The following is a 57251-nucleotide window of genomic DNA, read 5'->3' as shown; positions in this document are numbered from 1 at the left end:
TACGCCGGGTCGTTGCCCTCCTCGGCGAGCCAGGCCAGGGCCGCGTCGGTGACCTCCAGGGTGAGCCGGCGTTCGGCGAGCCGCCTCGCGAGCCGGTCGATCTGAAGGCGGGCGATCCGGCCGAGCTCCTCCTTGTTCAGGGCCGAGAAGACGACCAGGTCGTCGAGCCGGTTGAGGAACTCCGGCTTGAAGGAGGCCCTCACCACCTCCAGGACCTGCTGCTTCTTCTCCGCCTCGGTGGTCACCGGGTCGACCAGGTACTGGCTGCCCAGGTTGGAGGTCAGCACCAGGATCGCGTTGCGGAAGTCGACCGTGCGGCCCTGGCCGTCGGTGAGCCGGCCGTCGTCGAGGACCTGGAGCAGGATGTCGAAGACCTCCGGGTGCGCCTTCTCCACCTCGTCCAGCAGGACCACGGAGTACGGGCGCCTGCGGACCGCCTCGGTGAGCTGGCCGCCCTCCTCGTAGCCGATGTAGCCGGGAGGCGCGCCGACCAGGCGGGCGACGCTGTGCTTCTCGCCGTACTCCGACATGTCGATGCGGATCATGGCCCGCTCGTCGTCGAAGAGGAAGTCGGCGAGGGCCTTGGCCAGCTCGGTCTTGCCCACGCCGGTCGGGCCGAGGAAGAGGAACGAGCCGGTGGGGCGGTCGGGGTCGGCGATGCCCGCGCGGGAGCGGCGCACGGCGTCCGAGACGGCCTGGACGGCTTCGCTCTGGCCGATCAGCCGGCGGCCCAGTTCGTCCTCCATGCGCAGCAGCTTCTGCGTCTCGCCCTCCAGGAGGCGGCCGGCCGGGATGCCGGTCCAGGAGGCGACGACGTCGGCGATGTCGTCCGAGCCGACCTCCTCCTTGACCATGGTGTCCCTGGCGGCCTCCTCCTCGGCCTCCGAGGCCTCCTCCAGGTCGCGTTCCACGGCCGGGATCTCGCCGTAGAGCAGCTTGCTGGCGGTGTCGAAGTCGCCGTCGCGCTGGGCGCGCTCGGCCTGGCCGCGCAGTTCGTCGAGCTTCTCCTTCAGCTCGCCGACCCGGTTGAGGGACTGCTTCTCCTTCTCCCAGCGAGCGTTGAGACCGCGCAGCTCCTCCTCCTTGTCGGCGAGGTCGCGGCGCAGTTTGTCCAGGCGCTCGCGGGAGGCGGCGTCGGTCTCCTTGCTGAGGGCCAGCTCCTCCATCTTCAGCCGGTCGACGGACCGCTGGAGCTCGTCGATCTCGACCGGGGAGGAGTCGATCTCCATGCGGAGGCGGGAGGCCGCCTCGTCGACCAGGTCGATGGCCTTGTCGGGCAGGAAGCGGGAGGTGATGTACCGGTCGGAGAGGGTCGCGGCGGCGACCAGGGCCGCGTCGGCGATCTGCACCTTGTGGTGGGCCTCGTAGCGGCCCTTGAGACCGCGCAGGATCGCGATGGAGTCCTCGACGCTCGGCTCCGCCACCAGCACCTGCTGGAAGCGGCGCTCCAGCGCCGGGTCCTTCTCGATCCGCTCCCGGTACTCGTCGAGCGTGGTCGCGCCGACCATGCGCAGCTCGCCGCGCGCGAGCATCGGCTTGAGCATGTTTCCGGCGTCCATCGCGGAGTCGCCGCCGGCGCCCGCGCCGACGACCGTGTGCAGTTCGTCGATGAAGGTGATGATCTGGCCGTCGGAGTTCTTGATCTCGGCCAGGACGGTCTTCAGCCGCTCCTCGAACTCGCCCCGGTACTTCGCGCCGGCCACCATCGCGCCGAGGTCGAGCGCGACCAGCCGCTTGTCCTTGAGGGACTCCGGCACATCGCCCTTGACGATCCGCTGCGCGAGCCCCTCGACGACGGCGGTCTTGCCTACGCCGGGCTCGCCGATGAGGACGGGGTTGTTCTTCGTGCGGCGGGAGAGGACCTGCACGACCCGCCGGATCTCCTGGTCCCGCCCGATGACCGGGTCGAGCTTGCCCTCGCGGGCTGCGGCGGTGAAGTCGGTGCCGAACTTCTCCAGGGCCTTGTACTGCCCCTCGGGGTCGGCGCTGGTCACCCGGCGCGTGCCGCGGGCCTTCTGGAAGGCCTCCTGGAGCTTCCTGGCGGTGGCGCCCTGCTGGGTGAGCACCTCACCGGCCGCTCCGCCCTTGGCGGCGATGCCGAGGAGCAGGTGCTCGGTCGACAGGTATTCGTCCCCCAGCTCGCGGGCGCGGTTCTGCGCGTCGGCGACGACGGCCAGCAGCTCGCGGTTGGGCTGCGGGGGCGCCACGGTGGACCCGGTCACGCTGGGCAGCGAGCCGAGCACCTTCTCGGCTTCGGCCCGCACGGCGGCCTGGTCGGCGTCCACCGCGGCCAGAAGGTCGACGATGTTCTCGTTGTCCTGCCCCTGGAGCAGCGCGAGCAGCAGGTGGGCAGGGGTGAGGTCGGCGTGTCCCTGGGACACGGCTCTGCTGCTGGCCGCGTTGATCGCGTCCCGGCTCCGGTTGGTCAGCTCGGCGTCCACGTTCGCTGTTCTCCTCCTTGCGTCAGCGCTCTCCCGTACTGCTTCAGTACTGACTCAGTCAGCGTACACAAAGTTGAGTCTATTCCGCTCAAGGTTCGGAAAGGTCGTTCACGCAGGTCGTCGCGAAGGCCGTTCACGCAGGTCGTCGCGAAGGTCGTCGGGCGGCGTGCGCCAGGCGTACGGGAACGGCTAGGTTCCGGAGCATGGCCGCAGACTCGCAGGACCCCGGCGCCCCGGACGATCCGTATCTCGCCTTCTGGCGCGAACGGCATCTGTGCACGTTGACCACACCACGCCCGGACGGCAGTCCGCACGTGGTTCCGGTCGGAGTGACCTACGACCCGGAGAACCGCCTCGCCCGGGTCATCACGCTCAAGACCAGCACGAAGGTCGGCAACATCCTGGCGACGGGCCCGGCCGGCGCGCGGGTCGCGGTGTGCCAGGTGGACGGCGGGCGCTGGGCCACGCTGGAGGGCCGGGCACGCGTGGTGACGGAACCGGACCGGGTCGCGGACGCGGAGCGCCGGTACGCGCAGCGCTACGGACGCACGCCGACCCCGAACCCCGCGCGCGTGGTGATCGAGATCGAACTGACCCGGGCGATGGGACGCGGGTGAGACGGGCGGGGTGACCGGATCCGCCCCTGTCGATTTCCGGCCAAGGCTCAACCGGGCGCATAGCGGGAAATGTCGCCGCAAACTGCAGCGGCGTCACCGTGTTCAGGTCACGGTGACGCCGCTGCGGGGGGAAGCACCTGAGCGATCTGTTACGACGGGGGAATCGCGTCAGGCACTGCGGGGGGTGGCTGAGATGGTCTTCAGGGGCGGGGCCTCGGGCTCGACGAGCCGGTGGTCCCGCTGGTCCAGGTTCACAAAGATCATTCCGTATCGAACGGCACACCGCACGGGCTGCGGCGCCCCCCGGGGCTTGCGCAGGCACCGGTAGGCCCGTACGTCCTCGTCCTCGTCGCGCGTCACGACCACCGGCTCGCCGAACACGGTCACCATCAACGAGTCACCGCTGTGGGGGATGGCGGTGACCAGGTCGATGAAGTGCCAGCCGGAGCGGTAGGCGGTGGCCATTTCGCGGCGGAAGGAGCGGTCGTCGGGTGGCGTGGTCATGACTCGGCGGCCCACGTACTGTCGCCGTCGCGGACCGGAGCGACCCAGGTGCTGTCACCCAGCCCGTCGGACGCCGTGACGATCCACGTGCTGTCCGCGGCACCGTCCACAGGAGTGGACCACGTGCTGTCGAGCGCCGAGACCGTCCCGGCACCCGGGCTCCAGGTACTGTCTCGCGCCGTGTCGCCCGTCGTCCCCGTCAGGCCGCTCACCGCCGCGAAGGCCAGGGCGGCGGAGAAGGCGGCGGCAAGCGCCGAGCGAAGCATTCTCTTATGCATAGTCGGCTTCGTCCTCATTTGAAGGTCACCTCTCCCCCGTCGACTACGACGATGGCCCATTCGGGCACGTCATGGCCACACAATCGATGCATCATGTTCCTGCACGTTCAGGACCCTGGGGGGTGGAGATTTGACGAAAAATGAGACAAAGCAGACACATCCTCATGCGTCGACTGAGCTGTGCGAGGAAGGTCGCCGTCTCTACGGGAACGCTCTTCGGACGGGACGCATCGCCCGTGCGGACGTGGAGCCTGCTCCGTGTTTGATGGAGTTCGCCCTGCTCCATGCCGACCCGGACGACGCGAACTGGCTGCGCCCGGTGCCCCCGTCGATCGCGCTGTCCCAGCTGCTCAACCCGATCGAACGCGAGATAACCCAGCGCAGACGGCTGTCGGTGGAGCTCGCCGACGCTTTCGAGCCGTTCATGACCCTCAGCGCCCAGCCGACGCCGACGACCCACTCGATCACGGTGCTGGAGGGCATCGACCGGATCAACGCGGCGCTCGATCTGGCCACGTCCCAGTGCCAGACCGAGATGCTCACCGTCCAGCCGAGCCGCCGCCGGCTGGAGCACACCCTCGTCCAGGGGCTCGAACGCGACAGACCGCTGATCGAACGCGGCTGCCGCATCCGGACCCTCTACCAGCACACGGCCCGCTACAGCCCCGAGACCATCGCCTACGTCTCCCAGTTCACCGACGGCAAGGTGGAGTACCGCACCATCGACGAACTCGTGGAGCGGCTGATCATCTGCGACGAGACCGTGGCCTTCATCCCCACCCGCGACGACGGCCAGGTCGCCCTCGAACTCCGGCACCCGGGGCTCGTCCGCTACCTCATCAAGGTCTTCGAGTTCATGTGGGGCCGCGCGGTCCCGCTCGCCACCGGCGCCCCCTACGAGACCGCGCCCGACGGCATCACGGACATCCAGCACTCCATCGCCAAGCTCCTCGTCGAGGGGCACGTCGACGAGGCGATCGCCCGTCGGCTGGGCATGAACGTACGCACCTGCAGAGCCCACATCGCCAAACTCGCCACCGCCCTGGGCAGTGGCAGCCGCGCCCAACTCGGCTTCCTGATAGCCCAGTCGGGGATCCTCAAACAGGAGCCCTGAGCGCGGCCTTCCGCACGTCCTCGAAGATCCGCACGTCCTCGGGGACCGCACATCTCGAAGGGGAGGGACAACCGCAGTGAACGCGCCGCCGCACCCCCACCACGGCGTGGAGAACCTCTGCACCGCGGGCACGAGGCTCTATGAGCAGGCTCTGCGCTTCGGCCGCGTCAAGACCGAGGAAGCCGAGGCCACGGCCCCGTGCCTGCTCTCCCTGGGCCTCGTGCACCCGGCCGTGGACGACGCGGCCCAGCTCGAACCCGTCGCCCCGGCCCTCGCCCTGCACCGGCTGCTGCGCGCCTCGGGCACCCGCATCGCCGAGGAACGGCGGCGCGAGGAGCAGCTGACGACGCTGTTCGAACCCCTCATGCGGATCACCGGCGGCCGCACCGCCCCCACGGACCCCGCCTCCCTGCGGCTCCTCAGCGGCACCGAGCGGATCAACGAGGCCATCACCGAGGCGACGGCCGAGGCGACCAGCGAGGTGCTCTGCGTCCAGCCGCACGTGCACTACAGCGGGCCGCGCGGCGAGACCGCCCAGGGCGTCGCCATGGCCCGCGACCAGGCCCTGCTCGACCGGGGCTGCCGCATCCGCACCCTCTACCAGCACACTCAGCGCCATATGCCGCTCGTCCTGGCCCGCTACGAACAGCTCCGGGGCGACGCCGAGGCCCGCACCCTGGACGAGGTCACCGACCGTCTCATCGTCATCGACGGCACGGTCGCCTTCATCCCCGCAGGCGAGGACGGCCGGCTGGCCCTGGAGGTCCGCCACCCCGCCCTGCTGACCTACTTCACGACCACCTTCGACCGGCTCTGGCGGCTGGCCACGCCGATGTACCCGCAGGCGGTCCAGCGGCTGTCCCGGGACGGCGTCACGCCCCGCCAGCAGGCCATCGCCGCCCTTCTCGTCGAGGGCTGCACCGACGCCGTCATCGCCGACCGCCTCGGCATGAACATCCGCACCGCGCGCGTCCACATCGCCAAACTCGCCGCCACCCTCGGCAGCGAGAGCCGCGCCCAACTCGGCTACCTCATCGGCCGGTCGGGGATCCTTGACCGGGAACAGCACCAGGAATAGCCCCCGGAACAGCCCCGGGCACGGGGTCGGAAACCTCGACAGGGGCCGGGGACGGGGCCGGAACGCCGCCGGGTGCGGCTGTCGGGTCGGTCTGTTCTGTCGGCTGCGTGTGCGCCTCACCCGACGGGCGGTCGAGGCCGACCTGGGCTATCCGTACCCCCAGCTGGGTCCGACTGGCCGCGCCCAGGGTCTCCGACAGGCGGGCGATGTGCGCGCGGCAGGTGCGGACGCTGATGCCCAGGCGCTCGGCGATCACCGCGTCCTGGTGGCCCTCCGCCAGCAGGGCGGCGATGGACTGCTCGCGGTGCGAGATGCCCTCGATCCGGGTGTCGGGGAGCGGGGCGGTGAGCGGGACCGCCAGCCGCCACAGCCGTTCGAAGACCGTCACCAGGTAGGAGACCAGGGCCGGATGGCGCAGCTCCAGGGCCATCGTGCGGTCGGCGTTGGCCGGGATGAAGGCGACCGTGCGGTCGAAGAGGATCAGCCGGTCGATGACCTCGTCCAGGGTGCGGGCCTCCACCGCGTCGCCCATCAGCTCCAGGTAGTTGAGCAGCCCCTGGCCGTGCCGGGCGACATGGTTGTAGAGGTCCCGCATGCGCACGCCCCGGCCGCGCAGCTCCAGCGCGCGGTGCAGGCCCTCCGACAGCTCGTGCTCGCGCCGGATGCCTCCGGGCTGCACGGTGAGGACCTCGGTCGTACACGCCTCGGTCGCCGCGTCCAGGGCCGCCTGGATGCGGGAGGAGCCGTCCAGGACCCGGATCGCCGCGCCCTCGCCGGCCGTCGCGGCCCGTGCCGGACCGCCCAGGCCCGCGTACCACTCGAAGGCGGCGACCGCCGAGCCCATCCGCGTCCGGCTCGCGCTCACCTCGTCGTAGAGGCCGCGCAGCAGCCGGGTCATGACCTCCTGCGGGGAGGTCGGCACCAGCCAGTCCATGTCGTCGGGATCAGGGTGCAGCAGCGCCAGTTCCAGCAGGCACGGGACCGGCTCGGCGTCGGTCCGCGCCACCCGACCGCGCCGCACGGCCCGGGAATACACGCGATCCCCGGCCGCGCACAGTCGGTCGGCACCGTGTGGATGGTCCTCCGTCCCGTGCCCGGTCATCGTCCATCCCACCCCCGCCGTACGCCTGTTCCGGAGCGCAACTATGCGCGGCCGAGAGCGGCTCCGCAACACGGCTCCTCCGGCCAACGCCGGAGAAAACCACCTGTCTGAGTGAGTTTCTACCGGCCTCCTCCCCTCGCACTGCAACAAGCTGACGGTGGTGCGGGGTGTGCACGGCGGTGCATCGTTGGGTCAGGGGCTTCCCCCCGGGTGCTCCCCACTCGGGGGAAAGCAGTGCCGACCCGGCCGGACCACGGGGGAGTCCGGCCGGGCCAGGGGTTTCTCCGGCACACCCCGTACACCGTCCCTCCCCGGCCGCGCAGCCGCACCGGCCCCACGGCACCCCCTCGCATACGCGTGTGTGCATGCGTGCACTCCGGAAATGCCCGATTGACTCCTCCCCTCCCTGAAGGGGATTCCTGGCTCAGGCCGCCTCCTGGAGCAGCGCTTCAGGAGGTCTTCCGCCATCAGCGCCAGCCGGGGGTGAGACCAGCCCGGACGAGCATCACGCGGGCGGAGTCCTTGTCCCGTGGGGACACGTTTCCGCACGCGGTGCAGGTGTAGGTGCGCTCACCCAGCGGCAGGCGATGCCTGGCTCTCGCATCGCAGTGCGCGCAGTCCATGGTGGTGTGCGCGGGGTGCACGAGGCGGATGTCCCGCCCGTGCTTGCGGCCCATCTCGATCAGGGCCTGCTTGGGTGGCGCCGATGGCGGCGTCAGCGGCCTTGCGGGCCATGGTGGTCCTGGCGAGGAACTTCGGGCGGAAGTCCTCGACCGCGATGGCGTCGTGGTCGCGGACGACCTTCTTGGCCCACTTGCGGCCGGTGTCCTCCCGCTGCCTGGCGACCTTGACCGTGGAGTTCACCAGGGTGGCCTGACCGGGGCCCGCACGATCCGGTGACACAGAGAACCCCGCCCGGCGCCGAATGCGCCTGGCGGGGTCCGTGGGGCGACGACTACTTCAGGCCGATGGCGTCGCAGGCGGCCTTGAACTTGGGGGTGCAGATGTCGGCGACGGTGTAGATGCCGTCGGCGACGACGGTCTGCTTGATGTTCTTCTTCGTCAGCGCGACCACGGTCACCAGCTTGGCCGGAATATCCTTGTTCGTCGGGCTGTCGACCCGGTCCCGGGTGAGGGCGTCGAACTGGATGTTGCGGCCCTGCACCTTGGCGACGGCCGCCTCGGCGGCGGCCTCGGCCTCGCTCGGGTACGGCTTGTAGACGCTCATGAACTGCTCGCCGCTGATGATCCGCTGCACGGCCGGCAGCTCCGCGTCCTGGCCGGTGATCGGGGGCAGGTCGGTGTCGCTGACGCCCGCCGCCTCCAGGGCCTTGATGATGCCGCCGGCCATGGCGTCGTTGGCGGAGTAGACGCCGGCGATGTTGTCCTTGCCGATCGCCTCGATCGCCTTCGTCATGCTGGCCTGGGCGATCTCCGGGCTCCACTTGTTGGTGTCGTACGTCTTCGCGATCGTGACCCGGCCGTTGAGCTCGTTGAGCGCGCCCGCCTTGAACTGCCCGGTGTTCGGGTCGGTGGGCGAGCCGTTCACCATGACGATCTTGTCGCTGAGCTGGGCGTCGCCGATGGCCTCCACGAGCGTGCGGCCCTGCACCTCGCCGACCAGCTCGTTGTCGAAGGAGACGTACCCGTCGATGGGGCCCTCGGCGAGCCGGTCGTAGGCGATGACCGGAATGTTCGCTTCCTTGGCCTTCTTCACCATGGGGGCGATGGCGTGCGAGTCGACGGCGTCCAGCAGGATGACGTCGACCTTCTGGTCGATCATCTGCTGCATCTGGTTGTTCTGTGTCTTGGGGCTCGCGGCGGCGTTCGCGTACTCGGTCTTGCCCTTGTTCTGCGTGAGCTCGGCGACCTTCTTCTTGATGATGGGGTAGTCGAACTCCACGTACCGGGTGTTCGTCTCCTCCGGCATCAGGACGCCCACGGTGATGTCGTTGCTCCGGGTCGGTGTCGCACTGCCGGCGCTCTCCGAGGCCCCCAGCATCCCGCATCCGGCGAGCGAGAGGGACATCGTGGAGGCGACCACAGCTATGGCGAAACGACGCATTCAGGGGCTCACTTCAGGTGCGTTCGGGGCGATGCGGACATGGGTGCGACATGGTGACCCAGGTATCTGAAAGACAACGCGGCGCTTGCCTCCGGCGTCAAGCAAAACCACTTAACGAAGTAGCAACATCACCCTCCGCTTAGCGGTCGTCCCATGCGTGAAGACATGGCGGAGGCAACGCGGAGACGCCGGAGAGACACCGGAGAGACACTGCGAAGACCCGGCCGGGGAACCGACCGGGGAACCGGCCGGCCGAGAGCCCGTAATACGCCTGTGACCAGTGGAATTGCCGCTTCCGGCGCTGTTGCGAAGCAGTGACGGAGCGATGGGTTGATCAGGCGTGAAGTCCGGGTGAAGATCAGTGCACCGCGAGCCGCCGGGGGGACGGTCAGGACCGGTCGGCGCGCAGGCACTTCTCTCTTCTCTGCTCGGCTCGTCTCGGCTCGTCGCCGCTCTTTCCTGCTCTTCGCTTCTCCGCTCTTCGCTTCTCCGCTCTTCGCTCAGTTGATTCCTTGGGGGGATTCGTCATGTCCGTTCGTTCCGTCGCCGCCCACCGCCTCCGGACCGCGGCCGCCACCGCCGTCGTCGCCGCTGTCGCCGGCACCGCCTTCGTCCCGGCCGACGCCGTCGCCGCCGACAAGGCGGGCGGGCACGCGCTGAAGATGACGCTCGGCGCGCCCTCTCCGGGGGCCCCGCTGAAGCGCGGCGGGGCGACCGAGTCGATGGTCCTCACCGTCGCCAACTCCTCCGACAAGGCACAGGAGTTCGCGGCCTGGCTGCCGGGCGAGCCGAACGGTCCGAGCCCGGTGCTGAAGGACTCCATCGTCTTCGACGTGACCGCGATCGACGCGCCCGCGACCAAGTCCCGGGTCGGACGGCAGGACGGCAACTTCCAGGGCCTGTTCTTCCCGGCCACCGGCAACGCGGCGTCCAGCTTCTCCATCCCGGCGAAGACCGCGTTCACCTGGAAGGTCACCGTCGGCCTCGGCGCGTCCTACCCCACCAACGACGGCGACTTCACGCTCACCGCGGGCCCGTTGACCTCCAACGTGGAGGCGGACCCGGCCCACAACACCGTGGTCTTCAAGACCGACCCGGCCATCACGCCCGGCAAGCTGAACGTGGCGTGGCAGCAGAAGGCGGGCGCCGTCGCCCGGCCCGGTCAGCGTGCCGAGCTGGTGCTGAACGCCACCGCCACCGGCCCGGGCGAGTTCCCCGCCGAGTTGCAGCGCACGGTGTCGGCCCAGCAGTTCCGCCAGGGCGCGGGCAACCCGGACTTCATTCTCGAGGCCGAGATCGACGGCGCGATCGTGAAGCTGAAGGAGTTCAACGACAGCGAGTGGGAGCTCCCCTCGATAGCCAGGGGCTTCAGCGCCGCCAAGGGCACCGAGGGCATCAAGCTCTACCTCTCGCTGGGCAAGAACACCGACATCAAGAAGGACACCGTCGTCCCGCTGGACGCGCTCTTCTCCCAGGAGGACTCCTGGGGCTTCAACGGCGCCGAGACCCAGGTGAAGGCAGGCCCGTCCCTCACCACCACGCCGAGCGGCACGCCGTCCACCACCCCGTCCGCTTCCCCGTCCGCCGCGCCGTCCACCTCGCCGTCCCCGTCCGCCTCCGCCTCCCCGTCGGCCTCCCCCTCCGCCACCACGACCACGACCACGACGGGCTCGCTGGCCGACACCGGTGCGGGCAACGGCGCCCTCTACGGCGCCCTGGCCGCCGCCCTGCTGGCCGTCGGCGGCGCGGCGACCTGGTTCGGGACGCGCCGTCGCCGGGCGACGACGCGCGTCTGATCGTCGAGGCACGCGGTACGTACACGGGAGAGGGCCCGGAGGCTGGTGTCACCGCCTCCGGGCCCTCCCCGTCGTCCGCGTTCTCCGCGTTCTCCGCGTTCTCCGCGTTCTCCCCGTCGTCCGCGTTCTCCGCGTTCTCCCCGTCGTCCGCCGTGGGGTCAGCGCGCCCCGGGGTCGTACTTCTTCAGCGAGGCCTGGACCTCGGCGGCGTACGCGCCCTCCCACCACGGGACCGTCTCGACCAGCACCGGCTTGGTGCCGGAGGCGAGGACGAGGGCCCGGCCGGGAGGCATCGCACCGAGGTCGGAGACCTGGAGCACCCGCTCGCGGCGCGTGGACTCGCTGATCGCGCGGTTGCCGGACCAGCCGCCGAACTCCGACTCACGGCTGGTCTGGTACTCGCGCAGCTCGAACTCGCCCGCCAGCTCGCTCAGGTCGCCCAGGAAGCGGGTGTCGGAGACGCCGCCGCCGTAGACCCGGACGTTCGCGGCGGACCACAGCTTCTCCATGCCGCGCTCGCCCCACACCTCGATGCCCTGCGCCCAGGACTGCAGGATCGTCATCAGGATGATGCCGCGCGAGCCGTAGTGGGAGTACAGGTCGGGAAGGTTGCGCCAGCGGCACACGTTGGCCGCCTCGTCGAGCACGCCGACGAGGGGCAGCGGGAGCCGCCCGCCGCGCTGCGTGGTGGCGAACTCCTCGGCGGCCTCGACGACGGCGACGGTGAGCGCGGTCACCAGCGGTCCCGCGGAGTCGCGTCCCTCCCGGCTCAGGGAGTAGAGGGTGCCGCCGCTGCGCACGAACTCGTGCGGGTTGAACTCGCCCGCGTACTCGTCGGCGGGCGGCGTCACCCACCGGTTGACTTCCGGGTTGACCAGGCAGGACGCCATCTGCTGGGCGACGCCGTAGATGCCGCTGCGCTGCTTGTCGGGCGCGTTGATCACGCCGGCCAGGCCGTCCGCGGACATGGCGTGCCCGGCGCCGCGCAGGATCCGCTCCGGGGCGTCGTCCTTGGGGTTGGAGAGCCAGGTGTAGATCTGCGTGATGGGCGCCTTGGCGCAGGCGGCGGCGAGCAGCAGGTTGGCGAGCAGGTCCTGGCCGGCCGGGTCGAAGAAGGCGTCGGTGGAGGCATTGGCGTCCCGCGAACCGCTGGCGAAGTGGTCGGCCATCTTGCGGGCCTTGGCGACGTCGGTGACGTACGACAGCGGGTTCCACCACCAGGTCGGCTCCTCCTGGGCGACCTGCTGCGGGTCGAACACCCACACCGGCCCGCGCGCGGTGCGCGGACCCCGGGTGGCGTCCACGATGTCCCGCTTGTTGGAGGTGACGAGAACGGCGCCGGGCCCGTCGAGGATGGCAGGGATGGCACGCCGGGTGGTCTTGCCGGTCCGCGGCCCCCAGATGTCCACGTGCATGTCCTCATAGGACCCGTACAGCGGCTGCCGCCCCTTGACGGACCGTCCGATGAACACGCCGGGCGTGGACGACTGCACGCCGAGCCGCTCGGCGGTGGCGGCGGCGCCCTTCATGGTCAGCTTGCCGAGCTCCTCGCCCTTCGCGAGGTGCTTGGCGGCGCCGTCCACCTCGGGCTTGTTCCGGAACCGCTCGCGCACCCGGTAGGCGGCCAGGCCGAGCAGCCCGACGACCACCGCCTCCCCGGCCGCGACGGCGCCGGCCGCCGAACCGGGCCAGCGGTAGTCGCCCTTGACGACCTCGACGAGGAACGTCAGGGGATTGGACGCCGGCGCGGGCTCGTCGGCATACCCGGCCCCGATCTTCGCCGCGAGCCAGGCGCCGGCCCCGACCAGGAGCACGACCGCGACGGCGATGACGATCTCAAACGTCCAGTCGTCCTCGGCGCGGGGCTTCTTCTGCTGTTCTGCGGTCACCCGCGGGTCCGTCCTTTCTGGACTTCCTGGCCTGTGTGGGGATCGGCCGGGTGCCGGTCAGGCCTTTGTCGCCAGGAAAGCGAAGAGGCCGTCGTCGGCAGGGATGAGTGTGTAGCCGTTGGTGGTGAACTGCGTGGGTGCGTTCGTCCCCTGGGGGAGCACGCCCATCAGGCTCTTCGTCGCCATGGACAGGGCTCCCTGGTCGGACTCGAGCTCCGCGAACAGGACATCGCCCGTCGTCACCGCGACCGGTCGGATCTCCTTCTCGTCGGCCCCCTGTCGCCACAGCTCGGCACCTGTCGCGGTGTTCCAGGCCACCGCTTCTCCGGCGAAGTTGACGACGGCGGTCGTGCCGTCGGGGGAGACGACGGGGACGTCGACCTGGTCGAACTCCTTGAGCGTGGTGCGTGGACCGACGGCCAGGGTGGCTCCGGTGCGCAGGTCGACGGTGGTGATCACCGCGTCGTTGGAGCCGCTCGCCGACCAGACGAGGATTCCCTGGTTGCCGTGGAGGGCGTGGAGCTCGGCATCCGGTTCCTCGTCGTCCTCGATCTGCGCGACGACGTCCGTGGGCGGGGTGAGGTCCGTCGTGGTCCAGAGGGACTTGCCCGTGCTGCGGTCGATCACCGACAGGGGTTCGTTCCTGCCGTCGCCCTCGACCGCGTATCCCTGTCCGGTGCCGATGGGATCGGCCTCGGCGAGCTTCGCGGGAAGCACGAGGTCCTTGCCGCCACCGATGGGCGCCAGCGTGCGGTCCTCGTCACCCTCGCCGGGCAGAAGCACATGCCCCCGTACGACGGGGAGTCCCGCATGCTCCTCGTCGGTGTACGTGGAGCTGCCCAGCTTCGTGCCGCTGGGCGCGTACATGGTGTAGACGGTCTTCACCGCGGCCTTCTTCAGGCCGCTGGCCTCGGTGTTCTCGCAGCTGCGGATCAGCACGGCCGGGGAGCCGTCCTTCCAGGTGCCCACCTGGACCTGCGCGTCGCGGCCGGGTGCGTCACTCACGGACGGGTCGTACGTGCACTCGACGGTGAAGGCCTTGCGCTCCTTGCCGGTCGCCGCGTCGTAGAGGTGACCGACGAAGTGCGCCGTCTGCGGGTCCGTCTCGCCCTCCGCGACCGGCTCGGACAGGTCCTCGACCAGGAGGAAGGCGTCGCCGACCGCGCAAATGCCGTCCTGCACCTGTTTGTCGGCCGCCAGAGCGGCGTCGCCTGCGCACCACTGGTAGGCATCGGTCTGCTGAGCAAGGCTCCACGCGGGCTTCGCCGAGAGCCCGGGGATCGGGTCGCCCGGGTAGGCGAGCGACATGGCCGCGGACGCCGACGCGTGCGGGGAGGCCGGTCCCGTCGCGTCCTTACCCGCCGGCTCGTCATCGCCTCCGCAGCCGGTGAGCAGTCCCAGGGACAACACTGCACCGGCGATGAGGGCGTTACATGGCTTCGTCACTTCCGTGCTCCATCAGGTGAGATCAGACATGAGTGGCGGGCGCGCGCCAGGCTTCAGGCACCCGCGGTGTTGTTCGTGCCGTCGCCCTCGACCGCGTTCGTGCCCTGGGGGATCGGGACGCGGTAGACGCCGGTGATCTCGTCCTGGTAGTCCCACTTGCTGAACTCGACCGACTTGCCCGGCCGAGGAGCATGGATGATCTTGTGGCCCTTGGGGTCCCAGACCAGGCCGACGTGGCCCGAGTGGTTGCCCTCCGGCCGGAAGAAGATGACGTCGCCGGGCTGGGCCTCGGACAGGGGCACCTCGTACTTCTTGAGGTAGGGCTCCTGGGTGTACGTCGTCGTGCCGATGTTGATCTTCCCCCCGCTGGCCATGTAGTACGCCCACTGCGTGAAGCTGGAGCAGTCGAAGCTGGTCGGGTTCTGGCCCTGCAGCCGGGGCGCGCCGAACACGTACGGGGTGCCGATGCCTCGCTGCGCCCAGCCGAGGACCGCCCGGATCACCGGGTCGTCGGAGTCGGGGAGAACACCGGAGGCGCCGGCGCCGTCGGGGGCGACGGCCGCACCGCCGTTCTCCTCCGCGCAGTCGGCGTACTGGGCGTCCTTGCCCTGGTCGTCGGAGTCCGCGGAGCCCGGGACCGTGCCGTAGTCGGGGTTGGCGGTGATCCGGCCCTTCATCCACTCCTGGGGGTCGACCATGCCGGGGCCCGCGTCCTGGCCGCCGACGAACGGGTTGTCGACCCCCGGGACCCGCACCTCCCAGTGCAGGTGGGGTCCGGTGACGTTGCCGGTCGCGCCGACCGTGCCGATCTGCTGACCGCGCTTGACCGTCTGGCCGACGGACACCTTGATGGTGGTCTGGTGGGCGTAGAGCGTGATGACGCCGTCCGCGTGCCGGATCTCCGTCTCGTTGCCGTACGAGCCGCCGGGGCCCGCGTGGACGATCTTGCCGTCGGCCGGCGCGTAGATCGGAGTGCCGGAGGTCGCCACGAGGTCGAGGCCGGTGTGGTAGCCGAGGCTCCACATGCTGCCGTTCTCGTGGTACTTGGTGCCGAGCGTGTAGCTGCCCTCCTTGAGCGGCCACTGCCACCCGGCCCCGCCGGTGGGCTGCTTGGCGGCCGGGAAGGCGACCGTGGTGACGCCGGTGGAGGAGAGGGTGTTCGCCGCGTAGGCGGCCGGCTGCATGGCCGTCGTGGTCGTCGCTCCTTCGCTGCCGTCCAGCGGCGGGGTGGACCACGAGCGGGGCGAGGTCGCGGCGATGCTGAGCGCCGAGCTGGGCTGGGCGTTGTTGCCGACCGGCTCCGGGATGTCCGACTGCTGCCCGAGCGTGGGGAAGTCGGGGTTCTTGTCGACGGTCGCCTTCAGATGGGCGTACCAGCGCTTGATCAGGTCCTGATCGCCCGTAAGCACGCCGTGGTAGCGGGTGGCCTGGGTGATGACGACCCGCGGGTAGATCGTGTTGGACGCCGTGGAACCGGAATAGATCTGCAGTGCCTTGAAGGCCTGGGTCTCGGCCTTCTTGGCGTGCAGGAAGTTGGCGGCGGCCCAGGCCGCGTCGTCGATGTTGTAGAGGTCCTTCTTGCCGTCGCCGTTGCCGTCGGCGCCGTAGTCCGTCCAGGCGGGCGTGCCGAACTGCAGGATGCCCATGTAGCCGAGGGAGTTCTTGCCGCCGGGTGCGGCCGACTTGTCCTGGCCGTACTTCGTCTCCTGGTACATCTGCCCGGCTATGAGCGCCCAGTCGAGGCCCTCGTAGCGGGCCGCGGCGCGCATCGCGGCGAGGATCATCTTCGGCGGTATCTCGTTGCGCGCCGTCTCGCTGGGCATGTACATCTTGCCGGCCGGCAGGATCGGGTTGGTGGCCGCGGCGTCACCGGTGTTGCCGGCTTCGGCGTTGTCGGCGTAGTCGCCGCAGGCAGCCGCGACGGCGCCGTTTCCGGTCCCGCCGATCATGCCCATGAGGACGACGATCGCCAGGGACATGCCGCCGAAGGTCAGCAGCCCTCCGCTGCCGCCGAGGACGAGCCAGAGCTTGAGGTTGCTCTTGTCCTTGCCCTTTCCCTCGCCCTGACCGCCTCCCCCCGACGCGGCCTGACGGGCCTTCTTGGCGGTCTTGGCGATCTTCGCGGCCTTCTGCGCGGCCGCGAGTACGGCGGGTGCCACCATGCCGGGTCACTCCCCCGATTCGTCAGAGGCGCCCACGTCGCCGAGACCGAAGATGTCGAAGCCCGAGACGACCCAGGCGCCGCTCTCCTCCTTGACGGTCACCAGCCACTCGTTGGACTCCGTGGTGGTCTTGCCGTTCGCGGTCAGTGCGGCAGTCACGTCCACGACGCTGGAGATCGAACGACCGCTGTCCCGCACCAGGTCGTCCGAGATCATCGCGTCCCGCACGACGGTCGCCGTGCCCTTAGACGAGCACTCGTCGGCCTCGCACTGGGCCCACGCCTTGTCGGTGGGCAGGGTGGTCGCCTGCTCCATCTGCGTGTCGCCGGTGGTCAGTCGCAGCAGCGGGGCGCTCCAGGTCGCCGGCTTGCTGGCGTGGTCGTACGTGCTGAGGCCGGCCATGTACTTCGTCATGACCTCGTGCGCCTGGGCCACTTCGCCGAGTGCGACGATGGGAGTGGCACCGCCGCTCGGTGCCTGCGTGCCGTCCGATCCCGGGTCCGCGTTCGCGGCGTCCTGCCCGCCGGGCGTCGCGGCGGGAGTCGCCGAACCGCCGTTGCCGGCCCCGTCCCCGTCCCCGTCCCCGTCGAAGACGGTGAACACCGTGAGCACGGCGACCAGAAGAACTCCGAGCACCGCCAGGGCGAGCAGCCCCGAGCGCTTGCCCTCCGCAGGCAATTCCACGTTCCCGCGCCTCCCTTGTGCTGAGCCGGTACGGCGGGTGACCGGGACACGGTAGGTGGCAGGGGAGGTGGGGAGTCGGGGGAATTCCCGGCGGGGAAAGAGAGGGGGCGAGCGTCGGGAAAGGGGAGGAAAGCCGGGGCCGGGGCCCACCTCAGCGCGGTGCCGTCCGCCGCACGCGGATCCGGCGGACCGCCACGCGCGGTCACTCGGGCCGCGGTTCCACCGGCAGCGGGTCGAACGGGTACGCCGTGTGTCCGCCCTTGGGCGAACAGGCCGCGAACGGGCCCGAGTCGGCGTCCATCAGCACACGCAGATGCGGGTCCGCGTGATGCAGCCACCACGTCGACATGCCGAGCGCGGGGTCCTGACGCAGGTGTTCCCAGGCCAGCCAGAGCGCGGAGAGGCGGGCCCCCGCCTCGGGGTGCTCCCACCACCTCGGGCACCAGGTGGCCGAAGAGCCGTTGAGACGGCGGCGGATCATCTGGGCGAGGTAGTCGGAGACGAAGACGAAAACGTCCGCGAAGTAGAACTCCGGCTCCTCGGCGGCGGGTCCGGTACCGGTCATCGTTCGACTCCTGGGGGCTGCTGCTGAGGTAACAGGGACGGCACGGTCAGGGCCGCGGCCGGATCGAGGACTCCATGGCCCGCGGTCGGCCCGCGCGTGGCAGCGGAACGGGCGACGGGGCGTACGTCGACGCCGGGGAGGAACTCGTCGACGGCGGCGCGCTGCCCCGGCTTCGCCCCGGCGTTCAACTCCTCGTACGAATCGGCCAGTCGGCGTCGCCACCGGGCCGCTTCGGGGCCGTCGCGCAGCTTCTCGGATATCTCGACGCCGCCGAGCTTCTGCGCGAACTCCTTCAAGGAGGCCAGGTCCGGTATCCGACGGCCCTGTTCGTGGGCCGCTAGCCAGTCCGCGTAGATCCGCTCGGCCACCACCGCACCCTCCTCCCGCGACTGCCGCTGCGCCTGTCGCGAGGAGCTCTGCAGCGTCGGCGCGTCCGCGATCTCGGCCTGCGTCGGAGGAGCGTCGCAAATCACCCGGCCTCCCGCGCGGCCGGGTACACGGACAGGCTGATCATCGATCCGCCCGCCCGGTCCCGCGTCCACGTGGGGAACGACACCGGCTGCTCCAGGACGAACGCCGCGCCGCCCTCGCCCCGGTCCGTCCAGTGGGCGAGCCGGTACGGGCTGCGGCGCCGCAGCCGGGACTCCCGGTCCTCCCAGTACGCGGGGGCCGGCGGCGCCGGGAAGTCCTCGGCGTCCCAGGCGCCGGTCCACAGCGGAGCGCCCAGTACACCCGCGGCCACGTCCAGGCAGACGGGCCAGCGCTCGTCCGCGGCGGCCAGCACGGCGCTGTTGGCGCCCGCCCCGTCGGCCTTCACATGCCAGGCGTCGTATCCCACGCCGGAGACCGGGGCCCACTGGCCGTCCGAGTAGAACGTCAGCCTCCCGCCGCTCGGGCCGCGCGCGACCAGCTGCCGGTCGAACGTGAGGGGCTCCCACCCGTAGCGCCCGCACCACTCCCGCAGTATGCGCTCCGGGCCCCATGGCGGACCCGGCCACACCGAAGCCCAGTCGACGCCCCGCAGCACCGTCAGCTCCGCAGCGAGGTCCTGTGCCGTGCGGCCGGCCGTCTCCGTCACCGTGGCTACCCCTCTCGATCAAGCCATCAGGTCAGGACGATACCGAGCAGCAACAGCAGCACCACGATCGCACCCATGACGATGCGCGCCGTCGGATCCTCGCGTTCCCACAGATCGTGAACGACGGCCCAGCCGGTCATACGGGCGGCGCGGCCGCTCTGCAGCCGCGCGCCCACGGGCTGCTGTTCCTCGCTGTCGTCGTCCCCGTCAGACGTCGACGGCTCGTCGTGGTCGATCCCCACCGGCAGACCCTGCTGCTCCTGGGCCACCAGGACCATCTGCTCCAGGAGTTCGGGCATTGTGTTGGGCGTGAGGGGATAGGCGAAGGTGCCGTACGGCGTCTCCACGCACAGCCGGGCCTGCCACGGGTTACCGGGCTCGTAGCCGTCGACCCACGCACGGCCGGACTGGAACAACTGCGGGACCTGCAGGGCCGGGGGCAGTTGTCCGCCCGCCTGCACCTGCTGGGGCACGCCCGGGGTACGGGGATCGGGCTGCTGCGAAAGCCCGTGGTCGTCGCTCAACTCTCGTCCTTCGCCAGGTCCGTCGGGTCCAGGGGTGGTGCCGGGCACGTCGATGCGTCGGCAGACGCGCCCCGGGCATTGTGGGCCGAGGGCCTTCGGCGCGCCGACGTCTCTTCCCGACATGCCCCTGCCAGCTTTCCCGGCGGCTTTCCCGAAGGAGACCGGCCGGGAATCCTCCGACTCCCGACGAGGAAAGCGACACCGGTCCCGTGACGGGTCTTTGTCACACTGCCAGCGCACCTGGCTGGGCCAGGGCCCGTCGTGCGGTGCGGCCGTGACCCGCCCCGGCGGACGGACGGGGAATCGACTCGCTGGAGTAACCGACTCGATGACAGACCACAACAGCCCTGCTGGCGCGGTCGGCGGAGGCCAGCCTTCCGGGCAGCCCGGGTCCTTCGGTCCTTCCCAGCAGCCTCAGCAGCAGGCGTGGCAAGGGCAGGGACAGGGGCAGGGACAGCACGGTGCCGCCCCCCAGCAGCCACAAGCACCCCAGCCCCAGGCATCCCGGCCCCAGCCGCAGCAGTTCCCTTCCGACGCGGCCCGCGCGCAGGTCGCCGCCGCCTGGGTGCGCAACACACCCCGGGCCGGCCAGGCCGCCGTGCCGTCGCTGCCGCCGCGTGATGCGCGCCCCCAGGGCGAGTCGAAGCAGGAGAAGCGCGAGCGGGAGCGGGCGGCGCGCAAGGCCGCCTACGAGCAGAAGAAAGCGGAGAAGGAGCAGCGCAAGAGAGGCGGTACGGCTACGGCCGCCGCTGCCCCCGCAGCCGCACCCGCGCCTGCCGTGGCCGTCAGGGCCCAGACCGTGCCCCAGGCCCCTGCCCCGGCCCACCAGACGCTCTCCCCCAAGGCGGCCCCGGCCCGGGCCACCGCCCCGGCCGCTGCGTCCGCCCCCGCCCAGGCCGCGGCCCCCCACCGCGACTTCGTCGTCCCCAAGCCCGGTGGCCGTATCTCCACCGGTGGCCGCCGTACGCACGTCGCGCTCCGCGCCACCCTGCTGATCACCACGTGTGTGTTCGCGCTGGGCTCCTGCGGCGTGATGGGACTGGTGGTCGGCAAGTCGTCCGGGCCCTCGACCGCCGGGCTGGACACCGCCGATGTGAACAAGTACCGCCTCACCGACTTCCCCACCCAGCAGGCGGCGACCTTCGCGGAGCAGTACGCCCTGCTGTGCATGACGTTCTCCCCGGAGACCGCGTCCGCCCGCCGGGTGAACCTCGCTCGCTACGCGTCCTCCGGCGTCGACGCCGAGTGCGGCTGGAGCGGCGAGGGAACCTCCACCGCCGTCTCCGCCACCTGGGACGGGACCGCCGAGAAGCTTCCCGAGTACGGCGACCACGGCCGCTACATCGGCGTCCAGGTCCGCACCGACGACGGCACGCTCACCACGCTCACCGTCCCGGTGTACGTGAAGAACCTCACGACGGGCGAGGGCATGCGCGTCGCCGGCGACGTCGGCCAGATGCCGCTGCCTGCCCGCGCGGACGTGCCGGAGCTGGACCAGGACGACGAGGTCGTGGACGACGCCCTGGCACAGCAGCTCCAGCAGAAAGTGCTGCCGGGCTACTTCGCGGCCTGGGGCGCCTCCGACGCGACAGCCATGGCCCGGTTCACCACGACCGACGCCTCGCAGTCGGCCACGTCGGGCCTGTCCGGCCGGCTGGCGACCCCGGCGATCAACGACGTCGTCACGCTCGTCCCGACGGGTCTGCAGAAGACCAACCCCTACACCTACCCCGTCGGACAGGCCGTCGAGGTGCGCGTGGTCGTCGACTGGGGCGATCCGAAGAGCGAGACGGTGCGCCGCGCCTATCGGATGACGGTGGTGAACACGGCCCAGGGCTGGTTCATCAAGGACATCCGCGGCGGTGTGCTCGACTCACAGGGCGGACGGGCCGACACCGGCGGGGACACGGGCGCCGCCACCGGCACCGCCTCACCCTCGGCCGGTCCCTCGTCCTCCGCTTCCGCGTCCGCCCCCACGACCACCCAGTCGCCCAAGGGCCGATAACCCGACGCTTCCTGACCCGCATTCGCTCACCCACTGCTTCACCACCCGAGAGGAAACACCGTGTACCTGGCCGCCACCACGATGGAGGACATGTTCGGAGAGATCGAGACGATCCTCCGCAACGCCGGCACGATGGTCGCCGTCATCGCCCTCCTGATCCTCGGCATCCGCATGCTTCTGTCGATGAAGCGCGGCGACGGCATGCGCGAGGCCTTCCAGGGCTTCGGCATGATCGCGCTCGCCGCGCTCATCATCGGCGGCGCCACCGGCCTCGCCGGTCTGCTCATCGACCTCGGCGGCCAGATCGGCGGCGGCAACGGCTGACGTGCGTTTTCGGATGGACCGTCAGTAGCTGTCCCTACCAAGGGAGTTCACAGACATGAGCCAGGAGGCACCACCGGAGCCGCTGGTCGCGTACGACCACACCGATCTGGTCAACCGACCCAAGCGGATCTGGAACTGGGGCAACATCCCGCTGCCGGGCCTGCTGCTGCCCGCACTGGGCGCGGCCTTCGGCTTCGGGCTGCTCTGGCTCATCACGCTGTTCACGATGTCGGCGTTCCTGCCCTTCCTCGGCATGTCGATGTGGACGTCGATCCTCTACTTCGGGCCGCCGTTCGCCGTCTACTTCGTCTGGGGCCGGCCGCTGCCCTCGGCGCTCACTCTGAGCCAGCAGATCGTGGTGTGGACCGACTGGTGGTTTCAGCCCAAGCGTCTGCAGGGCCTCTCTGCCGACCAGGAGCCGGAGCAACTGCACTGGCAGGTCATCCTCTTCACCCCCGGTTCGCCGCGCTGGCAGGCCCGCTACGAGGCCGCCCGCCGGGCCGCCGCAGAGCGCGGCAGCGCCTTCTCCACCTATCGATGAGCCACACCACCGAGCCACGTGCCCAACCACCCGCCGAGCCACCGCCATCGCCACCGCTGACCTCTTACACGCCAACTACCGCAGGATGACTCCCCCATGTTCATGCTGATCCTTCTGGGCGGGGCGGCCGCCTTCTTCGTGGTCGCCATGATCATGGCCGCCACGTCGAGCAAGAAGAACGGCCAGGGCGGCCAGGGCGGCTCGAACCGGTCGTCCTCGGGCCGCTCCAAGCCGTCCGGCTCCTCGGCCCACGCCCGCCGCGAGGACCTCCGCCTCCCCTACCGCTACGCCGACGACATGATCTTCGTGCACGGCGACTCGGTGTGGACGGGCATGGTCCTGCCCAACGCCATCGACGAGTACCTGAACGCCGGCGAGCTCCAGGCGATGGCCGAGGGCCCGGCCCGCGGTCTGCTCAACCTGGCCCGCGGCGACCGCAACGTCGAGTGCCACTACCGCAAGGTCTACCAGCCGATCACCGCGCTGACCTGGGCGGAGGAGCTGAACGCGATCGCCTGGGAGCCGACCGACAACTACAAGGCGTACAACCTGCGCAAGGCCGAGTACCAGGAGCGCATCGGCGCCAAGCGGGAGCGCAACATCCTGCTGGTGAAGCTGGGCTCGCTGAAGCGCACCAACGGCGGCAGCGGCGTCCTCGCCCAGGACGACGAGCCGTACGACGAGCCCGGTCTCCTCCAGGGCGTCCGCGGCGCCGCCGACCACGCCGCCGCCACCGCGACCGGCGTCGCGGACGAGTACCTCTCCCCGCACGTCCTCGCCGAGTGGACGCAGACGGCCGTCGAGGTCCACGAGAGCCTGGAGGGCCTCAAGGGCACCCCGCTCAGCCGCGAGGAGCTCGTCTGGCTGATCCGCAAGCCGCTGCACGGCGACCTCCCGGTCCCGCCGGAGCCGGTGCTCGGCTCGCGCGCGTGGGGCCCCGACCAGTTCGACCTGGTCGTCGACTTCTCCGGCGAGAACCGCAAGACGCACATCGTGCTGAACCAGTACGACGAGGTGACGGGCGAGCAGCAGACCAGCTACACGACGACGCTCGTCGCCGCCAACTGGCCGGCCGAGACCCGCTTCCGCCAGTCCACGGCGTGGGCCCGTTACGCCGCCCAGCACGTGGAGTTCCCGGTCGAGATCGACATGCGGTTCACGCTCATCCCGTACCTGAAGTTCAAGGACCGCGCCGACAAGATCCGCGGCAACCTGGTCGACGAGATGAACGACATGGCCAACTCCGGCCGCAGCCCCGACACCAAGCTGGCCACGCAGGTCACCCGCGCACAGGAGCTCGTCGACGACATCGACGAGCACAAGATGCCGGGCATGGAGGCGCAGATCCGCTTCACGATCTCGGCGCACGACGTGAAGGAGCTGGAGCGGCGGCGCCGGGTGCTGGAGATGCAGTTCAAGCAGGACCTGAAGGTCACGCTGCTGCGCCCGACCCGTCAGCAGTGGCGGCTGCTCCAGTCCCAACTCCCGGGTGACGCGCCCAAGTTGCCGATCGCTCCGTACCTGAGGTTGCAGGAGGTCGAGCAGTTGGGCGCCGGACTCCCCACCGCGGGCACGGAGTTGGGCGACAACCCCGAGCAGCGGTCCGGCAAGCGGCTGGGCTGGGTCGGCAACCTGGTCGGCTGGGCGGGCAAGATGCCGGTCCACTACTCGCTGCACGTCGGCCCGGCCCGCAACGACGGCGGTGGCCTGGCGATCGTCGGCGCGTCGGGTGGTGGAAAGTCCTCCCTCGCCCTCCAGAAGTTCTACGAGGAGTCGGAGTCGGGCGTCCGCTGTCTGGTCATCGACCCGAAGACCGACTTCGCCCAGCTGTGCTACTACCTGGCCTTCGGCTCCCAGGTGAACGACCCGGCCTTCGCGAGCGACGCGGAGACGGGCCTCCTCGGCACCGAGCAGAGCCGGTTCCAGCCGGTGAACCCCGAGTTCTGGGCCGAGACGGAGGTCGTCGACCTCCTCAAGGGCCAGGCGGGCGTCCTGGACCCGTGGGTCATCGCCCGGGACGTCCCCGCAGGCCGCCTCCTCGCCGAGTCCATGCTCCGGGGCTTCCTCGGCGACGACGACTACCAGCGCGTCCGCCTCCCCGTCATCGAGGGCATGGCGACGGTCATCGGCCGCTACAACTCCGCGATCCGCCAGGCGGTCGAGCAGGGCCACACGGCCCGCGACGCCGAACTCGCCGTCCCCCGCCCGACGTTGTGGCAGGTCGTGGACGAGGTCGTGGCGGCGTACGACCAGGCGGTGGCGTCCGGCGACCGGGAGGCGATCAAGGACCTGAAGCTCGCGCAGATGCTCCTCACGGAGCTGCGCACGCTCCCGTACGCCCGGCTCTCCTTCGCCGAGCGCCCGCAGCCGCTGTCCAGCATGCGCAAGCGGCGCACGGTCATCACCCTGCGCGGTTTCCAGTCCCCCGCGGCCTCCGACCCGCGCAGCTGGAACCCGGCGGAACGCCTCGCGGCCACGGCCCTGATGGCGGTCGTGGAGCTGGGCAGCCAGATGCTCGACGTCGGCTATGAGAAGAACCCGGTGACCGGCGAGATCGGGCTGCGCCCGAAGGCGCTCTTCGTCGACGAGGCGTACGTCGTCACCGCGACCGAGTCCGGCCGCGACCTGATGCGCCGCGCGCTGAAGCAGGGCCGTTCCTACCTCGCGGTCACCGTCCTGATCACCCAGCAGGCCATCGACCTGGTCCAGATCGAGGACTCCGAGGCCCGCAGCGGCGGCGCCAACCAGATCCACACGGTCTTCGCCTTCAAGCAGAAGTCGGCGCAGGAGGCGTCCCTGGTGGCCCCGCTCCTGGGCCGCCCGGAGAACGACCCGAAGGTCATCGCGGCCCTCCAGGAACTCCGCACGGGCGTCTGCCTCCAGCGCGACGCCGACAAACGCGTCGGCACGGTCGCCGTCGACCTGGTCTTCAAGGAGATCCTGGCCGCCACGGACACCAACGGCACCACCCGCCCGGCCCGGCAGGGCGTCAACCCGCCCCTGAGCGTGTGGGACTGGACGTTCCTCCAGGAGGTCGAGGAGGACCCGGCCACGGCACAACGCTCAGATCAGAACGCGGCCACCCAGCCGGTATGACCGCGCGCGAACCCGCCGCCGACCAACCCCCATCAGCACTGAGGACGGACACCATGCGAATCAAGCGAGCGCTCGCGATCGGCGCCACCCTCGTCGCGTTGACGGCGGTGGGGGCGTGCGGGAGCGACGACAAGGCCCAGAACAGCGGGGGCGAGAGCCCGGCCGCCGGTCTCTCCGGCGTCCTCGGGCAGGACGCGGGCGGCGGCCTGCCCAAGGCGTCGGACATGGCGTCCATCGCCTACTACCTGAACAAGTACACCTCCTGCCTGAACCTCCAGACGGGTGCCGACTACGACGCCGACCATGAGGGCGGCGACAAGGCGTGGGGCGCAGACAAGGCGGCGGACCCGTCCTGGGGCATCAAGGAACGGGGCGCGTGCAGCGACGCATCCGGTGACCTGATCACCCTCCTGTCCGTGGCAGACATGAAGAAGTTCCAGACCGCGGCCAAGGCGAACAACGACCAGTTCGCGATCGGCCAGGACTTCGCCGTCGTTCCGGTCGGGAGCCAGGCCATCCAGGAACTGCAGAAATCCGAGCTGCTGTTCCTGACCTGCGATCCGGACTTCTCCGCGCCGAGCGGCTTCCAGAAGAGTCCGGCCCTCGTCGACGGCTGCGTGCTGAGCGACTACTTCCCGAGCTGAACCGGCCCGCCCTTTCGGCTCCTCTCTCCGTTCCCGCGTTCCCGAAGGAATCCAGAATCCAGATGCCCTCGCGCAAAGCGTTGCAACGGGCCCTCACCAAGGCCGCCACAGCCGTCCGCGCAGTCGTCTTCGTGGCGCTGACCCTGACGGCCGTCTCGCTGGCCATGCCGACCCCGGCGTACGCGGGCTTCTCCTGCGAATTCACGGGCGACGACAGCTACCAGATGGACACGCCGGGCACCAACGGCGAGTCCATGTTCGCCGCCGTCATGCAGTGGGACCAGGACACCAAGCAGTCGACGACGCTCCTGGACGCATCCGGGACGACGACCGGCGCGGTGAAGATGCCGAACCCGCCCGACACGTACACGATGTACGAACTCAACGGCATGCGCGGCATGAACTGGTCCCAGACCTTCAAGGGCCGGGGCGACGCCTCCGAGAGCGACAGCGACTGGAACTTGGGCAACGGTGCCGACGACTGCTCGGTGATGTCGTACATCAACAACGGCATCGCCGACTCCATCCTCAACGGCACCAAGATCCTCACCCGGGCCGCCATCTCCATCAAGGAGTCCGCGTCCAACCCCAGCCCGCTCGCCGGTCTCTACGAGGGCCGCGACAGCGTCGTGACGACGCTGAAGGAGAACGTGCTGCGTCCGGCCGTGCCGGTGATGATCCTGCTGGTCGGCCTGTGGGTGTTCACCAAGTGGCGCAAGGGCGACATGCGTGAGGTGTGGGCCGGCATCTCCTGGTCGGCGTTGACGATCATCGCCGTCACCGCGTTCCTGACAGGCGGCAACTACGACAAGTTCGTGAGCACCGCCGACTCCTACATCGCCCAGGCCAACTCCTCGCTGACGGAGGTCGTCCTCGCCGGTGTCTCGGGCGAGACCCAGTCGCCGTGCGACCTGGACAAGGGCGCCTACAACCGTGGCCTGCGCATCTCCAGCTGCGCCATGTACGACACCCTCGTCTTCCGGCCGTGGGCCCTCGGGCAGTTCGGTGACGCGGGCAACAACTGCATCTTCAAGAACGAAGGCGGCGGCGAGATCAGGAACGGCGTCTGCATCCCCGCCGAGAAGGGCATGACCTGCGACTGGGGCAAGGGGGCCCGCTGCGAGGACCTGCGGGTGATCCAGCTCGCGGCCCAGTCGAAAACGAACATCGACGCGTTCAGCGACAAGAAGCTCAACAAGTTCGACGACGTGTGGAAACCCATCCGACGGGAGATCGCGGGCGGCAAGGACAAGGGCGAAGAGGTCGACGACATGCACGTCTACCCGGTCGCCTTCGACGACTGGGCAGGCAAGAACGCCGGCAACCGGGTGGGGCTCGCCTTCTACTCCATCATCGCCGCGCTCATCGTCGGTCTGATGGTCATCGTCCTGAGCGGCCTGACCCTGCTGTGGCATGCGGTCACCCTGATCCTCGTCATCCTGCTGCCGCTGGTGGCCACCATCGGCATCCACCCCTCGCAGCAGAAGCTGCTGAAGAGCTGGCTGGAGACGTTCATCCACAGCTTTGTGCTGCGGGCGGGCTTCGGCGTGATCCTGACCGTGCTGCTGGTGCTGTACCAGATGATCCTGCCGGCCAAGGTCGCCCTGGGCACCCAGCTGCTCATGCTGCTCCTGGTGACCATCGCCATCGTGATGATGCTGAAGAAACTGCTCGGCGGGAACTTCACCCCGCAGGTCGCGGGCGGCGAGGACGTGCTCGGCATCCGCGACACCGCGGGCAAGGTGACCGCCATGGCGCCGGGCCTCGCCGCGTCCGCCGCCAAGACCTCGGGCCGCGTCGCAGGCGGGGTCGCGGGCGGCGCGGCGAAGGGCGTCGACAGGGTCGTCGCCGGTGGCAGGGGCCGGGACAAGATGCAGCAGTGGGGCTGGATCGGTCAGTCCAAGCGCGAGCAGCGCAAGACCCAGCACCAGACGGCGGAGACGACGCGCAAGCAGCACGAGATGACCCGGGAGGACTTCGAGGCACGGCAGGCGCCGGAGCCGGAGTCGTCCCCCGCGCCGACGCGCGGTCGCCGGGTCAGCGGCGGCAGCCAGCCCGCCGCGCAGCCGGCGCCCCCGTCCGAACCTCGCCCGATGCCCGCCCCTGCTCCCGCAACCGCTCCGGCTCCGCAGCAGCCTCAGCAGCAGGCCGCGCCGTCGGCTCCGCGCCCCGCACCCACACCGCCGCCCGCAACCCCGTCCCTGCCCTCACCCCCGCCGCCCCGGGACCCCCGCGGTCCCAGCGGCCGCGTCTGACCCTGCCCACTCGCCCGTAAGCCTCCGAGGAGCCACCGATGCCCGCCCTGACCGCCGATCGCACTCCCGGCCAACTGGTCGCGGAACTGGAGCGGCTCATCGGCGTGGACTGGCCGACGGTGTGGGCGGGTGTCCCGGAGGACAAGGAGAAGCGGGCGGCCTGGTGCGCGGGCTTCGAATGGCAGCCGCTGTGGTTCGAGGGCGGCCTGCGGGTCCGCACGGCCCTGGGCGGCCGCCTGCACCTGGCCTCGGCGGCACCGGCCCGCCCGGTGACCCGGATCGACCACACGGTGTGGGCGGCCCGGGCCCGGGACACGGACGAGAACCAGCAGGTCACCGATCTGGCCGAGGCCCGCTGGGCCGCCTGCCTGACCGCCCTGCGCGGCCTGCTGGGCAACCCGGTCTGGGACGGCTCCTGGGACACGCCCGACTTCCCGGAGCTGCCGGGTCCGGGGGCGTGGCCCGACGCCCGGTGGCGCGCGGAGCACCAGGATCCGTACCGCGTCGCGGTGTGGCGGTTCCGGGTGCCCCAGGCGCCGGTCTTCGAGCTGAGGATGACGCGCGGCGCGACGGCACGAAGGGGTCCGGTACCGGCCGATGCGAGGATCGGTCTCGCCTGCCACGACCCCGCCCACGCGGAGTCCCGACGGCGGGCGCGGCACGGATGAACCGCAGCCGTGCGGAACGCGAGGAAGGTGACAGGCGATGACGACCCTCAGGATCGACTGCAGCCCCGGACAACTGGCCGAGGAGTTCAAGGCACTCGAGCACGTGGACTGGCCCGCCGTCTGGGCCGGCCCGCCGAACCCCGGTCAGGCGCTGGACGACTGGTGCGCGCTGTTCGGCTGGACGCCGACGTCGGCGGAGCGGGTACTGACGGTACGCAGCGCGACGGGCCAGGACTTCGGGCTCTACCCGGTGCGCGAGGCTGGCTGGGCACCGGTCAAGCAGCTCAGTTGGACCAGCTGGGACATGTGGGCAGAGAACACGTCCGAGAACGAGGAGGTCCTCGCCCAGGCGGCCAGGACCTGGGCCGCGTACTTGGAGGCGGCACGCCCCGTACTCGGTGACCCTGCCTTCGCCGGCGCCTGGGACGACCCCACCTTCCCGGAACCGCCCCACGACCGGCACTGGCTCATGCCCCGCGACCTCCGCATGGAGGACATGGACCCCTATCGCATGGCCGTATGGCGCGAGGACGGTCCGGAAGGACGCATCACCGTACTCACCATCAGCCTGGGATCCGCCCTGGTGCCGGGCGAGCTGCGAAGCGCGCGCATCAACGTCGACTGCTATCCGCCGGAGGCCGTGTGATCCAGGTACATGTCTCGGACCAGGTCCTCGACGATGCCCGTGACCGCCAGCGGACGGGCGAGGCCGCCCTGACACCTGCCGAGGCCAGGCGGATCGGAAAGAGGCTGCGCGACGGCATCAGCGGTCTGCCCCCCGACAAGTACCGGGAACAGCTCCGCATACGGCTCAGGAATCTTGCAGCCGCCCAAGACGTCGATCTTCCCGCCCCGGACACCCGGTCGACCTTCTGGTCCTACCAACTGGAAGACCACCCCGACCTCGACGTGCATACCGGGGAAGCGCTCTACAGCATGCACATGGCGGCCGCCTACACGGAGGCGCAGAACTCGATCGTCCCGGAGACCTTGCGGTACCTGGAGGGCACTCCTGGCGGTAAGGCCCTGGGCGAACTCCACCTGTGGGACCCCCAGGTGCAGAACGAACTCAAGCTGACCAAGGACGAGGGCAGGGACTTCGCCTACGAAGCCTGGGGCACCCTCTCCGAGAAGTACGCCGCGAAGACGGAGCACGAAGCCCTCTTCTTCATGTCCGAGCTCAACCCGAACACCGTCGCCTTCCAGACGGAGTCCCGGCAGCTCCGCCAGGACGGCAAGCTCGACATCATCCAGTTCATGTACCCGGCGCCGACGCAGAAGTACGCGGATCTCGCCCCGGAGACGCAGGAGTTGCTGGCCTCCCAGGCCGTCCGCGCACAGGTCCACACCTTCGCGACCAAGGAGAACGACGCCAAGTACACGCCGCTGACCAAGGCCGGCTACCTGGACCTGGAGCAGCTTGCGGCGCTCCCCACCCCCGAGGCCCAGCGCGCCGCCGTCCTGGAGGTGTGCGCCCGGGTGGCGACCATGGACGGCCCCGCCCGCGCGGCCGACGTGGAGAGACTCGTCGAGGAGATCAAGGTCCTGCGCCCTGATCACGAGGTCACGCTGCCCGGTCTCGAGGACCGGGAGTGGGCGGCCGACCTCCGCGGTCGAGGATGGGACTCCCAGGTGGCAGCCCTGCCGGAGGCCTCCGGCACCCACGGCCGGTACGTCCCGGACGCCGAAGTCGACTCCGAGACGGGACCGGCCCTCCCCGAGTCGCCCACCCTCCCGGCGCCGGCGGCCGAACTCCCCGGCCGGGAACAGGACTCGCAGCCGACAGCACCGTCCAAGGCCGTCGGCGCCCACGGCCAGTACCTCCCCGGCGTCGCGGTGAACGCCAAGGCGGGACCGGCGGCGCCCCAGCCTCCGACCAACCCGGTGAAGACCGCCGGCGTCGCCTCCACCCATGGCTTCCTGCCGGGCGTCGCCCCCCAGCCGAAGTCGATCGCCCCCGCGGCCGCCCCGCAGGCCCCTCCGGCCCCCGAGCAGTCACGCGACTCCGGAATGGGGGTGTGACCCGATGACCCGGCCCATGAACCGCACCCCGCGCACCCCGCACGCGAAGCCCCGCGCCGACCGGAAGCGCGACGCCGGCCGACCGGACAAGCGCACCGCCGCCAGGGGGCTCACCCACCTCCGCCGCCTCCTCCACCAGGACGAGAACGACTCCTGGGCGGTCAAGCTCCTCCCCCGCATCGTCTTCGGCCTCGCCGCCGCCTACACACTCTTCGCCATCGCCTCCGAGAGCGGCTCCAGCTTCATCACGGTCTGCGCGTTGATCGTCCTCGGCGCGTTGGTCTGGCTGCTCCGCCGCCGTGGCCAGCTCCTCCTGGGCCTCGGGGCGACGATCCTCTCGGCCGCGTTCACCGGGCTGTTCTCCGCCGTGGGCGACTCGGCCCGTATGTCCACGAGTTCGACCGTCACCGGCCAGGCCGCCTTCGGCTACTGGGCGCTCGCCGGCATGGCGCTCCTCGGCGCGTGGATGGTGAAGGACCACCCGGGCCGACGCGGCGTCACCGTCGTGCTCGCGGATGTGATCCTCGTCATCGCGTCCGTCGTCGGAATGTTCCTGCCCGAAGCGGGCGTACCGCTCGGTTTCCTGGGAGTGATGGGCGTACTGGCCTTGCGCGGCAACAGCGCGAAAGCCCTTGCATCCCGTACCCGCCAGGCACTTGGCCGCCTGCGGCCCCGCAAAGCCGGTGACCCGGCGGACAGTTGAGGTCCGTGTGAACTTTTCGTCTCGTCACTGTGCCAGATCGGCACATGCTTTGCAGATGCGTTGCACCGGCTTGACGGGTCGTTCTAGAGTCCCCTCCGATCACGGATCACCACGGGGGACTACACACATGCGTATGGCCAGCCATACGGTGCTGCACGCGCGGCCGACGCGCGGACCGGTACATGGGCCGGGAGCTCACATACCGGACGCCGCCCTGCCCTGCCAGCGCCGACCGGACGTCTTCCAGCACCCGCTGCTGGAAGCGTCGACCGAGACATCGACCGGCATCCCGGACATCTCTCCCGAACAGCGCCACCAGCACCTCGTCCTGCTGCGCACCGCCCGCGACCTGTGCGCTTCGTGCCCGTTGTGGCAGGAGTGCCTCCAGGACGCGATCGCACACGCGGAGCCGTCCGGCTACACGGCCGCGACGACGCTCGAGGACCGCCGCTGGATCCGCCGAACGCTCGGCACCGGCGACGCCAACGGCAACCTCCCGACCCACAACACCGGCGAGGGCCCCGGCTCGGGAGACGCCTCCCGCCGCCTCCTCCGCCTGCGCTCCCGCACCACCGACGCGGCCGCCCGACACGCCGCCGAGCGCGGTCAGCCCGAACTGGCACGCATCCTCGACGCGTTCGACGCCCGTCAGGAACAAATGGCCGCGCTGCGCCGCGAGTTGCCCGCGATACCCAGGCAATTGCACGAGCACACCGCCGCACGGCGGACACACGGACACTCCCACCCGGAAAGCAGGAGCGAGGACATGCCATCGGCCGAGTCCGGGCAGCGGATCGCCTTCTCGTACGAGGATCCCGCCCAGGCCGTGCGCCAGGCCCTGCTGGTCCCGCTGATCCGCTCCGCCCTGCCCACGCTCGACCGCCTGGAGCAGTTGGTCACGATGCTGGCGAGCGTGCCCGGCGGCGACATCGCACCGGAGCTGCCGGAGCACCTGCGCGCCGTGCGGAAGGCCGTGGAGGCGGTGGCCTCGGAGGGCTGCCGCGACGACCCCGCCGAGGCCGCCGCCGACACCGCCGCCCCCCTCCGCGCCCTGACCGGCTCGGTCTCCGTCGAGCTCGCCACCACCGACCCGGTGGCGGCGCTGCGCCGCGACTTCCTGGAACCGCTGCTGCGCGAACTGGCCTCCGCGCTCGCCAACATCGAGAAGGTGGCGACGATGCTCGCCGCGACCTCGGCCGGCGACGAAGTCCACCTGGAGCCGATCCGCACCGCGCTCCAGGGCGTCCGCGCCTGCCTCCCGCACCCGGCCCCGGCCGGCAAGACGTCGCCCGCCGCCCCGGGCCAGGCCGCCCACGGCACGCCGCCCGACACCCCCAGCATCCGCGCCGCCGTCGAAACCGCCGTGACCACCTTCCCGGGCCCCTTCTCCTCCCGCGACGTCCTGCGCGCGCTGCCGCCCGGCGTCTACGGCGACCCCTCGAAGACGATCAGCAACGTCCTGTCCGCCCTGGTCAAGTCGGGCCGCCTACAACGCCTCGCCCGTGGCACGTACGCTCGCACCGTGGACGTCCCCGACGTCCCCGACGCCGCTGCCCTCCCCGACGTCGCCGCCGTCCCTGCCGTCCCCGTCCTGCCCGGCCGACCCGAGCCGGACGAGGCGAAGAGCGCCTGAGCCGGAAGGAACCCACCGCCCCGATGACCGAACCGACGCCCACACCCCCGCCTCCGGCCACGGCGGACGCCCAGGTGCACGTCTTCTCCCCCAACGCCGGTCTGATCGACGGCGTCCCGGTCACGGCTCCGCCCTACGGCGACATCCAGGACGTCGTCCTGTCGATCCTCCAACAGCGCGCCCAGCAACTCGGCGCACCCACCCCGGCCACCATCACCGACAACCGCTACGGCGGCGCGATCCGCCTCCTCATCCACCCGGACGGCACGACGGAACAGCTGGGCTGAGCAGCTTCAGCCCCGCTTGGGCCCGGTGATCGCCTCACCGATGACAAACCCCTTGGCGGGGCCTTTCGGGAGGGTGACGTCGGTGCCGTAGGGGACGCGGTGAACGTCCTCCCAGTCGGCCTTGCCGGGCTGAGGCCCGATGAACAGGGTGACGGCACCCTGGTCGTGGTAGTCGTCGATGAGGACGTAGACGGGAACACCGGCGCGGGCGTACTCACGGCGCTTACGGACGTGGTCGCGGTCCTGGTCGCGCTTGCCGCGTGAGGCGACCTCCACGACGAGCCGGACCGCCGCCGCATCGACGCCAAGTTCGTCGTCGTCCGCATACGGATCCAGATCCTCCGGGGCGACGAGTACATCGGGAATCCACACCTTGCGCCGGAAGACGACATTGGTGTCCTGATACGCCGCGTACTCTCCCTCTCCCAAGTAGCGAGCCAGCGCATCGCGCAGGCGATTGACGATCCGAGCGTGTGACAGACGTCCGGTGGGCGACACCTCGACGGCTCCCTCGATGATCTCAGCGCGGTAGCCCTCGGGGAGTTCCATGGCCTTCCATGCCTGCCACACGACCTGGTCCAGGTCGGGGCCGTTCTCAGGCGTGGACACGGGCTCGATCCTGGTCTCAGGCATGGGCTCGGGCCTCTCGTGCGCAAGAGCGGTCATGGCGGCATCACCTCCTCAAGTGTGGGCTTGACGTCCCTTGGGCCACGAGCGACGCGATCACGGTAGGTACGGCAATACGTCCGAACAGGAACAGGGGGAAGCCTTCCTGTTCACCCGTTCGAGCGACAGCGGAAGGATCCACCGCCCGCACCCAGCTCGAACCACACCCCCTTCGCATACCGCCCCGCCCGCTCATCGGCCACACCCCACCCGTCCGCCATCTCCTCCACAAGGGCCAGCCCTCTCCCCCAACAGGCGACGGCCCCTGCGGCGGGCCGGGCCACGACCGGCGGGTCCGGACTCTCGTCGAAGACGCTCACCCGGAGACGGGCCGGGGTCAGCCGGATCCGGAGCATGGCGGCACCCTTGGTGTGCAGATGCACGTTCGTCACGAGTTCCGAGGTGCAGAGCGCCGCCGGCATGACGAGGACCTCCCGGTCGTGCGTGAAGAGAACGGCCCGCACGAAGTCCCGACACACGCGAGGCGAGGTGACGTCGGCGGGGGCGAACAGGCTGTATTCGTGGGTGAGTTGCGCGGCACGGTGCGCGGCTCGGCGAGCGGGGTTCATGAGGCGCGGCTCCTTTGCATGCCCGGCGATGGCGTCGCCCACGGGGTGCGGGTGCTCTGTCGGCTTACGGGCTCTGCGTGAGTAACTACCAACGAACGGTAAGCGGATGGGGCTTTCATTAACAACCCATTCACCCTTTCGGTGGACCAATCACGCCCACCACGGCAGACTTTGGATACGCCGACAAGGAGAGCCCCGTGGGACTGCGCACGACCATCAGCGAGCGTCAGCGGCGACTCGGCTTCGAACTCAAACACCTGCGCGAACAAGCGGGATTGACCGCAGGTGAGGCGGCCGAACAGATCAACATGGGCCGGGTTCAACTCAGCCAGATCGAAACCGCCAAGACGAGCATCCTGACCCCACGCCTGCGTGAGCTCTGCAACCTCTATGGTTGTACAGATACGCCCTACGTCGAGTTCTTGGTCGCCATGTCCGAGGCAACCGGTAAGGGCTGGTGGAGCGCTTACAAGAAGCACCTCGGGTCCGCCGCACTCAACCTGGCCGAGTTGGAGAACGAAGCCGAGACGCTACGGCTGCACGAGTCCTTCTTCGTCCCGGGACTCTTCCAGACCGCCGACTACGCGCGGGCCATCTTCAACAGCCCGAAGCTGGGGTTCGAGAACCTTGAGCACGGGCTGGGATTCCGCCTGGAACGGCAGCATGTCCTCACCCGCGAGAACCCGCCGACCGTCCACGCCGTGATCCACGAGGCGGCACTGCACATGCGGTTCGGTAGCGTCCGAGTCGTCCGCGAACAGTTGGTGCGGCTCATCGAACTGGCCCGACTGCCCAACGTGACCATCCAGATCTATCCGTTCAGCGCACAGGCGTACGCGGCCCTGAGCGGCAACTTCGTCCACGCCATCCCCGCCACAACGCGGCTCGGTACAGTGATCCTCGACCGGGCGACCGGCTCCGACTACCTGCGTCAACCGGCCCAACTACAGCAGTACGACGCCCTGTTCGAGCGCCTCACGGAAAACGCCCTACACCCTGTCGACGTATCGTTGGCCCCCGAAGCACACTCGGTGAAGGACTCACTCGCCCTGATCCAGCACCTGCTCTACACGCTCTAGGAGGCCCGAATGCCCGAACTGCGCTGGCAGAAGTCGACGTTCAGCGGCGGCCCCGAAAGCAACTGCCTCTACCTCGCCCCCACCCCCGACGGAATGATCCGCCTCCGCGAGAGCGACACCCCGGACACCATCCTCTCCACCGCCCCGGAAACCCTGGCCGCCCTCCTCGAGCACGCCAAGCGGCAGTCGGCGTGATCAACGCTGCCGGGTGAGCCCGTCAGTCGGTGGGGCCGGTACCGGAGGGCGGAGCGCCGGCCCTGTCGATATCGGCGAGCACAGCTCGTGAGTTCCTGATGCTCAGTTCGAGTACCTCACGGCGGAAGTTGCCGGGCTCCCGCTGATAGCGCCCCTTACCCACCTCGGAAACAAAAGCGCTGGCGGGAACCGCATCCTGTCCCGGCGGAATGAACTTGACGACCTCTTCGTAAGCGGCGAGCACATAAGCCACAGCCTCGCGATGCTTGTAATGCTCGGATTCAGGCGCGTTGAGAAGCTGAACCCCCGTGGATTCCGCGATCCGGAAAGCGACGTCGAGGAACTCCCCTGGGTCGATGATCTGCGACGGCTCAGGTCCCCCGAAAGCGGGCGGAGGCGGCGGCACCTCCTCCGCCATCCGGAAGGCGAAACGACGAGTCGTGCCGCACTGTCGGCACGCACCCTCGTACACCGCCACGAGATCGTCCCCGTGCTGCTCCAGCCGATGCTGCCGATCGAAGTCACCAGAACCGCACTCACAGGGATGCAGATCCATGTAGAGGTGGGCTTCGAAGGCTGAGCGCGCAGTCAACATGACATGATCCTACGGGCCGTTGATAAAGATGTGGACGGAAGGTACGGGGGACGTGCTGCTACCGGAATCCGAAGAGGCGACTGACGCACAGCTGCGTGCCCGACAGGCGACACTGGTCGCAGCGGCGGAACGCGATCTGAAAGCCGTGGCATCCATCGTCCTGGGGGAGCGTTTCGGCGCATTCCATAAAGTAGCGGGCACAAAGGAAGAACGAGAGCACTTCCTTCTACAGGACTCCCAGGGCGGTTCGGCCAAGATCTGCGTGGATGCCATTCCGATGGAGACGGGCACCGTCGCATACACGGTGACGAACACGACCTCGGGCTACTACCTCCTGCAGATATCCGACCGGCTGCCGAGCGAGCACCTGTCCCGCGTTCTCGCCCACGAGGTGGGGGAACTCGTCGCCGTGCGCGACCGTTCCGGTCAAGGGCTTGCGCCGGTCCGCGAGAATCTCCTGAACCAGGGGACCGAAATCGGTGACCGGCCCGAGCTGTCGAGCCAGGATCATGGGCGCGTCGGTCAGTTGAACTGGCTCGCGGATCGCAACCCCGTGGCTGACCTGTCGGAGCAGGAGCGGATGCAGGCTCGGGCCGACTTCTCGGCGCTGCTCGACGACACAGGCCTGCGACCGGTGGCGGCCGTGGCCGACGAGGAAGCGTTCCAGGCGCAGAACGCCGCCGCCCGGAAGCGATTCTTCGCATCGACGCCGCACCTCTCGCCTGATGCCCGCCTCCTGGTCGACGCCCTCGCCCACCCCATAGAACACCTCTCCCCCGCCGACGCCACCGCCCTCCAGGCATCCCGGGACGCCGCCCTCCGTGCCGACCGTCAGGTCGAGGCGTTCATCGGGCGTCGGGACATCACCATGCCGCTCCCCGGCTACGACCAGAACGGCCTCCCCCTCCCCCGCGACGAGTTGGAAGCCTCTGCCGTGGCGTGGGCGGGCTACCGCGCCCAGGTCAGCGAGCGCACCGTGCAGACGCTGGAGGGGCAGCTCGCCGCCGGGCAGTTCCCGTTGCGGCAGGTGGTGATCGGCGGCGGAGCGAGCCTCACCGGACGCAGTCCGGACGCCCTCTTGATCGACGGCGCCGGCCGCTGGCACCTGGACCCGGGCGACGGCATCGTCCAGTCCGCGGACCAGGACCGGGATCTCGCCCAGTGGATGGGCGTCGACCCGTACTCGGCGGTCGAGGATCCCCGGCAGCGCATCTCCATCCACGCCGTCCGCGTCTGGGAGGACCAACTGGCCACCCAGGGCGACATGGTGAACGGCCATGCCCGGCTGCGGCTCGGTCGCAACGGCGGACTCCTCGCCGAGGTCCGGCCCCTGGGCGCCGACGGCAAGGAGAGCGCGGACCCCCTCTGGGTCGCCTGCGACGGCACCCCCAGCATCGCCACCGGCCTGACCCCGGAGATCCTCCCCGGAATGCCGCGCGAAGCCCCCGCCGTGGAGAGCCACAGCGAGGCCGTCCGTCTGATCGGCGACCGCCTGCGGGAGCTGGAGGGCCAGGAGGTCCAGGAGGGCCAGGGGCTTCTCGAAGCGGGCGACCTACGCGCCTGGCTGACCCAGGCCGAACGGGGAAACGCGGACGCCCGCACCGTCCTCGACGCCCTGAACTCCTACCCGTCGCTGCGCGAGTCCCTCACCTCCGGCCTGGGCACCGCGGACGCCGCCCGCATGGGCAACTGCTTCACCGCCCTCGAATCGACGCAGAAGTGGGAGTCGGCCCGCGAGGCCGCGCCGGGCCGGGCGCTGCTGGGCGACGAGGTCGCCGAGAGCCGTTTCGACCCCCATGTCGCGAAGAAGTGGATCGTCGTGGGCACCGGCGGAACCGCCGTCGCCAACGCGGAGATCCTCCTGATGCAGAATCCCGACGCCCACGTCACGATCATCGGTTCGGGGACGCCGTCGGCGCTGCAGCACCAGGTCCAGTTCCCGGCGATGGAGGAGAAGTACGGCCACGGAAAGGACGGCGAGAAGCGGCTGACCTTCGTCAGGGCACGGGTGGGCGCCATCGAGACCTACTGGGACGAGCAGGAGAACAGGACCGCCTTCCAGGTCTCCTATGCCGACCCGGAGACCCAGGAGAAGAAGGTGGTCCAAGGCGACGGCTACGTCACCAGCCTCGGCCGCACCAACCCGCTCCCGCCCGCCCTCCAGGTCCTCGCGAACGAGGTCCGCGACCGGAGCGGCGAGATCTCCGGCGACCTGCAGTTCGACCGGGACGACCAGTACATCGGCTACGGCCTCACCTTCGCCGTCGACGGCCACGAACACCGCGTCGACGTGGACGGCGCCGCCTCCTGGCAGTTGCCGCGCGAGATATTCGCCCCCGAGACGGGGATCCAGGCCGAGCTGAACCAGATGGGCATCCGCGGACTGCCGTCCGAGACCGGGAACGCCGCCCCCGGCTTCTCCCCGATCGCCCGCCAGAGCGCCCTGCGCGCACGCGCCGTCGCGGCGGCGGCAGCGGGCGACGAGAACGCCGTCCGGCGCACGAACGAGATCCCGCAACGCTGGCGCCGCCCGGAGCAGAGCCAGAACAAACCGCAAGAGCAAGGGCAGGAGACCGGTCCGGCCCCAGAGTCGATCCTCGCGCCGGCCCCCGCGCCCGCCACCCCGAAACCTGCCGCCGCCACGCCGGCCCCCGCCCCCAACATCCCCGGCGCACACCTGTGGCAGGCGGGCCGCCTCCCGGGCGTCACCGCCCGTCCGCCCACCGCGCCCGCCCGGCAGCCGCAGCAACAGCCCCCCGGCTACGAACCGCCGAAGCCGGACCTGGGCATGGGCGGCTGACCGGCAGCAGCGACGAGCATGCGAAAGGGGCGGCACCAGGCCGCCCCTCCCTCGTGTACGCGCGTCCACGCGTACACGTGCGCCTCAGTCGGACGACTGCTGCCGCTTCGGCCGCCAGACCACCAACGCGCTCGTCTGCTGGACCTCCTGGTACGGCACCAGGTCCCGCCGGTACGAGGCGTGCACCGCCGCTTCCCGCTGCTGCATCGCGGCCGCCGCGCCGTCCAGGGCCGCTTCCATTTCCGCGACGCGGGACTGGAGGGCGGCGACCTGGTTCTCCAGCTCGATGATCCGCTTGATGCCGGCCAGGTTGATGCCCTCGTCCTGGGACAGCGCCTGCACCGTGCGGAGCAGTTCGATGTCCCGGGCCGAGTAGCGTCGGCCCCGGCCGGCGGTGCGGTCGGGGGAGACGAGGCCCAGACGGTCGTACTGACGCAGGGTCTGCGGGTGCAGGCCGGAGAGCTGGGCCGCCACCGAGATGACGTAGACCGGGGTCTCCTGGGTCAGTTCATACGGGTTACGCCGACGGCCGTCCATCACTCTCAGGCTCCCTTCGCGGCCTCGAACAGCTCCGCCCGCGGGTCCTCGCCCACGGTCGCCTCGCGATACGCCTCCAGCGCGTCACGAGCCTTCCCCGACAGGTCCTTCGGGACACTCACCTCGACGGTGACCAGGAGGTCGCCACGAGTGCCGTCCTTGCGGACCGCGCCCTTGCCCCGCGCCCGCATGGTGCGGCCGTTGGGCGTGCCGGGCGGCAGTTTCAGGGTGAGGGACGGTCCACCGAGCGTCGGCACCCTGATCTCGCCGCCGAGTGCCGCCTCGGTGAACGTCACCGGCACGGTCACCGTCAGGTTGTCTTCCTTACGGCCGAAGACGGGGTGCACGCCGACATGGACGACGACGTACAGGTCGCCCGACGGGCCGCCCCGTTCGCCCGGACCGCCCTTGCCGCGCAGGCGGATGCGCTGCCCGTCCGTCACCCCCGCGGGGATGCGGACCTGCATGGTCCGGGACGACTTGGCGCGGCCGCTGCCCTTGCAGTCCAGGCAGGGATGCTCGGCGATCAGGCCGCGGCCCTTGCAGTCCGGGCACGGGTCGGTGAGGGAGAACCCACCGCCGGAGCCCCGCGCCACCTGGCCGGTGCCGACGCAGGTCGGGCACACGCGCGGTGTGCCGTTCTTGTCGCCGGTTCCCGAGCACGCTTTGCAGGGGGCCTGCGAGGACATGCGCAGCGGGACCGTCGCCCCCTCGATCGCCTCGGTGAAGGTGAGGGTGACCTCGGTGTCGATGTCCTGCCCGCGCCGGGGCTGGGTACGGGTCGGACCGCCCGTGCCGCCTCGGTTGAACAGGCCGCCGAAGACGTCCCCGATGCCGCCGCCGAAACCGCCGGGGGAGCCGCCGCCCTGGGCGCCGCCTCCGAAGAGGTCGCCCAGGTCGAAGTTGAACGAGCCGCCCGCGCCCGGGCCCGGACGGAAGCCGCCGTTGCCGAAAAGAGCGCGCGCTTCGTCGTACTCCTTGCGCTTCTTGGGGTCACCGAGGATGTCGTTCGCCTCGGAGATCTCCTTGAAGCGCTCCTCCGCCTTGGCGTTGCCCTTGTTGGCGTCCGGATGGAACTCGCGGGCGAGCTTCCGGTACGCCTTCTTGATCTCGGCCTCGGTGGCGTCCTTGGGAACGCCGAGGACCTTGTAGAAGTCCTTCTCGATGAAGTCCTTGGTGCTCATCCTCGACGTGCCCCCTTTCCGGTGTTCCGCTCGCTGTCTACGTCAGCCCTCCTCAGGGCCGTTGTCCTTCTCGTCGCCGGCCTCGGTGCCGTCCTCGGCCTGCACCGGCTGCGCACCGGGCTGCGGTTCGGCGACGGCCACCCGCGCGGGGCGGATGGTGCGCTCGCCGAAGCGATACCCCGGCTGCAGAATCGCCACGCACGTCGTCTCGGTGACGTCGGGCGCGTACGAGTGCATCAGGGCCTCGTGGATCGTCGGGTCGAAGGGCTCGCCCTCCTTGCCGAACTGCTGCAGGCCCATCTTCGCCGCGACGGTCTCCAGCGACTCGGCCACCGACTTGAAGCCGCCGAGGAGTTCGCCGTGTTCCCGCGCGCGGCCGATGTCGTCGAGCACGGGCAGGAGCTCGGTCAGGAGGTTCGCGATGGCGATCTCCTTGACCGCGATCCGGTCGCGCTCGACCCGACGGCGGTAGTTCTGGTACTCGGCCTGGAGGCGCTGGAGGTCCGCGGTGCGCTCGCCGAGGGCGGTGCGCACCTGGTCCAACTGGGCCACCAGACCGGCTGTCTGGTTCGCGTCCCCGGCCGGGGCCGCCCCCTCCGCCGCGGCGGAGGTGGGGGCGGCCTTCGGCTCGGCGTCTTCAGGGGTGGCGCCGGAGGGGACGTCGGGCTTCTCCTCGAAGCCCGGGGTCTCCTCCGTCACGCGGCACCGTCCTTGCGCTCGTCGTCCACGATCTCGGCGTCCACGACGTCGTCGTCAGCTCGCGGGGCGTCGGCCTGGGGGGCCTCGGCGCCCTGTGCGCCGGCCTCGGCGTACATGGCCTGGCCGACCTTCTGCGAGACGGCGGCGACCTTCTCGGTGGCCGTGCGGATCTCGGCGGTGTCCTCGCCCTTGAGCGCGGCCTTCAGCTCCTCGACGGCGGCCTCGACCTCGGTCTTGACCTCGGCCGGGACCTTGTCCTCGTTGTCCTTGAGGAACTTCTCCGTCTGGTAGACGAGCTGCTCGCCCTGGTTGCGGGCCTCGGCGGCCTCGCGGCGACGGTGGTCCTCGTCCGCGTACTGCTCGGCCTCCTGGCGCATGCGGTCGACCTCGTCCTTCGGCAGCGAGGAGCCGCCGGTGACGGTCATCTTCTGCTCCTTGCCCGTGCCCAGGTCCTTCGCGGTCACGTGCATGATGCCGTTGGCGTCGATGTCGAAGGCGACCTCGATCTGCGGGACGCCACGCGGGGCCGGCGGCAGACCGGTCAGCTCGAACATGCCGAGCTTCTTGTTGTAGGCCGCGATCTCGCGCTCGCCCTGGTAGACCTGGATCTGGACGGACGGCTGGTTGTCCTCGGCCGTCGTGAAGATCTCCGAGCGCTTGGTCGGGATCGTGGTGTTGCGCTCGATGAGCTTGGTCATGATCCCTCCCTTGGTCTCGATGCCGAGGGACAGCGGGGTCACGTCGAGCAGCAGGACGTCCTTGACCTCGCCCTTGAGGACACCGGCCTGGAGCGCGGCGCCGATGGCGACGACCTCGTCCGGGTTCACGCCCTTGTTGGCGTCCTGACCGCCGGTCAGCTCGCGGACGAGCTCGGCGACGGCGGGCATACGCGTGGAGCCACCGACGAGAACGACGTGGTCGATCTCGGAGAGGTTGATGCCGGCGTCCTTGATGACGTTGTGGAACGGCGTCTTGCAGCGCTCCAGCAGGTCGGCCGTCAGCTGCTGGAACTGGGCGCGGGTGAGCTTCTCGTCCAGGTGCAGCGGGCCCTCGGCGGACGCCGTGATGTAGGGCAGGTTGATCGAGGTCTCGGTGGACGAGGACAGCTCGATCTTCGCCTTCTCGGCAGCCTCGCGCAGACGCTGCAGCGCCATCTTGTCCTTGGCGAGGTCCACGCCGTGGCCGGCCTTGAACTGCTGCACCAGGTAGTCGACGACGCGCTGGTCCCAGTCGTCGCCGCCGAGGTGGTTGTCGCCGTTGGTGGCCTTCACCTCGACGACGCCGTCACCGATCTCCAGGAGGGACACGTCGAACGTGCCGCCGCCGAGGTCGAAGACGAGGATCGTCTGGTCGTCCTTGTCGAGGCCGTACGCGAGCGCGGCCGCGGTGGGCTCGTTGACGATACGAAGGACGTTGAGACCGGCGATCTCACCGGCTTCCTTCGTCGCCTGACGCTCGGAGTCGTTGAAGTAGGCCGGGACGGTGATGACCGCGTCGGCCACCTTCTCGCCCAGGTACGCCTCGGCGTCGCGCTTCAGCTTCTGAAGGATGAAGGCGCTCATCTGCTGCGGGTTGAAGTGCTTCCCGTCGAGCTCGATCGTCCAGTCGGTGCCCATGTGACGCTTCACCGAACGGATGGTCCGGTCCACGTTGGTGACCGCCTGGCGCTTGGCGACCTCGCCGACAAGCACCTCGCCGTTCTTCGCGAAGGCGACGACGGACGGCGTGGTCCTGGCACCCTCGGCGTTGGTGATGACGGTGGGCTCGCCGCCCTCCAGAACGCTTACGACGGAGTTGGTTGTGCCCAGGTCGATGCCGACCGCACGTGCCATGGTGATCTTCCTCCAGCTGACTTGAGTGGAACGGACTCAAGTGTGCACGAGGCTCGCCTTCGGGTCAACAGACCTGAGTCGGACCCACTCAACTCTTATCCGTTCCTTACACGCAATCCCGCGTTGACCTGCGGTGATACGGACGGCGTGGCCCGCCTCACCCCGAACTCCGGGTGACCCGCAGAGGCCTCGGGTTGACGCCGAGGCCCATACACGGGCGCGGGACGCGACGCGGGACGCACCTCCCGAGAACGGGCCTCCCGAGGACGCGCCCCCTGCGCCCGCCGACGCCCACGCGCGCGTGGCGGCCCGTACACCGACACCCGCAGCAGCCCGAGCGGGACGACGGCCGCCACGCCGGCCACCCACAGCACCGCCCGCGCGCCCACCCACCCGCCGTGCACCAGCACCCCGACGAGCACCGCGGCGAAGGCCGCGACGCCGAGCAGGACGCTCACGCCCTGGGGAGTGAGCCCGAGCCGCCGCAGCCGGTGGGCGAGATGGTCGGGCGCGGCGCGCAGCAGGGGCCGTCCGGCCAGCCGCCGCGACACGACCACCAGCAGGACGTCGGCCCCGGCGACGGCGGTGAGCGCGAACAGCACCCCCGTGCCGACGACCGGATCGTGCCCCGCGCGGGCGATCACGGCGGCAGCGGCGAGCAGGAAGCCGGCGAAGAGCGACCCGCACGCCCCGAGGGCCACGCGCGCGGGAGGCCAGTTGTGCATGAGGAACCCGGTCAGCGCGGCGGCGAGCACGCTCAGCAGCACCACCAGCCCGTCCATGACCTCGACGGCGACGCACGCCGCCACCCCGAAGGCCGTGACGACCCCGACGGTCCCGGCCACCCCGTCGGCATGGTCGAGCGCCCGGAAGGCCAGGGCCACGAAGGTGATCCAGGCGACGCCCACCGCAGCGGCGACCGGCCCGGTGTCGCCGTAGGGCGCCACGAAGGCCGCCGCGACCGCCGTCCCGACCACCAGGAACCGCGCCTTGAGCCGCCAGACGTCCGCGACGAGCCCGAGGGCCGCGACGGCGCCTCCCGCGACGAGCAGCACCTCGATGCCGTCCCCGAGCGGCGCCACGCCCGTCCAGTCCCCGGCGGCCGAGACGAGACAGGTGGCGAGCGCGACGGCGGCGCCCCCGAACAGCGGAACCCGCCGTTGCCGCTGCCGCCGGTCGATCAGCCCGAGTCTCAGGGCGGGCACGCGCAGCAGCGCGGCGAGTACGGCGGCGAGGAGCAGGGCGGTGGCGGCAGCGACGATCCCGTAGAGCACGGGTATAAATTAATCATAAATGCACCAATTTGGTACGAATAACACGGCCGGTTTATCTCGAGTTCTGAGGCAACCCTGAGCGACTCAGATCACTACACGCCCCGCTACAGTGCGACACAGAATGAGGGGTACTCTCAGACGGACTACATAAGTTACCGCTTAGTAATCTCCACCGAAGTCCCTCGCAGGCCCGAGGAGCCCCCAAATGCAACTCGCCGCGATCATCGTGTCGCTGGTTCTGATCGTGGTCGGCGTGGCCCTGTTCGCCCGCGCGATCCTTCAGATCTACAACTTCATGCGGCTCGGCCAGAGCGTGCCCGCGGGCACGCGCACCGACGAGCCCGTCCAGCGCACCGTCACCGTGGCCAGGGAGTTCCTCGGCCACACCCGGATGAACCGCTGGGGCATCGTCGGTGTCGCGCACTGGTTCGTGGCGGTGGGCTTCTTCTCGCTGCTGCTGACGATCGTCAACGCCGTCGGCCAACTGTTCCAGGCCGACTGGATGCTGCCGATCATCGGCGAATGGGCGCCGTACAACGTCTTCGTCGAGTTCATCGGCACGATGACGGTCCTCGGCATCCTGACCCTGATCGTGATCCGCCAGCTCAACAAGCCGAACAAGCCGGGCCGCAAGTCCCGCTTCGCCGGCTCCAACTTCGGCCAGGCGTACTTCGTCGAGGCCGTCATCCTCATCGTCGGCGTCTGCATCTTCATGCTGCACGCGCTGGAGGGCGCCCAGCACCACATCGACGGCTACGAGGCCTCGTTCTTCATCTCGTACCCGGTGGTCGACTGGCTCGAGGGCATGGACGTCTCCACGCTCCAGAACCTCACCTACTTCTTCGCCGGCCTGAAGATCGCGACCTCCTTCATCTGGATGATCACGGTCGCCCTGAAGACGGACATGGGCGTCGCCTGGCACCGCTTCCTCGCCTTCCCGAACATCTGGTTCAAGCGGAACCCCAAGGGCGAGACCTCGCTCGGCGCACTGCTCCCGATGACCTCGGGCGGCAAGCCGATCGACTTCACCGATCCCGGCGACGACGACGTCTTCGGCGTCTCCCAGGTCGAGCAGTTCTCCTGGAAGGGCCTGCTGGACTTCTCCACCTGCACCGAGTGCGGCCGCTGCCAGTCGCAGTGCCCGGCCTGGAACACGGGCAAGCCGCTCTCCCCCAAGCTCCTGATCATGTCGCTGCGCGACCACGCGCACGCCAAGGCCCCGTACCTGCTGGCCGGCGGCGGCAAGAGCACGGAGGGCGAGGAGAAGGCGTCCGAGGAGCAACTGGCGGGCGTGCCCGCGGCGGCCCTCGCGGAGGCCGAGCGCCCGCTGATCGGCACCGCCGAGGAGAACGGCGTCATCGACCCGGACGTCCTGTGGTCCTGCACCACCTGCGGCGCCTGCGTCGAGCAGTGCCCGGTGGACATCGAGCACGTCGACCACATCGTCGACATGCGCCGCTACCAGGTGATGATCGAGTCCGCGTTCCCGTCCGAGGCGGGCACGATGCTCAAGAACCTGGAGAAGAAGGGCAACCCCTGGGGTCTGGCGAAGAAGCAGCGCCTCGAGTGGCTCAAGGAAGTCGACTTCGAGATCCCGGTCGTCGGCAAGGACATCGAGGACCTGACCGAGGTCGAGTACCTCTACTGGGTCGGCTGCGCGGGCGCCCTCGAGGACCGCGCGAAGAAGACCACGAAGGCCTTCGCCGAGCTGCTGCACATCGCGGGCGTCAAGTTCGCGATCATGGGCGGCGACGAGAAGTGCACGGGTGACTCGGCACGTCGGCTCGGCAACGAGCCGCTGTTCCAGGAGCTCGGCATGGAGAACGTCATGGCGCTGAACACGGCGTTCGGCGAGGAGCTGGACGACGACGGCAAGGTGACCGAGGAGTCCCGCAAGCCCAAGTCGGCGAAGAAGATCGTCGCCACCTGCCCGCACTGCCTCAACACCATCGGCAACGAGTACCCGCAGCTCGGCGGCGACTACGAGGTCATCCACCACACCCAGCTGCTCCAGCGCCTGGTGGACGAGGGCAAGCTGATCCCGGTGACCCCGGTCGAGGGCATCATCACCTACCACGACCCCTGCTACCTGGGCCGCCACAACAAGATCTACTCGCCCCCGCGCGAGATCATGACGGCCGTCCCGGGCCTGCGCCAGCAGGAGATGCACCGCCACAAGGAACGCGGCTTCTGCTGCGGCGCCGGCGGCGCGCGGATGTGGATGGAGGAGCGGATCGGCAAGCGCATCAACAACGAGCGCGTCGACGAGGCCCTGTCCCTCAACCCGGACATCGTCTCGACCGCCTGCCCGTTCTGTCTGGTGATGCTCACCGACTCGGTCAACGGCAAGAAGAACGAGGGCAAGGCCAAGGAGTCCATCACCGTCGTGGACGTCTCCCAGCTCCTCCTGGAGTCGGTCAAGACCCCGGTCGACCCCGCGGACGAGCCCGAGTCGGAAAGCGCTCCGGAACCGGCGCCCGTGCAGTGACCGATGCCGTGACAGAAGCGGTGACAGGTTCCTCATGACGGATGCACGACGGCGCCCCGGGTCACAGGACCCGGGGCGCCGTCGTGCACCCTGAAGCTCCCTCACGGCCTGGTGAGACCCCCTGAGGCACCCTCAGATCCGCCCCCTAGGGGATGTCACAGCTCGGCAGCAAACCCGTCCCCGTACGCCCCGCCCAGCCGCACGAGCCGGCCGGACCAGGTACGTTCGATGACGTGGCTGGATTCAGGATCGGACGCGGCCGGGACAACCCCGCCCCCCAAGCGCGACCGCAACAACCCCCGTACGGGCAGGCGCCCCAGGGACAGTCGGCACGGCCTTCGGGCCCGTCGTACGGCTACCCCCCGGCCCAGCAGCCGTACCCGCAGCAGCAGCGGCCCCAGTACGGCGGCACGGGCGCGGGCGGCGGCCAGTGGCCGCAGGCGAACGGCGGCGGATACGGCGGCCAGGGCGGACAGGGCGGCGACGAGCCGGAGTACTTCGGCGGCGACGCCCCGTACGGCGCGCCGGGCGGGCCCGGTGGCCCCGGCGGCAGCCCCGGTGGCGCCCCGTACGACCCGTACGCCGCGAACAACCCGGGTCACACCCAGGCCTTCTCGGTGGACGACCACAGCCAGTACGACCAGTACAACCAGGGTGGTACGTACCACTCAGGTTCGGCGGCCCCGTCGGGCCCGGTCGGTCCGCGGCTGCACTGGAAGGAACTGCTGAAGGGCGTCGTCGTCGCCCCCAACCAGACGTTCCTCCGGATGCGGGACTACACGATGTGGGGCCCCGCCCTCGTCGTCACGTTCCTCTACGGGATGCTCGCGGTCTTCGGCTTCGACGGCGCCCGCAAGGACGCGATAAACGCGACGCTCTCCAACGCGATCCCGATCGTCCTGACGACGGCCGTGGCGATGGTGCTGAGCTCGCTCGTCCTGGGCGTGGTCACCCACACGCTGGCCCGCCAACTCGGCGGCGACGGCGCCTGGCAGCCCACGGTCGGCCTCTCCATGCTGATCATGTCCCTGACGGACGCGCCGCGCCTGGTCGTCGCGATGTTCTTCGGCGGCGACGCGCCGTTCGTACAGCTCCTGGGCTGGGCGACATGGGTCGCGGCCGGCGCCCTCCTCACCCTGATGGTCAGCAAGTCCCACGACCTGCCGTGGCCGAAGGCGCTGGGCGCGTCCTCGATCCAACTGCTGGCCCTGCTGTCGATCGTGAAGCTGGGCACGTTCTAGCACCTGTAGCACTTGACGGACACCGGCCGGTGCCCGGCGACACCTGCCAGTACCTGGCGGACACCAGTGGGGCCCTCGGCGGGTTGCCGGGGGCCCTTGGCGTGCCGTCACCGAAAGCGAGATTTCACGAGCGCACGGCTGGACAAAACCAGCCGAACAGTCGCATGTCGTACCGCTGCAACTACAGAGCGTAATATAATGTGACCGTTCCCTACAACCTCCTACAAGGAGTGCGCGTGAAAGCTCGCTTTGGCATGGGGCGGGGAACGGTGCTCGTGGCCGCCCTGCTCGCCGTCAGCGCCGCGATCCTTCCGGGATCGGCAGCCGCAGACACGGACGGCAACCAAGCCCATACGGACCACTGGGGCGTGATCGCCCGCAACACGATCGGCTCTCCCGTCGCCGAACTCCGCAACGGGCCCTTCGGCCCGTTCGGCGTGACGGACGCTGCCGCCAGACCGCCGTACGGGCGAGGCAGCCTCGGCATCGAGGTGGCGACCAACTCCACCACGCTGCGCCCTCCCAGCGAGAAGGTCGACTTCGGCAATGAAGTGGACTTCTTCGGCCAACAGGTGCTGCGGGTGCGGCATGTGGGCTTCCACGTGTTCCAGACGAACGAGAACGTCGGCTACGGAGGCCCGACGAACATGCCGAACATCAGGTTCGAGATCGACCCGGACGTGACGTCCACCGACGACTACTCCTCGCTGGTGTGGGTGCCGAACGCGTCCCCGGTCACCAACGGCTGGAGCCCGTTCCTCGACGCCACGAAGACCGGCTACTGGTACCTCACCGGCAACGAGACGAGCTGCACCCGGGCCGCCCGGTGCACGTTCACCCAGCTCAAGGCCTCGTTCCGCAGGGCCCACGCAAGGCCGACCATCTACACGGTCGCCGTGAGCAAGGGACGGAACTTCATGTGGATCGGCGCGATCGACGGCCTCCGGTTGAACAACCGCGTCTACGACTTCGAGCGCTACGGCGTGAGGGCGATTCGCGTGAAGTGACGCGGAGGAACGGAAACACACGAGCCTGATCGGGCGGGGCCGGCAGCGAAGACGGCCGGCCCCGCCCCGCCCCGCATCACACACCGCACGGCCGACGAGAGGGCTTCCCCACAGCCGACTTGAGAGCTTCCCCACGGGGCCGGCGGCTAGAGGGCTTCCCCACGGGGCCGGCGGCTAGAGGGCTTCCCTGGAGGGCACGACAGCCTCGCCCGACTTGCGCACTACAGGCAAAACACTCCACGGGAAGTTGATCCAGTCGTCGGTCCGCTTCCACACGTACTCGCACTTCACGAGCGAGTGCGACTTCTCGTAGATGACCGCACTGCGCACCTCGGCGACGGTGTCCAGGCAGAAGTCACGCACGAGCTTCAGCGTCTTGCCCGTGTCGGCGACGTCGTCCGTGATGAGGACCTTCTTGTCGGAGAAGTCGATGACGTTGGGGACGGGCGCGAGCATGACCGGCATCTCGAGCGTCGTCCCCACCCCGGTGTAGAACTCGACGTTCACCAGGTGGAGGTTCTTGCAGTCGAGGGCGTAGGCGAGCCCTCCGGCGACGAAGACGCCCCCGCGGGCGATGCTGAGAACTATGTCGGGGACGAACCCGTCGTCGGCGATGGTCTGCGCAAGCTCACGGACGGCGACCCCGAACCGCTCGTAACTGAGCTCCTCCCGAGCCCCGCCCGTGTCACTCATACCTGGGTCCGATGGAAGTTGAGGAAGGACCGGGAGGCGGTAGGACCGCGCTGCCCCTGGTACCGGGACCCGTACCGCTCGCTGCCGTAGGGGGACTCGGCCGGCGAGGTGAGCTTGAACATGCACAGCTGGCCGATCTTCATACCGGGCCAGAGCTTGATGGGGAGCGTGGCGAGATTGGACAGCTCCAGCGTCACATGCCCGCTGAACCCGGGGTCGATGAAACCGGCGGTGGAGTGGGTGACGAGCCCGAGCCTCCCGAGGGAACTCTTCCCCTCCAGCCGCGAGGCGAGATCGTCGGGAAGCGAGATGACCTCGTAGGTGGAGGCGAGCACGAACTCACCGGGGTGGAGAATGAAGGGCTCGTCGCCCTCGGGCTCCACGAGCCGGGTGAGGTCGATCTGCTCCACGGACGGATCGATATGCGGGTACCGGTGGTTCTCGAACACCCGGAAGTACCGATCGAGCCGCACATCGATGCTCGACGGCTGCACCATGGATTCGTCGTAGGGGTCGATCCGTACCCGCCCGGCGTCGATCTCGGCCCGGATGTCCTTGTCTGAGAGAAGCACGTCCCGAGGATACGCAGGGCGCGCGGAGCCACCACAATCGGGACGACTCCACGCGCCGGGCCGCTGGACGGCCGTTTTGCCTACCGCTTTTCGAGAATGACCGGCACGACACTTCGCAACCGGGCACAACGAGGGCACCGGACAAGTCGCCCGGGACCGAGCCGCTCGGCCTGCTGCATCGGGAACGAAGCGGTGCTGAACACGTGCCCATCGGCACAACGGACGACGGTGCGCTCCATCAAGTCCTAGAGTCCCTTCCCCAAAGAGCCGCGTCCGGCTGCTGCTCGCCGGACACTGAAAGCCACATTACGGGACGAACGGGACGACCCTCCAGGCGGCACTCCGACCCCGCCCGGCCCCTCTTCCGCACCTCCACCGTACGCCCCAACTCCGGCCCCCCGCACCCGGATCCCACCCCCGAAACGCACCCGGACCCCACGGCTTCAGCGCCCGGGGCCCGGCATGAGGTAGAGTGACGGAGCGTTCCGACACCGGCTGTGACCGGCGTCTTACGCGGGTGTAGTTTAATGGTAGAACATCAGCTTCCCAAGCTGAGAGCGCGAGTTCGATTCTCGTCACCCGCTCCATGAACAAAGCCCAGGTCATCGACCCGGGCCTTTTTGTTTTGCTCTGCGATCACTCGCCGCGTGCCAGATTCGTGCCAGAACGTTGATCGGCGGGGGCGGCTGCGACTTCCTGCTGTCGGTCGTCGTCGGAGTGCTGATAGATCAGCTCGGCTTTCTCTGAGCACTGGCCTGCACGGAGCGTCGCGGTCGTAGCAGCGGAAGCCCTCAGGGACGCCGTCGACGATACGGGCCTTGCGCCGCTTCCGACCGAACGTGCCGCGACGGAAGGCCGCGCCCTTCTCGCCGAGGAAGACGAGCCTGTTGGACCCCTTGCCCGCATAGAGCTCCATGTGGGGGCGCAGCTCCGAAGAGAACCCAGGCACACCTTCAGGCCGGCCAGGCATCGGCCATCACAAAGGAGACGACCGTCCCGCCGAAGCGACTCGGCCCCGAATGCCAGGAGTCGGCAATGGAGTCGACGAGGAGTAGCCCGCGCCCGTGCGCGTCGGCGGCGTCGGGCCGCCGCAGATTGACCCTGGCCGGAAACCCGGCGTTGTGCACCTCGACCTTGAGTGACGATCCTTCTCGGAACCACTCCACCCGAACACGCCAAACCTCATCGGATCGGCCGTAGACGATCGCATTGGTCACCAACTCCGAGATCATCAGCACGCAGTCGTCGACCGAGCAGGCCAGGTTGTGCGGGGCGATGAACTTCCGGAACCAGCGCCGGGACAGAGACACGGACTCCGCGACGGGGTACAAGGTCAGCGCCCCGAGCCGCGGTGAGTCCTCAGAGGGATAGCGGTCCATCGTGTAAGCCATCCGTGCTCACTCCTTGCCGCTGCCGTCGCAGTCGAGGCAGCGCCGCTTCGATGTGGCACGAGTGCGGTCGGCGGCAGCGGCAAGCACCAGGGAGGTACGCGAACTGACACGCTTCCAACCACGTCCCCGGCAACTCCGGCAAGGTAAGTGCGTCCCCTGGTCCGGCCGCTGACTCGTCACTCCGTGCCCCCTTCCGATCAAGTGGCCTTAGCCACTTACTGGATAGTGGCATTAGCCACTTGCGATGCGCAAGCGGTTCGCCGAAGTGACGACCCATCAGGTCAGCGGATATCCCTGCTCGAACGCCCAGCGGTGCGGCGGGTAGGTGGCCTCAGCGAACTCCAACGGCCGGTCCTGGAGGTCAAAGACGACGTGATGCACGATCAGAACCGCCGCACCGGCCTCAAGCTGGAGGTCAGCGGCTTCCTCCTCGGTCGCCTGCCTGGCACACATGCGGTCCTCGGCGTAACTCCCCTGCCGACCCGTCATGTTCTCGACGTACATCAAGGTGCCCTCTTGAATCCGCTCAGGCTCCAGGAGCCTGGGCGCCCGCTGCCCAACCTCAGGTGCGAACCACGAGGTGGAAAGCGTGATGGGCCCGTCCTGATTGTTGGTAACCCGCTGGCGATGCACAGCCCGACGGTCCTTCACCAGGCCCAACGCCTCAGCAACGTGATCCGGCGCGTCCAGCCACCCGGCCGACGTGATCACCGCATACTCGCCAGACGTGTAGATCTTCCCGGTCTGCCGGGCCCGCCCGTACAACTCACGGGCTCGCCTGTTGACTTCGAGACTCCGCACATAGGTCCCGGACCCCTGCCGCTTCTCAACAAGTCCTTGATGGCTCAAGGCCTCCAACGACCGCGCGGCAGTCGGCCTGGACACCTTCCAATCCGCCGCAAGCTGCCGTTCCGAGGGCACCTCGTCCCCTGGCCGCAGGTCGCCCCGAAGGATCTGATCGCGGATGAAGTGCGCGATCTGGAGATACTTCGGCTGCGCTTCCTCGATCTGAGGCATGTCCCCTCCTCGCCCAAGTGGCTATAGCCTCTAGCCACTATAGGGTGAGTGGTCAAGGGCCTAACCCGTAGTCTTGGGCCCATGACGCGGTTGATCGTCGCAGCAGGAGGAGGGGGCGACGCAGTCGCCGCCGCAATGCTTGACGCCGCCTTGTACGGCGACCACGACGACCAGGCGGTGATCCTCACCTACGCGTGGGACCGCCTGCTTATCGACCCGCTACCGGGCCCCCGAGGAAGCAACGACTTCACCGGCCTCGAACAGATCACCCCCACCGTGTGGAAGGTGCCGGCGAAGGCCCGCCCGATCGCTCCGGCCGGCTCGGCTCTCCCCCGACTCGCGGCAGAGCTCCCGCACACATTCGCATTGATCGACCTGAGACAGGGCGCCGAGGGAGTCACGCGCCAGATCGAAGAACTGGTCGCCCACATACAGCCGACCACAATCGATCTCCTAGACGTCGGCGGCGACGTGCTGGCCCGAGGCGACGAACCAACGCTGAAGAGCCCACTAGCCGACTCCCTGACGCTGGCAGCATGCGGCCAAGTTAACGCTCCCATCCGCCTGTTGATCGCAGGCCCCGGCCTGGACGGCGAGCTTTCACCCGAGGACGTACGAGGCGTACTCGGCCCGGTCGTCCACACCTTCACGGCGAAGGACGTGGAACCGGTCAGCTCGGTCCTGGAGTGGCACCCCTCCGAGGCAACCGGGATGCTCGCCGCAGCAGCCCGAGGCGTGCGCGGCACATGCGAAATCCGAGACGCCGGCCTTCCCATCCCCCTCACCGACGAAACCCCGACGGTCCACGAGGTCGACCTGGACGAGGCCCTCAGCCGCAACGAGTTGGCCCGCGCCAGCATGTCGACCACCACCCTGGACCAGGTCGAGGCACTGAGCCGCGAGATCTGCGGCTTCTCCGAAATCGACTACGAGCGCAACAAGGCTCTCTGGCTCAAGGAACAACGGCCGGCGAAGCTCGACGCCGAGTCGGCACTATCCCAGCTCGCCCAGTTCGAGGCCGAGGCCCGAAGCCGCAGAGTCACCCACACGACGTTCCGCCACCTCACCGAGGCCCTGAACCTCCACGGATCACAGCGCGATGATCTACGCCGCCTGCTCATCAACACACGGCCGGAGCAGTACGCGGCCCCGCTGTGGAGCATCACGAACGCCGACAGCACCCACTCAGGTCAGACACCGTGAGCGCGTTCAGCAGCGATCCAGACCTCAACGTGGAGGGCACCACCGGCAACGGCACGGAAGTCGACGTTGCCACCAACCTGCTGAACGGCGACATCAGGCTCTCAATCCTCTGGACGCAAGAGATCCTCTTGTCCGCAGACACCGCCGAACAAGTGGCAGACGCTCTTCGACGAGCCGCAACACAATCCCGCAGCATCACAGCCGCCCCACAAACACCGCCTGAGTAACAACCTTCTTCACGGGTTCAAGGCCCGCGCACGGCGCGGGCACGCGCCGCCTCTGCGGCGCGGCCTGCCTCCTAATGGCGTCGTAAGACGTTCGTCTTGATCCTGCTGGCGAACGTCTTGAGTGAGCCGGCATGCGGTGATCCGTAGCCGCTCCTGAGGCCTGACCTCCCAAGACAGAGTCGGCCCCGCATGCCAGCCCGCCCGTTCGTTCCTCATCGTGCGGAGGGGGCGGGGCGGCCCGCGCTCTGGCCTTCGTCCCGCGCGGACCGCCCCCGCCCCCTCCGCCGAAGGACACAACAGCGGCATCGTTGGCTCGTGGTCCAAGCCGCCGCCAGGGAAACACCTCTCACCGCTCGGCGAACGCTTCAGTTCCGCAGCTGACCGAGACCCCTGACGACCGCTGGGATTGCGAACGACTGATCGGATGACGGGCCCCTGAGCCCTGCCATTAGGAAGACGCGCAACCCCTGCCCGGCGAGGGCCAGCACACCACCGCCAATCAGAGGACACCCCTATGACCAGCGTGTTCTGCGGCATCGACTGGGCCACCGACCATCACGACATCGCCCTGCTCGACGAGAGCGGCACCCTCCTCGCCAAGCTCCGCATCGACGACAACCCCACGGGCCTCGCCCAGCTCCTCGACCTCCTGGCCCGCCACGGAGACAACCCCGACAACCCGATCCCCGTCGCCATCGAGACCTCCCACGGGCTCCTGGTCGCCTGCCTGCGCACCACCGGCCGACCGATCTACGTCATCAACCCGCTCACCGCCGCCCGCTACTGCGACCGCTACGCACTCAGCCGCAAGAAGTCCGACCACCTCGACGCCAAAGTCCTCGCCCACATCCTGCGCACCGACCCCGCCGAACACCGCCCCCTGCCCGCCGACAGCCACCTCGCCCAAGCCATCACCGTCCTGGCCCGAGCCCAGCAGGACGCCGTCTGGGACCGCGTCCAGACCGGCAACCGACTGCGCTCCCACCTGCGCGAATACTTCCCCGCCGTCCTCACCGTCTTCAGACACTTCCGCGAAGGCCTCGCCTCACCCGTCAGCCGCACCCTGCTCGCCACGGCACCCACGCCCACGCAGGCCGCCCAGCTCACCCGCCCCCAACTGCGAACCATCCTCAAAAAGGCCGGCCGCCAACGCGAGATCACCGGCGAGGTCGAACGCCTCCACGGCTTACTGCGCGAACCCCAGATGCATCAACCGCCCCTGGTGGAAGAGGCGATGGGCACCAAGGCCCTCGCCCTGCTACGGCAGTTCGAGGCGGCCTGCACCAGCGCCGACGAGCTGGAAGCCGCGGTCGTCGACGCCTTCACCGCCCACGAGGACGCCGAGATCATCACCAGCTTCCCCGGCCTCGGCCACCTCACCGGCGCCCGCGTCCTGGCCGAACTCGGCGACGACCACACCCGCTTCGCCACCGCCCGCGCACTCAAGGCCTACGCCGGATCGGCCCCCGTCACCAGATCCTCCGGACGCAAGACCACCGTCCTGGCCAGGCACATCAAGAATCAGCGTCTCGCCTCAGCCGGCTACAACTGGGCCTTCGCCGCCCTCACAGCATCCCCCGGAGCACGAGCCCACTACGACCGCCGCCGAGCAACCGAAGAACGACACGTCGCAGCACAACGCAACCTGTTCAACCGCATGCTCGGCTGCCTGCACCACTGCCTCACCCGCCGCATCCCCTACGACGAGCAGACCGCCTTCCCCGACACCGCTTGACTGATCAACCGCATCGGATGTCTGTCTGCGCCCCGGCTGGCCGCGCCCGGCGGCGCGCTACGTGCATGCGGGCGGACGAGGGAAAACCAGCTGTGGCTGGGGCGGTCATCTGCACGTCGAGGCGGGTCGACAAATGGAGTTGACCTCAACTTTGGTTAAGGTTCTAGGTTGCCTCCATGGACGCCACGAACTCCACTTTCCCCACCAATGACACCGCCGAGAAGCGGATCCGCGACCTCGTCGCGCGGACCCAAGAGGCGCAGATCGACCCGGACGTGCTCCCGGCGCTGCACACATCCGACCTGGTGCTCATCAATTTCGCCGGGCGGCGCCTCTTCGGGCGTGAGACCTTCGCTTCGGCCATGACCGAAGCGCTCTCCTCCCCGCTCAAGGACATCCGGACCGAGCTGGAGGTCAACGACATCCGTTTCGCCACCCCTGACGTCGCCATCGTCAGCCTGACCAAGACGATCCACGATGAACGGTCCGAGGCGGAGGGCTCATCCGAGCTGCCCTTGGCCGGCGCCATGACCTATGTCATGACTCGCCAGGGCGGCGACTGGCGCATCGCCCTGGCGCAGACGACGCCGATTAGCTGAAAGCCCGCTGACAACACCCGGAGAACTAAGTGCAATGCCGTGTAGTTAGCGCTCGCTGTCGAGTGTCAAGGGGTGCGGGTGGTCAGGATGTCGATGCTGATGGTGGCTTTGTAGCTGGTTCGGTCGA

General features: G+C 69.5%; 51 protein-coding genes, 1 tRNA gene and 2 pseudogenes (1 of these 54 running past the window's edge). 27 read left to right on the top strand and 27 right to left on the bottom strand.

What is annotated here, in order from left to right; translation table 11 throughout:
• On the bottom strand, positions 1-2441 hold the 5' portion of the coding sequence (gene clpB / locus AB0J04_RS20825) for an ATP-dependent chaperone ClpB (protein WP_363169995.1). Its footprint begins 157 nt before the window's first position; only the first 2441 of its 2598 coding nucleotides appear in the window; the start codon lies at positions 2439-2441; its stop codon lies off the left edge, out of view.
• 203 nt (positions 2442-2644) lie between these two features.
• Here clpB and AB0J04_RS20820 point away from each other — a divergent pair, with 203 nt between their 5' ends.
• A complete protein-coding gene (locus AB0J04_RS20820) occupies positions 2645-3058 on the top strand; it encodes a TIGR03618 family F420-dependent PPOX class oxidoreductase (protein WP_363169994.1) in 414 nt (137 codons plus the stop codon).
• A gap of 168 nt (positions 3059-3226) precedes the next feature.
• Here the strand turns inward: AB0J04_RS20820 and AB0J04_RS20815 are convergent, their stop codons facing one another.
• Positions 3227-3562: a hypothetical protein gene (locus AB0J04_RS20815; protein WP_363169993.1), complete on the bottom strand. Its 336-nt coding sequence runs from the start codon at positions 3560-3562 to the stop codon at positions 3227-3229.
• Positions 3559-3828, bottom strand: a complete 270-nt coding sequence (locus tag AB0J04_RS20810; protein ID WP_363169992.1) for a hypothetical protein — start codon at positions 3826-3828, stop codon at positions 3559-3561. The genes AB0J04_RS20815 and AB0J04_RS20810 overlap by 4 nt, the downstream gene beginning before the upstream one ends.
• A gap of 142 nt (positions 3829-3970) precedes the next feature.
• Here AB0J04_RS20810 and AB0J04_RS20805 point away from each other — a divergent pair, with 142 nt between their 5' ends.
• Together AB0J04_RS20805 and AB0J04_RS20800 are read left to right on the top strand one after the other, a co-directional pair.
• Complete coding sequence (locus AB0J04_RS20805; protein ID WP_358802501.1) at positions 3971-4954, top strand: helix-turn-helix transcriptional regulator; 984 nt, start codon at positions 3971-3973, stop codon at positions 4952-4954.
• Positions 4955-5030: 76 nt separating this feature from the next.
• Positions 5031-6032, top strand: a complete 1002-nt coding sequence (locus AB0J04_RS20800; RefSeq protein ID WP_363169990.1) for a helix-turn-helix transcriptional regulator — start codon at positions 5031-5033, stop codon at positions 6030-6032.
• On the opposite strand, the gene AB0J04_RS20795 is transcribed toward AB0J04_RS20800, so the two are convergent.
• From AB0J04_RS20795 to AB0J04_RS20785, 3 genes and pseudogenes are all read right to left on the bottom strand, one after another.
• Entirely contained in the window at positions 5986-7134 is a 1149-nt protein-coding gene (locus tag AB0J04_RS20795) for a LuxR C-terminal-related transcriptional regulator (RefSeq protein WP_363169989.1), read from the bottom strand. The two genes, AB0J04_RS20800 and AB0J04_RS20795, sit on opposite strands and share 47 nt — an antisense overlap.
• A 424-nt stretch (positions 7135-7558) precedes the next feature.
• Positions 7559-7983 (bottom strand): annotated as a pseudogene (locus tag AB0J04_RS20790) (transposase); the annotation flags it as partial.
• Positions 7984-8089: 106 nt separating this feature from the next.
• Positions 8090-9199 (bottom strand): substrate-binding domain-containing protein, encoded by a 1110-nt coding sequence (locus tag AB0J04_RS20785; RefSeq protein WP_363169988.1) that lies wholly within the window; start codon positions 9197-9199, stop codon positions 8090-8092.
• A gap of 527 nt (positions 9200-9726) precedes the next feature.
• Between AB0J04_RS20785 and AB0J04_RS20780 the strand changes: the two genes are divergently transcribed.
• Positions 9727-10995: a hypothetical protein gene (locus tag AB0J04_RS20780; RefSeq protein WP_363169987.1), complete on the top strand. Its 1269-nt coding sequence runs from the start codon at positions 9727-9729 to the stop codon at positions 10993-10995.
• Between the two features lie 158 nt (positions 10996-11153).
• On the opposite strand, the gene AB0J04_RS20775 is transcribed toward AB0J04_RS20780, so the two are convergent.
• The 8 genes from AB0J04_RS20775 to AB0J04_RS20740 all read right to left on the bottom strand — a co-directional run bounded on the left by AB0J04_RS20775 (position 11154) and on the right by AB0J04_RS20740 (position 19343).
• The gene (locus AB0J04_RS20775) at positions 11154-12884 is read right to left on the bottom strand and encodes a TraM recognition domain-containing protein (protein ID WP_363169986.1); all 1731 of its coding nucleotides are present in this window, start codon (positions 12882-12884) and stop codon (positions 11154-11156) included.
• A gap of 57 nt (positions 12885-12941) precedes the next feature.
• On the bottom strand, positions 12942-14330 hold the full coding sequence (locus AB0J04_RS20770; RefSeq protein WP_363169985.1) for a PQQ-binding-like beta-propeller repeat protein: 1389 nt from the start codon (positions 14328-14330) through the stop codon (positions 12942-12944).
• A 53-nt stretch (positions 14331-14383) separates the two neighbouring features.
• Positions 14384-16492 (bottom strand): peptidoglycan DD-metalloendopeptidase family protein, encoded by a 2109-nt coding sequence (locus tag AB0J04_RS20765; RefSeq protein WP_363169984.1) that lies wholly within the window; start codon positions 16490-16492, stop codon positions 14384-14386.
• 6 nt (positions 16493-16498) lie between these two features.
• The gene (locus AB0J04_RS20760; RefSeq protein ID WP_363169983.1) at positions 16499-17176 is read right to left on the bottom strand and encodes a hypothetical protein; all 678 of its coding nucleotides are present in this window, start codon (positions 17174-17176) and stop codon (positions 16499-16501) included.
• A 202-nt stretch (positions 17177-17378) separates the two neighbouring features.
• Positions 17379-17741 carry a DUF4913 domain-containing protein gene (locus AB0J04_RS20755; RefSeq protein WP_363169982.1) on the bottom strand — a complete coding sequence of 121 codons (363 nt, stop codon included), beginning with the start codon at positions 17739-17741 and terminating at the stop codon, positions 17379-17381.
• Complete coding sequence (locus AB0J04_RS20750; RefSeq protein WP_363169980.1) at positions 17738-18214, bottom strand: hypothetical protein; 477 nt, start codon at positions 18212-18214, stop codon at positions 17738-17740. Before AB0J04_RS20750 ends, AB0J04_RS20755 begins: the two co-directional genes overlap by 4 nt.
• A complete protein-coding gene (locus AB0J04_RS20745) occupies positions 18211-18819 on the bottom strand; it encodes a hypothetical protein (RefSeq protein WP_363169979.1) in 609 nt (202 codons plus the stop codon). The genes AB0J04_RS20750 and AB0J04_RS20745 overlap by 4 nt, the downstream gene beginning before the upstream one ends.
• A 26-nt stretch (positions 18820-18845) precedes the next feature.
• Positions 18846-19343: a hypothetical protein gene (locus AB0J04_RS20740; RefSeq protein WP_363169978.1), complete on the bottom strand. Its 498-nt coding sequence runs from the start codon at positions 19341-19343 to the stop codon at positions 18846-18848.
• 328 nt (positions 19344-19671) lie between these two features.
• Here AB0J04_RS20740 and AB0J04_RS20735 point away from each other — a divergent pair, with 328 nt between their 5' ends.
• The 12 genes from AB0J04_RS20735 to AB0J04_RS20680 all read left to right on the top strand — a co-directional run bounded on the left by AB0J04_RS20735 (position 19672) and on the right by AB0J04_RS20680 (position 33521).
• Positions 19672-21348 (top strand): conjugal transfer protein, encoded by a 1677-nt coding sequence (locus AB0J04_RS20735; RefSeq protein ID WP_363169977.1) that lies wholly within the window; start codon positions 19672-19674, stop codon positions 21346-21348.
• A gap of 60 nt (positions 21349-21408) precedes the next feature.
• Positions 21409-21672, top strand: a complete 264-nt coding sequence (locus AB0J04_RS20730; RefSeq protein ID WP_307164503.1) for a hypothetical protein — start codon at positions 21409-21411, stop codon at positions 21670-21672.
• A gap of 55 nt (positions 21673-21727) precedes the next feature.
• On the top strand, positions 21728-22213 hold the full coding sequence (locus AB0J04_RS20725; RefSeq protein ID WP_363169976.1) for a hypothetical protein: 486 nt from the start codon (positions 21728-21730) through the stop codon (positions 22211-22213).
• 96 nt (positions 22214-22309) lie between these two features.
• Positions 22310-25309: an ATP-binding protein gene (locus tag AB0J04_RS20720; protein ID WP_363169975.1), complete on the top strand. Its 3000-nt coding sequence runs from the start codon at positions 22310-22312 to the stop codon at positions 25307-25309.
• Positions 25310-25362: 53 nt separating this feature from the next.
• The gene (locus AB0J04_RS20715) at positions 25363-25953 is read left to right on the top strand and encodes a hypothetical protein (RefSeq protein WP_363169974.1); all 591 of its coding nucleotides are present in this window, start codon (positions 25363-25365) and stop codon (positions 25951-25953) included.
• A 62-nt stretch (positions 25954-26015) separates the two neighbouring features.
• Positions 26016-28208: a hypothetical protein gene (locus AB0J04_RS20710; RefSeq protein WP_363169973.1), complete on the top strand. Its 2193-nt coding sequence runs from the start codon at positions 26016-26018 to the stop codon at positions 28206-28208.
• Between the two features lie 38 nt (positions 28209-28246).
• The gene (locus AB0J04_RS20705; RefSeq protein WP_363169972.1) at positions 28247-28876 is read left to right on the top strand and encodes a hypothetical protein; all 630 of its coding nucleotides are present in this window, start codon (positions 28247-28249) and stop codon (positions 28874-28876) included.
• Between the two features lie 37 nt (positions 28877-28913).
• Positions 28914-29522 (top strand): hypothetical protein, encoded by a 609-nt coding sequence (locus AB0J04_RS20700; protein WP_363169971.1) that lies wholly within the window; start codon positions 28914-28916, stop codon positions 29520-29522.
• Entirely contained in the window at positions 29519-30898 is a 1380-nt protein-coding gene (locus tag AB0J04_RS20695; RefSeq protein WP_363169970.1) for a hypothetical protein, read from the top strand. The genes AB0J04_RS20700 and AB0J04_RS20695 overlap by 4 nt, the downstream gene beginning before the upstream one ends.
• 4 nt (positions 30899-30902) lie before the next feature.
• Positions 30903-31601 carry a hypothetical protein gene (locus AB0J04_RS20690; protein ID WP_363169969.1) on the top strand — a complete coding sequence of 233 codons (699 nt, stop codon included), beginning with the start codon at positions 30903-30905 and terminating at the stop codon, positions 31599-31601.
• A gap of 133 nt (positions 31602-31734) precedes the next feature.
• Positions 31735-33234, top strand: coding sequence for a WhiB family transcriptional regulator (locus AB0J04_RS20685; protein ID WP_363169968.1), 1500 nt, complete (start codon positions 31735-31737; stop codon positions 33232-33234).
• A gap of 23 nt (positions 33235-33257) precedes the next feature.
• Complete coding sequence (locus AB0J04_RS20680; protein ID WP_351919009.1) at positions 33258-33521, top strand: hypothetical protein; 264 nt, start codon at positions 33258-33260, stop codon at positions 33519-33521.
• A 6-nt stretch (positions 33522-33527) separates the two neighbouring features.
• Here AB0J04_RS20680 and AB0J04_RS20675 read toward each other — a convergent pair whose 3' ends face one another.
• Both AB0J04_RS20675 and AB0J04_RS20670 read right to left on the bottom strand, forming a co-directional pair.
• Positions 33528-34130 (bottom strand): Uma2 family endonuclease, encoded by a 603-nt coding sequence (locus AB0J04_RS20675; protein ID WP_363169967.1) that lies wholly within the window; start codon positions 34128-34130, stop codon positions 33528-33530.
• 167 nt (positions 34131-34297) lie between these two features.
• Positions 34298-34756: an ATP-binding protein gene (locus AB0J04_RS20670; RefSeq protein ID WP_363169966.1), complete on the bottom strand. Its 459-nt coding sequence runs from the start codon at positions 34754-34756 to the stop codon at positions 34298-34300.
• 197 nt (positions 34757-34953) lie between these two features.
• Here AB0J04_RS20670 and AB0J04_RS20665 point away from each other — a divergent pair, with 197 nt between their 5' ends.
• Together AB0J04_RS20665 and AB0J04_RS20660 are read left to right on the top strand one after the other, a co-directional pair.
• Positions 34954-35835, top strand: coding sequence for a helix-turn-helix transcriptional regulator (locus AB0J04_RS20665; protein WP_363169965.1), 882 nt, complete (start codon positions 34954-34956; stop codon positions 35833-35835).
• A gap of 9 nt (positions 35836-35844) precedes the next feature.
• Positions 35845-36030: a DUF397 domain-containing protein gene (locus AB0J04_RS20660; protein WP_363169964.1), complete on the top strand. Its 186-nt coding sequence runs from the start codon at positions 35845-35847 to the stop codon at positions 36028-36030.
• Positions 36031-36052: 22 nt separating this feature from the next.
• Here the strand turns inward: AB0J04_RS20660 and AB0J04_RS20655 are convergent, their stop codons facing one another.
• Complete coding sequence (locus AB0J04_RS20655) at positions 36053-36625, bottom strand: hypothetical protein (protein WP_363169963.1); 573 nt, start codon at positions 36623-36625, stop codon at positions 36053-36055.
• Positions 36626-36902: 277 nt separating this feature from the next.
• Between AB0J04_RS20655 and AB0J04_RS20650 the strand changes: the two genes are divergently transcribed.
• Positions 36903-39425, top strand: a complete 2523-nt coding sequence (locus AB0J04_RS20650; RefSeq protein ID WP_363169962.1) for a hypothetical protein — start codon at positions 36903-36905, stop codon at positions 39423-39425.
• Positions 39426-39509: 84 nt separating this feature from the next.
• Here the strand turns inward: AB0J04_RS20650 and AB0J04_RS20645 are convergent, their stop codons facing one another.
• The 5 genes from AB0J04_RS20645 to AB0J04_RS20625 all read right to left on the bottom strand — a co-directional run bounded on the left by AB0J04_RS20645 (position 39510) and on the right by AB0J04_RS20625 (position 44951).
• Positions 39510-39962: a helix-turn-helix domain-containing protein gene (locus tag AB0J04_RS20645; protein ID WP_363169961.1), complete on the bottom strand. Its 453-nt coding sequence runs from the start codon at positions 39960-39962 to the stop codon at positions 39510-39512.
• 5 nt (positions 39963-39967) lie between these two features.
• Positions 39968-41146, bottom strand: a complete 1179-nt coding sequence (gene dnaJ, locus AB0J04_RS20640; protein WP_363169960.1) for a molecular chaperone DnaJ — start codon at positions 41144-41146, stop codon at positions 39968-39970.
• A gap of 42 nt (positions 41147-41188) precedes the next feature.
• Positions 41189-41845, bottom strand: a complete 657-nt coding sequence (grpE, locus tag AB0J04_RS20635; protein WP_363169959.1) for a nucleotide exchange factor GrpE — start codon at positions 41843-41845, stop codon at positions 41189-41191.
• A complete protein-coding gene (dnaK, locus tag AB0J04_RS20630; protein WP_363169958.1) occupies positions 41842-43677 on the bottom strand; it encodes a molecular chaperone DnaK in 1836 nt (611 codons plus the stop codon). The genes grpE and dnaK overlap by 4 nt, the downstream gene beginning before the upstream one ends.
• 95 nt (positions 43678-43772) lie before the next feature.
• Complete coding sequence (locus AB0J04_RS20625) at positions 43773-44951, bottom strand: MraY family glycosyltransferase (RefSeq protein ID WP_363169957.1); 1179 nt, start codon at positions 44949-44951, stop codon at positions 43773-43775.
• A gap of 205 nt (positions 44952-45156) precedes the next feature.
• Between AB0J04_RS20625 and AB0J04_RS20620 the strand changes: the two genes are divergently transcribed.
• The 3 genes from AB0J04_RS20620 to AB0J04_RS20610 all read left to right on the top strand — a co-directional run bounded on the left by AB0J04_RS20620 (position 45157) and on the right by AB0J04_RS20610 (position 49687).
• Positions 45157-47439, top strand: a complete 2283-nt coding sequence (locus AB0J04_RS20620; RefSeq protein ID WP_363169956.1) for a (Fe-S)-binding protein — start codon at positions 45157-45159, stop codon at positions 47437-47439.
• 152 nt (positions 47440-47591) lie between these two features.
• Positions 47592-48680 carry a Yip1 family protein gene (locus AB0J04_RS20615; RefSeq protein WP_363169955.1) on the top strand — a complete coding sequence of 363 codons (1089 nt, stop codon included), beginning with the start codon at positions 47592-47594 and terminating at the stop codon, positions 48678-48680.
• Positions 48681-48916: 236 nt separating this feature from the next.
• Positions 48917-49687, top strand: coding sequence for a hypothetical protein (locus AB0J04_RS20610; protein ID WP_363169954.1), 771 nt, complete (start codon positions 48917-48919; stop codon positions 49685-49687).
• 174 nt (positions 49688-49861) lie between these two features.
• Here the strand turns inward: AB0J04_RS20610 and AB0J04_RS20605 are convergent, their stop codons facing one another.
• Entirely contained in the window at positions 49862-50380 is a 519-nt protein-coding gene (locus tag AB0J04_RS20605) for a phosphoribosyltransferase (RefSeq protein ID WP_363169953.1), read from the bottom strand.
• Positions 50377-50952 carry a dCTP deaminase gene (dcd, locus tag AB0J04_RS20600; RefSeq protein ID WP_363169952.1) on the bottom strand — a complete coding sequence of 192 codons (576 nt, stop codon included), beginning with the start codon at positions 50950-50952 and terminating at the stop codon, positions 50377-50379. Before dcd ends, AB0J04_RS20605 begins: the two co-directional genes overlap by 4 nt.
• Positions 50953-51465: 513 nt before the next feature.
• Between dcd and AB0J04_RS20595 the strand changes: the two genes are divergently transcribed.
• Positions 51466-51539 (top strand) — tRNA-Gly (locus AB0J04_RS20595).
• A gap of 49 nt (positions 51540-51588) precedes the next feature.
• Here AB0J04_RS20595 and AB0J04_RS20590 read toward each other — a convergent pair.
• From AB0J04_RS20590 to AB0J04_RS20580, 3 genes and pseudogenes are all read right to left on the bottom strand, one after another.
• A pseudogene (locus AB0J04_RS20590) lies at positions 51589-51883 on the bottom strand (site-specific integrase); the annotation flags it as partial.
• A 22-nt stretch (positions 51884-51905) separates the two neighbouring features.
• Complete coding sequence (locus tag AB0J04_RS20585) at positions 51906-52343, bottom strand: ATP-binding protein (RefSeq protein ID WP_363169951.1); 438 nt, start codon at positions 52341-52343, stop codon at positions 51906-51908.
• Positions 52344-52619: 276 nt separating this feature from the next.
• Positions 52620-53360: a GntR family transcriptional regulator gene (locus AB0J04_RS20580; RefSeq protein WP_363169950.1), complete on the bottom strand. Its 741-nt coding sequence runs from the start codon at positions 53358-53360 to the stop codon at positions 52620-52622.
• A gap of 81 nt (positions 53361-53441) precedes the next feature.
• Here AB0J04_RS20580 and AB0J04_RS20575 point away from each other — a divergent pair, with 81 nt between their 5' ends.
• The 4 genes from AB0J04_RS20575 (at position 53442) to AB0J04_RS20560 (ending at position 57124) form a co-directional block, all read left to right on the top strand.
• Positions 53442-54563 (top strand): DUF1152 domain-containing protein, encoded by a 1122-nt coding sequence (locus AB0J04_RS20575; protein ID WP_363170005.1) that lies wholly within the window; start codon positions 53442-53444, stop codon positions 54561-54563.
• Positions 54560-54790, top strand: a complete 231-nt coding sequence (locus tag AB0J04_RS20570) for a hypothetical protein (protein ID WP_363169949.1) — start codon at positions 54560-54562, stop codon at positions 54788-54790. The genes AB0J04_RS20575 and AB0J04_RS20570 overlap by 4 nt, the downstream gene beginning before the upstream one ends.
• Before the next feature lie 514 nt (positions 54791-55304).
• On the top strand, positions 55305-56525 hold the full coding sequence (locus AB0J04_RS20565; RefSeq protein WP_363169948.1) for an IS110 family transposase: 1221 nt from the start codon (positions 55305-55307) through the stop codon (positions 56523-56525).
• 176 nt (positions 56526-56701) lie between these two features.
• Entirely contained in the window at positions 56702-57124 is a 423-nt protein-coding gene (locus AB0J04_RS20560) for an SgcJ/EcaC family oxidoreductase (protein WP_363169947.1), read from the top strand.
• Positions 57125-57251 lie beyond the last annotated feature (127 nt).

Origin of the sequence: Streptomyces sp. NPDC050263, from assembly GCF_040655955.1 — a bacterium.
In the GTDB taxonomy this organism is placed as follows: domain Bacteria; phylum Actinomycetota; class Actinomycetes; order Streptomycetales; family Streptomycetaceae; genus Streptomyces.
Note: the sequence above shows the minus strand (reverse complement) of the source record. Positions and strands in the feature narration are given on the sequence as shown.

Excerpts from the sequence above, each read along its gene's own strand:
- AB0J04_RS20820 (WP_363169994.1), top strand. The coding sequence starts at position 2,645 with ATGGCCGCAGACTCGCAGGACCCCGGCGCCCCGGACGATCCGTATCTC.
- AB0J04_RS20815 (WP_363169993.1), bottom strand. The coding sequence starts at position 3,562 with ATGACCACGCCACCCGACGACCGCTCCTTCCGCCGCGAAATGGCCACC.
- AB0J04_RS20810 (WP_363169992.1), bottom strand. The coding sequence starts at position 3,828 with ATGCTTCGCTCGGCGCTTGCCGCCGCCTTCTCCGCCGCCCTGGCCTTC.
- AB0J04_RS20795 (WP_363169989.1), bottom strand. The coding sequence starts at position 7,134 with ATGACCGGGCACGGGACGGAGGACCATCCACACGGTGCCGACCGACTG.
- AB0J04_RS20785 (WP_363169988.1), bottom strand. The coding sequence starts at position 9,199 with ATGCGTCGTTTCGCCATAGCTGTGGTCGCCTCCACGATGTCCCTCTCG.
- AB0J04_RS20780 (WP_363169987.1), top strand. The coding sequence starts at position 9,727 with ATGTCCGTTCGTTCCGTCGCCGCCCACCGCCTCCGGACCGCGGCCGCC.
- AB0J04_RS20765 (WP_363169984.1), bottom strand. The coding sequence starts at position 16,492 with ATGGTGGCACCCGCCGTACTCGCGGCCGCGCAGAAGGCCGCGAAGATC.
- AB0J04_RS20755 (WP_363169982.1), bottom strand. The coding sequence starts at position 17,741 with ATGACCGGTACCGGACCCGCCGCCGAGGAGCCGGAGTTCTACTTCGCG.
- AB0J04_RS20735 (WP_363169977.1), top strand. The coding sequence starts at position 19,672 with ATGACAGACCACAACAGCCCTGCTGGCGCGGTCGGCGGAGGCCAGCCT.
- AB0J04_RS20725 (WP_363169976.1), top strand. The coding sequence starts at position 21,728 with ATGAGCCAGGAGGCACCACCGGAGCCGCTGGTCGCGTACGACCACACC.
- AB0J04_RS20720 (WP_363169975.1), top strand. The coding sequence starts at position 22,310 with ATGTTCATGCTGATCCTTCTGGGCGGGGCGGCCGCCTTCTTCGTGGTC.
- AB0J04_RS20715 (WP_363169974.1), top strand. The coding sequence starts at position 25,363 with ATGCGAATCAAGCGAGCGCTCGCGATCGGCGCCACCCTCGTCGCGTTG.
- AB0J04_RS20710 (WP_363169973.1), top strand. The coding sequence starts at position 26,016 with ATGCCCTCGCGCAAAGCGTTGCAACGGGCCCTCACCAAGGCCGCCACA.
- AB0J04_RS20705 (WP_363169972.1), top strand. The coding sequence starts at position 28,247 with ATGCCCGCCCTGACCGCCGATCGCACTCCCGGCCAACTGGTCGCGGAA.
- AB0J04_RS20700 (WP_363169971.1), top strand. The coding sequence starts at position 28,914 with ATGACGACCCTCAGGATCGACTGCAGCCCCGGACAACTGGCCGAGGAG.
- AB0J04_RS20690 (WP_363169969.1), top strand. The coding sequence starts at position 30,903 with ATGACCCGGCCCATGAACCGCACCCCGCGCACCCCGCACGCGAAGCCC.
- AB0J04_RS20685 (WP_363169968.1), top strand. The coding sequence starts at position 31,735 with ATGGCCAGCCATACGGTGCTGCACGCGCGGCCGACGCGCGGACCGGTA.
- AB0J04_RS20680 (WP_351919009.1), top strand. The coding sequence starts at position 33,258 with ATGACCGAACCGACGCCCACACCCCCGCCTCCGGCCACGGCGGACGCC.
- AB0J04_RS20670 (WP_363169966.1), bottom strand. The coding sequence starts at position 34,756 with ATGAACCCCGCTCGCCGAGCCGCGCACCGTGCCGCGCAACTCACCCAC.
- AB0J04_RS20660 (WP_363169964.1), top strand. The coding sequence starts at position 35,845 with ATGCCCGAACTGCGCTGGCAGAAGTCGACGTTCAGCGGCGGCCCCGAA.
- AB0J04_RS20655 (WP_363169963.1), bottom strand. The coding sequence starts at position 36,625 with ATGTTGACTGCGCGCTCAGCCTTCGAAGCCCACCTCTACATGGATCTG.
- AB0J04_RS20650 (WP_363169962.1), top strand. The coding sequence starts at position 36,903 with ATGGAGACGGGCACCGTCGCATACACGGTGACGAACACGACCTCGGGC.
- AB0J04_RS20645 (WP_363169961.1), bottom strand. The coding sequence starts at position 39,962 with ATGGACGGCCGTCGGCGTAACCCGTATGAACTGACCCAGGAGACCCCG.
- dnaJ (WP_363169960.1), bottom strand. The coding sequence starts at position 41,146 with ATGAGCACCAAGGACTTCATCGAGAAGGACTTCTACAAGGTCCTCGGC.
- dnaK (WP_363169958.1), bottom strand. The coding sequence starts at position 43,677 with ATGGCACGTGCGGTCGGCATCGACCTGGGCACAACCAACTCCGTCGTA.
- AB0J04_RS20620 (WP_363169956.1), top strand. The coding sequence starts at position 45,157 with ATGCAACTCGCCGCGATCATCGTGTCGCTGGTTCTGATCGTGGTCGGC.
- AB0J04_RS20615 (WP_363169955.1), top strand. The coding sequence starts at position 47,592 with ATGTCACAGCTCGGCAGCAAACCCGTCCCCGTACGCCCCGCCCAGCCG.
- AB0J04_RS20605 (WP_363169953.1), bottom strand. The coding sequence starts at position 50,380 with ATGAGTGACACGGGCGGGGCTCGGGAGGAGCTCAGTTACGAGCGGTTC.
- AB0J04_RS20585 (WP_363169951.1), bottom strand. The coding sequence starts at position 52,343 with ATGGCTTACACGATGGACCGCTATCCCTCTGAGGACTCACCGCGGCTC.
- AB0J04_RS20580 (WP_363169950.1), bottom strand. The coding sequence starts at position 53,360 with ATGCCTCAGATCGAGGAAGCGCAGCCGAAGTATCTCCAGATCGCGCAC.
- AB0J04_RS20575 (WP_363170005.1), top strand. The coding sequence starts at position 53,442 with ATGACGCGGTTGATCGTCGCAGCAGGAGGAGGGGGCGACGCAGTCGCC.
- AB0J04_RS20565 (WP_363169948.1), top strand. The coding sequence starts at position 55,305 with ATGACCAGCGTGTTCTGCGGCATCGACTGGGCCACCGACCATCACGAC.
- AB0J04_RS20560 (WP_363169947.1), top strand. The coding sequence starts at position 56,702 with ATGGACGCCACGAACTCCACTTTCCCCACCAATGACACCGCCGAGAAG.